Origin of the sequence: Kitasatospora sp. NPDC058170 (assembly GCF_042883905.1) — a bacterium.
Taxonomy (GTDB): Bacteria; Actinomycetota; Actinomycetes; order Streptomycetales; family Streptomycetaceae; genus Kitasatospora.
On sequence record NZ_JBHVUV010000033.1, the window covers coordinates 1 to 56700 of the forward strand.

The 56700-nt window shown below is 72.8% G+C and carries 55 protein-coding genes and 1 riboswitch (1 of these 56 only partly in view); of the genes, 9 read left to right on the forward strand and 46 right to left on the reverse strand.

Annotated elements, in window-relative coordinates; translation table 11 throughout:
* Window positions 1-48 precede the first annotated feature (48 nt).
* The 4 genes from nusB to ACFVVX_RS30690 form a co-directional block, all read right to left on the reverse strand.
* Window positions 49-486: a transcription antitermination factor NusB gene (gene nusB / locus ACFVVX_RS30675; protein ID WP_350521226.1), complete on the reverse strand. Its 438-nt coding sequence runs from the start codon at window positions 484-486 to the stop codon at window positions 49-51.
* Window positions 487-490: 4 nt separating this feature from the next.
* Window positions 491-1054 (reverse strand): elongation factor P, encoded by a 564-nt coding sequence (gene efp / locus ACFVVX_RS30680; RefSeq protein ID WP_387950341.1) that lies wholly within the window; start codon window positions 1052-1054, stop codon window positions 491-493.
* A gap of 83 nt (window positions 1055-1137) precedes the next feature.
* Window positions 1138-2244, reverse strand: coding sequence for a M24 family metallopeptidase (locus tag ACFVVX_RS30685; protein WP_387950343.1), 1107 nt, complete (start codon window positions 2242-2244; stop codon window positions 1138-1140).
* Between the two features lie 123 nt (window positions 2245-2367).
* Window positions 2368-3543: a HoxN/HupN/NixA family nickel/cobalt transporter gene (locus tag ACFVVX_RS30690; RefSeq protein WP_387950345.1), complete on the reverse strand. Its 1176-nt coding sequence runs from the start codon at window positions 3541-3543 to the stop codon at window positions 2368-2370.
* Between the two features lie 32 nt (window positions 3544-3575).
* Window positions 3576-3770: riboswitch (cobalamin riboswitch) on the reverse strand.
* Between the two features lie 95 nt (window positions 3771-3865).
* Here ACFVVX_RS30690 and ACFVVX_RS30695 point away from each other — a divergent pair.
* Complete coding sequence (locus ACFVVX_RS30695) at window positions 3866-4270, forward strand: ArsR/SmtB family transcription factor (RefSeq protein WP_387950346.1); 405 nt, start codon at window positions 3866-3868, stop codon at window positions 4268-4270.
* A gap of 41 nt (window positions 4271-4311) precedes the next feature.
* On the opposite strand, the gene ACFVVX_RS30700 is transcribed toward ACFVVX_RS30695, so the two are convergent.
* Both ACFVVX_RS30700 and ACFVVX_RS30705 read right to left on the reverse strand, forming a co-directional pair.
* Window positions 4312-4791, reverse strand: coding sequence for an SRPBCC family protein (locus ACFVVX_RS30700; RefSeq protein ID WP_387950347.1), 480 nt, complete (start codon window positions 4789-4791; stop codon window positions 4312-4314).
* Entirely contained in the window at window positions 4788-5267 is a 480-nt protein-coding gene (locus ACFVVX_RS30705) for an RNA polymerase sigma factor (RefSeq protein ID WP_387950349.1), read from the reverse strand. The genes ACFVVX_RS30700 and ACFVVX_RS30705 overlap by 4 nt, the downstream gene beginning before the upstream one ends.
* Window positions 5268-5438: 171 nt before the next feature.
* Between ACFVVX_RS30705 and ACFVVX_RS30710 the strand changes: the two genes are divergently transcribed.
* Window positions 5439-5900: a DUF3995 domain-containing protein gene (locus tag ACFVVX_RS30710; protein WP_387950351.1), complete on the forward strand. Its 462-nt coding sequence runs from the start codon at window positions 5439-5441 to the stop codon at window positions 5898-5900.
* A 47-nt stretch (window positions 5901-5947) separates the two neighbouring features.
* Here the strand turns inward: ACFVVX_RS30710 and ACFVVX_RS30715 are convergent, their stop codons facing one another.
* The 13 genes from ACFVVX_RS30715 to ACFVVX_RS30775 all read right to left on the reverse strand — a co-directional run bounded on the left by ACFVVX_RS30715 (window position 5948) and on the right by ACFVVX_RS30775 (window position 19742).
* Entirely contained in the window at window positions 5948-6757 is an 810-nt protein-coding gene (locus tag ACFVVX_RS30715) for an Fpg/Nei family DNA glycosylase (protein ID WP_387950353.1), read from the reverse strand.
* 102 nt (window positions 6758-6859) lie between these two features.
* Complete coding sequence (locus ACFVVX_RS30720; RefSeq protein ID WP_387950482.1) at window positions 6860-7762, reverse strand: AAA family ATPase; 903 nt, start codon at window positions 7760-7762, stop codon at window positions 6860-6862.
* Window positions 7763-7913: 151 nt separating this feature from the next.
* Window positions 7914-8342, reverse strand: a complete 429-nt coding sequence (gene aroQ, locus ACFVVX_RS30725) for a type II 3-dehydroquinate dehydratase (RefSeq protein WP_387950484.1) — start codon at window positions 8340-8342, stop codon at window positions 7914-7916.
* Between the two features lie 8 nt (window positions 8343-8350).
* Entirely contained in the window at window positions 8351-9439 is a 1089-nt protein-coding gene (gene aroB / locus ACFVVX_RS30730) for a 3-dehydroquinate synthase (RefSeq protein WP_387950354.1), read from the reverse strand.
* A complete protein-coding gene (locus tag ACFVVX_RS30735; protein WP_387950356.1) occupies window positions 9432-9953 on the reverse strand; it encodes a shikimate kinase in 522 nt (173 codons plus the stop codon). Before ACFVVX_RS30735 ends, aroB begins: the two co-directional genes overlap by 8 nt.
* Window positions 9950-11134 carry a chorismate synthase gene (aroC, locus tag ACFVVX_RS30740; protein WP_387950358.1) on the reverse strand — a complete coding sequence of 395 codons (1185 nt, stop codon included), beginning with the start codon at window positions 11132-11134 and terminating at the stop codon, window positions 9950-9952. Before aroC ends, ACFVVX_RS30735 begins: the two co-directional genes overlap by 4 nt.
* A 175-nt stretch (window positions 11135-11309) precedes the next feature.
* Complete coding sequence (locus tag ACFVVX_RS30745) at window positions 11310-12140, reverse strand: shikimate dehydrogenase (protein ID WP_387950360.1); 831 nt, start codon at window positions 12138-12140, stop codon at window positions 11310-11312.
* Window positions 12141-12174: 34 nt separating this feature from the next.
* Window positions 12175-14139 carry an endolytic transglycosylase MltG gene (gene mltG, locus ACFVVX_RS30750; RefSeq protein WP_387950362.1) on the reverse strand — a complete coding sequence of 655 codons (1965 nt, stop codon included), beginning with the start codon at window positions 14137-14139 and terminating at the stop codon, window positions 12175-12177.
* Window positions 14140-14290: 151 nt separating this feature from the next.
* The gene (gene mltG, locus ACFVVX_RS30755) at window positions 14291-15574 is read right to left on the reverse strand and encodes an endolytic transglycosylase MltG (RefSeq protein ID WP_387950364.1); all 1284 of its coding nucleotides are present in this window, start codon (window positions 15572-15574) and stop codon (window positions 14291-14293) included.
* Between the two features lie 89 nt (window positions 15575-15663).
* Window positions 15664-16149: a Holliday junction resolvase RuvX gene (gene ruvX, locus ACFVVX_RS30760; RefSeq protein WP_387950366.1), complete on the reverse strand. Its 486-nt coding sequence runs from the start codon at window positions 16147-16149 to the stop codon at window positions 15664-15666.
* The gene (gene alaS, locus ACFVVX_RS30765) at window positions 16149-18818 is read right to left on the reverse strand and encodes an alanine--tRNA ligase (protein ID WP_387950368.1); all 2670 of its coding nucleotides are present in this window, start codon (window positions 18816-18818) and stop codon (window positions 16149-16151) included. The genes ruvX and alaS overlap by 1 nt, the downstream gene beginning before the upstream one ends.
* Entirely contained in the window at window positions 18818-19261 is a 444-nt protein-coding gene (locus ACFVVX_RS30770) for a DUF6167 family protein (protein ID WP_387950370.1), read from the reverse strand. Before ACFVVX_RS30770 ends, alaS begins: the two co-directional genes overlap by 1 nt.
* 4 nt (window positions 19262-19265) lie before the next feature.
* Window positions 19266-19742: a DUF948 domain-containing protein gene (locus tag ACFVVX_RS30775; RefSeq protein WP_387950371.1), complete on the reverse strand. Its 477-nt coding sequence runs from the start codon at window positions 19740-19742 to the stop codon at window positions 19266-19268.
* Between the two features lie 228 nt (window positions 19743-19970).
* Between ACFVVX_RS30775 and ACFVVX_RS30780 the strand changes: the two genes are divergently transcribed.
* Together ACFVVX_RS30780 and ACFVVX_RS30785 are read left to right on the forward strand one after the other, a co-directional pair.
* A complete protein-coding gene (locus ACFVVX_RS30780; protein WP_387950373.1) occupies window positions 19971-22184 on the forward strand; it encodes an ATP-binding protein in 2214 nt (737 codons plus the stop codon).
* An 80-nt stretch (window positions 22185-22264) separates the two neighbouring features.
* Window positions 22265-22558: a tetratricopeptide repeat protein gene (locus tag ACFVVX_RS30785; RefSeq protein WP_387950486.1), complete on the forward strand. Its 294-nt coding sequence runs from the start codon at window positions 22265-22267 to the stop codon at window positions 22556-22558.
* A 143-nt stretch (window positions 22559-22701) separates the two neighbouring features.
* On the opposite strand, the gene rpsD is transcribed toward ACFVVX_RS30785, so the two are convergent.
* The 4 genes from rpsD to ppk2 all read right to left on the reverse strand — a co-directional run bounded on the left by rpsD (window position 22702) and on the right by ppk2 (window position 26643).
* Window positions 22702-23316 carry a 30S ribosomal protein S4 gene (gene rpsD, locus ACFVVX_RS30790; RefSeq protein WP_063346792.1) on the reverse strand — a complete coding sequence of 205 codons (615 nt, stop codon included), beginning with the start codon at window positions 23314-23316 and terminating at the stop codon, window positions 22702-22704.
* Between the two features lie 368 nt (window positions 23317-23684).
* Window positions 23685-25034, reverse strand: coding sequence for a replication-associated recombination protein A (locus tag ACFVVX_RS30795; RefSeq protein ID WP_387950375.1), 1350 nt, complete (start codon window positions 25032-25034; stop codon window positions 23685-23687).
* A gap of 47 nt (window positions 25035-25081) precedes the next feature.
* A complete protein-coding gene (locus ACFVVX_RS30800) occupies window positions 25082-25696 on the reverse strand; it encodes a hypothetical protein (protein ID WP_387950377.1) in 615 nt (204 codons plus the stop codon).
* 119 nt (window positions 25697-25815) lie between these two features.
* Window positions 25816-26643: a polyphosphate kinase 2 gene (gene ppk2, locus ACFVVX_RS30805; RefSeq protein WP_387950379.1), complete on the reverse strand. Its 828-nt coding sequence runs from the start codon at window positions 26641-26643 to the stop codon at window positions 25816-25818.
* Between the two features lie 209 nt (window positions 26644-26852).
* On the opposite strand from ppk2, the gene ACFVVX_RS30810 reads away from it, so the two are divergent.
* Window positions 26853-27794 (forward strand): LysR family transcriptional regulator, encoded by a 942-nt coding sequence (locus tag ACFVVX_RS30810; protein ID WP_387950381.1) that lies wholly within the window; start codon window positions 26853-26855, stop codon window positions 27792-27794.
* On the opposite strand, the gene ACFVVX_RS30815 is transcribed toward ACFVVX_RS30810, so the two are convergent.
* From ACFVVX_RS30815 to ACFVVX_RS30830, 4 genes are all read right to left on the reverse strand, one after another.
* Complete coding sequence (locus ACFVVX_RS30815) at window positions 27791-28297, reverse strand: GNAT family N-acetyltransferase (protein WP_387950383.1); 507 nt, start codon at window positions 28295-28297, stop codon at window positions 27791-27793. The two genes, ACFVVX_RS30810 and ACFVVX_RS30815, sit on opposite strands and share 4 nt — an antisense overlap.
* 92 nt (window positions 28298-28389) lie before the next feature.
* Window positions 28390-30180: an aspartate--tRNA ligase gene (gene aspS / locus ACFVVX_RS30820; RefSeq protein WP_387950385.1), complete on the reverse strand. Its 1791-nt coding sequence runs from the start codon at window positions 30178-30180 to the stop codon at window positions 28390-28392.
* On the reverse strand, window positions 30177-31439 hold the full coding sequence (gene hisS / locus ACFVVX_RS30825; protein ID WP_387950387.1) for a histidine--tRNA ligase: 1263 nt from the start codon (window positions 31437-31439) through the stop codon (window positions 30177-30179). The genes aspS and hisS overlap by 4 nt, the downstream gene beginning before the upstream one ends.
* Before the next feature lie 11 nt (window positions 31440-31450).
* A complete protein-coding gene (locus ACFVVX_RS30830) occupies window positions 31451-32158 on the reverse strand; it encodes an MBL fold metallo-hydrolase (RefSeq protein ID WP_387950389.1) in 708 nt (235 codons plus the stop codon).
* A 276-nt stretch (window positions 32159-32434) separates the two neighbouring features.
* Here ACFVVX_RS30830 and ACFVVX_RS30835 point away from each other — a divergent pair, with 276 nt between their 5' ends.
* Window positions 32435-33271, forward strand: coding sequence for a peptidylprolyl isomerase (locus tag ACFVVX_RS30835; RefSeq protein WP_387950390.1), 837 nt, complete (start codon window positions 32435-32437; stop codon window positions 33269-33271).
* Between the two features lie 262 nt (window positions 33272-33533).
* Window positions 33534-34763 carry a DUF349 domain-containing protein gene (locus tag ACFVVX_RS30840; protein ID WP_387950392.1) on the forward strand — a complete coding sequence of 410 codons (1230 nt, stop codon included), beginning with the start codon at window positions 33534-33536 and terminating at the stop codon, window positions 34761-34763.
* A 70-nt stretch (window positions 34764-34833) separates the two neighbouring features.
* Here the strand turns inward: ACFVVX_RS30840 and ACFVVX_RS30845 are convergent, their stop codons facing one another.
* From ACFVVX_RS30845 to pgsA, 16 genes are all read right to left on the reverse strand, one after another.
* Window positions 34834-37335: a RelA/SpoT family protein gene (locus ACFVVX_RS30845; protein WP_387950394.1), complete on the reverse strand. Its 2502-nt coding sequence runs from the start codon at window positions 37333-37335 to the stop codon at window positions 34834-34836.
* A 95-nt stretch (window positions 37336-37430) separates the two neighbouring features.
* The gene (locus tag ACFVVX_RS30850) at window positions 37431-37982 is read right to left on the reverse strand and encodes an adenine phosphoribosyltransferase (protein ID WP_387950396.1); all 552 of its coding nucleotides are present in this window, start codon (window positions 37980-37982) and stop codon (window positions 37431-37433) included.
* A gap of 24 nt (window positions 37983-38006) precedes the next feature.
* A complete protein-coding gene (secF, locus tag ACFVVX_RS30855; RefSeq protein ID WP_387950397.1) occupies window positions 38007-39119 on the reverse strand; it encodes a protein translocase subunit SecF in 1113 nt (370 codons plus the stop codon).
* Window positions 39120-39123: 4 nt separating this feature from the next.
* On the reverse strand, window positions 39124-40938 hold the full coding sequence (gene secD, locus ACFVVX_RS30860) for a protein translocase subunit SecD (protein WP_387950399.1): 1815 nt from the start codon (window positions 40936-40938) through the stop codon (window positions 39124-39126).
* 146 nt (window positions 40939-41084) lie between these two features.
* Entirely contained in the window at window positions 41085-41492 is a 408-nt protein-coding gene (yajC, locus tag ACFVVX_RS30865; RefSeq protein WP_387950401.1) for a preprotein translocase subunit YajC, read from the reverse strand.
* Between the two features lie 237 nt (window positions 41493-41729).
* Window positions 41730-42806 carry a Holliday junction branch migration DNA helicase RuvB gene (gene ruvB, locus ACFVVX_RS30870; protein ID WP_387950402.1) on the reverse strand — a complete coding sequence of 359 codons (1077 nt, stop codon included), beginning with the start codon at window positions 42804-42806 and terminating at the stop codon, window positions 41730-41732.
* A 53-nt stretch (window positions 42807-42859) separates the two neighbouring features.
* The gene (ruvA, locus tag ACFVVX_RS30875; RefSeq protein ID WP_387950404.1) at window positions 42860-43471 is read right to left on the reverse strand and encodes a Holliday junction branch migration protein RuvA; all 612 of its coding nucleotides are present in this window, start codon (window positions 43469-43471) and stop codon (window positions 42860-42862) included.
* Entirely contained in the window at window positions 43468-44040 is a 573-nt protein-coding gene (ruvC, locus tag ACFVVX_RS30880; RefSeq protein ID WP_387950406.1) for a crossover junction endodeoxyribonuclease RuvC, read from the reverse strand. Before ruvC ends, ruvA begins: the two co-directional genes overlap by 4 nt.
* Before the next feature lie 138 nt (window positions 44041-44178).
* Entirely contained in the window at window positions 44179-44937 is a 759-nt protein-coding gene (locus tag ACFVVX_RS30885) for a YebC/PmpR family DNA-binding transcriptional regulator (RefSeq protein ID WP_387950408.1), read from the reverse strand.
* Window positions 44938-45015: 78 nt separating this feature from the next.
* A complete protein-coding gene (gene pdxT / locus ACFVVX_RS30890; protein ID WP_387950410.1) occupies window positions 45016-45636 on the reverse strand; it encodes a pyridoxal 5'-phosphate synthase glutaminase subunit PdxT in 621 nt (206 codons plus the stop codon).
* 95 nt (window positions 45637-45731) lie between these two features.
* A complete protein-coding gene (pdxS, locus tag ACFVVX_RS30895) occupies window positions 45732-46643 on the reverse strand; it encodes a pyridoxal 5'-phosphate synthase lyase subunit PdxS (protein ID WP_387950412.1) in 912 nt (303 codons plus the stop codon).
* Between the two features lie 145 nt (window positions 46644-46788).
* Window positions 46789-47289: a hypothetical protein gene (locus ACFVVX_RS30900; RefSeq protein WP_387950488.1), complete on the reverse strand. Its 501-nt coding sequence runs from the start codon at window positions 47287-47289 to the stop codon at window positions 46789-46791.
* Window positions 47290-47363: 74 nt separating this feature from the next.
* Entirely contained in the window at window positions 47364-47729 is a 366-nt protein-coding gene (locus tag ACFVVX_RS30905) for a 5-carboxymethyl-2-hydroxymuconate Delta-isomerase (protein ID WP_387950413.1), read from the reverse strand.
* Between the two features lie 111 nt (window positions 47730-47840).
* On the reverse strand, window positions 47841-49025 hold the full coding sequence (locus ACFVVX_RS30910) for a glycosyltransferase family 4 protein (protein ID WP_387950414.1): 1185 nt from the start codon (window positions 49023-49025) through the stop codon (window positions 47841-47843).
* A 17-nt stretch (window positions 49026-49042) separates the two neighbouring features.
* Window positions 49043-50026 (reverse strand): phosphatidylinositol mannoside acyltransferase, encoded by a 984-nt coding sequence (locus tag ACFVVX_RS30915; protein ID WP_387950416.1) that lies wholly within the window; start codon window positions 50024-50026, stop codon window positions 49043-49045.
* A gap of 17 nt (window positions 50027-50043) precedes the next feature.
* Window positions 50044-50691 (reverse strand): phosphatidylinositol phosphate synthase, encoded by a 648-nt coding sequence (gene pgsA, locus ACFVVX_RS30920; RefSeq protein WP_387950418.1) that lies wholly within the window; start codon window positions 50689-50691, stop codon window positions 50044-50046.
* Between the two features lie 501 nt (window positions 50692-51192).
* On the opposite strand from pgsA, the gene ACFVVX_RS30925 reads away from it, so the two are divergent.
* Window positions 51193-53247 carry an elongation factor G-like protein EF-G2 gene (locus tag ACFVVX_RS30925; RefSeq protein ID WP_387950420.1) on the forward strand — a complete coding sequence of 685 codons (2055 nt, stop codon included), beginning with the start codon at window positions 51193-51195 and terminating at the stop codon, window positions 53245-53247.
* Between the two features lie 49 nt (window positions 53248-53296).
* Here the strand turns inward: ACFVVX_RS30925 and ACFVVX_RS30930 are convergent, their stop codons facing one another.
* Window positions 53297-53722 carry a thiol-disulfide oxidoreductase DCC family protein gene (locus ACFVVX_RS30930; protein ID WP_387950422.1) on the reverse strand — a complete coding sequence of 142 codons (426 nt, stop codon included), beginning with the start codon at window positions 53720-53722 and terminating at the stop codon, window positions 53297-53299.
* Between the two features lie 183 nt (window positions 53723-53905).
* Here ACFVVX_RS30930 and ACFVVX_RS30935 point away from each other — a divergent pair, with 183 nt between their 5' ends.
* Complete coding sequence (locus tag ACFVVX_RS30935) at window positions 53906-55555, forward strand: hypothetical protein (RefSeq protein WP_387950424.1); 1650 nt, start codon at window positions 53906-53908, stop codon at window positions 55553-55555.
* Window positions 55556-55617: 62 nt separating this feature from the next.
* On the opposite strand, the gene ACFVVX_RS30940 is transcribed toward ACFVVX_RS30935, so the two are convergent.
* Complete coding sequence (locus ACFVVX_RS30940; RefSeq protein ID WP_387950426.1) at window positions 55618-56178, reverse strand: HIT family protein; 561 nt, start codon at window positions 56176-56178, stop codon at window positions 55618-55620.
* Between the two features lie 147 nt (window positions 56179-56325).
* On the reverse strand, window positions 56326-56700 hold the end of the coding sequence (thrS, locus tag ACFVVX_RS30945; RefSeq protein WP_387950428.1) for a threonine--tRNA ligase. Its footprint extends 1605 nt past the window's final position; only the last 375 of its 1980 coding nucleotides appear in the window; its start codon lies beyond the right edge, outside the window; its stop codon occupies window positions 56326-56328.

The following is a 56700-nucleotide window of genomic DNA, read 5'->3' on the forward strand; positions in this document are numbered from 1 at the left end:
CCGCCGGACCGTTTCCGGTCCGGCGGCCGCCGTTCGATGTGTGTCCCACTACCGCCGAATGCTCGGCTTCAGCTCCAGGAAGCGGGCGAGCAGGCCGTTGACGAAGGCCGGGGAGTCGTCCGTGGAGAACTCCTTGGCGATCTCGACGGCCTCGTCCAGGACGACCGCGTCCGGGACGCCGTCCTCCCAGATCAGCTCGTACGCGCCGAGCCGCAGGACGTTGCGGTCCACGATCGGCATCCGGTCGAGCGTCCAGCCCACCGCGTACTGCGAGATCAGGTCGTCGATCCGGCGGGCGTGCTGAACGTAACCCTCGATCAGCTCCATCGTGTACTCGCCGACCTGGGGGGTGCCCTCGTCGGGCTTGGGGTCCCGGGCGCGGGCCACCCAGTCGGCGAGGACCTGCTGCGGGTCGACCCCGCGGTGGTCGGCCTCGAAGAGAATCTGGAAGGCCCGCGTGCGGGCCTTGCTACGTGCGGCCGACACGGACTTACTTCACCCGGCCGAGGTAGCTGCCGTCGCGGGTGTCGACCTTGATCTTCTCGCCGGTGACGATGAAGAGCGGGACGGCGATCTCGGCGCCGGTCTCCAGGGTGGCCGGCTTGGAGCCGCCGGTGGAGCGGTCGCCCTGGACGCCCGGCTCGGTGTGCGAGATGGTCAGCTCGACCGAGGCCGGGAGCTCGATGTACAGCGGCGCACCCTCGTACATGGCGACGACGGCCTCGAAGCCCTCGAGCAGGTACTTCGCGGCGTCGCCGACGACGGCGGGCTCGATCGTGGTCTGGTCGTACGTGTCCGTGTCCATGAACACGAAGTTCTCGCCGTCCTTGTACGAGAACTGCATGCCGCGCTTGTCGACATTGGCGGTCTCGACCTTGGTGCCGGCGTTGAAGGTCTTGTCGACGACCTTGCCCGTCAGGACCTCCTTGAGCTTCGTGCGCACGAAGGCCGGGCCCTTGCCGGGCTTGACGTGCTGGAACTCGACGACGGACCAGAGCTTGCCGCCCTCCAGCTTGAGGACCATGCCGTTCTTGAGATCGTTCGTGGAAGCCACGGGCGCACTAACTCCTGGATATAGCTGTCAAGGAACCAAGGGTTGCGTCCTGCCTCCCGCAGCAGCCGCTCGACGGCCGCGGGTCACAGGGCGAGGAGCTCCTTGGTGGTGATGGTGAGCAGCTCGGGCCCGCCCTCTTCGAGGGGGCGCACCACGAGCGTGTCCTCGATCCGGACACCGCCCTTCCCCGGGAGGTGGACCCCAGGACCGACGGTGACCGGCACGCGGCTGTCCAGTTTACCCATGTCCGAGGGCCCCAGTCGCGGCGCCTCCCGGATCTCCAGCCCGATGCCGTGGCCGACCGGGTGGGGAGAGGTCTCGGTGTGCCCCGCGGCCTGGAGGATCTCCCGGGCGGCCTGGTCGGGTACGTACTGCTCCACACCCGGACCGAGCGCCTCCCGCGCGGCCCGCTGGGCCCGGAACACCAGCCGGTGCAGCTCCACCTGCCAGGGCGCGGGCGCGGCCCCGATCACGAAGGTCCGGGCGGTGGAGACGCCGTAGCCGCGGTACTGGGCACCGAGCACGACGGTGAGGAAGTCGCCCTCCTCGACCCGGCGGTCGGTGGGCTGGTGGGCCTGCTGCCCGGAGTGGCTGCCGGTGCCGACGGACACCGGGAAGGCCGCCCGGTCGGCGCCGTGGTCGATCATCCGGCGCTCCAGCTCCATCGCCAGGTGCCGCTCGGTGCGGCCGACGAGGATCGACTCCAGCAGCTCGCCGAGCGCCTGGTCGGCGATCTCGGCCGCGATCCGCAGGTCGGCGATCTCGTGTTCGTCCTTGACCACCCGCAGCCGTTCGACGACCTGCGCGAGGTCCGCCAGCCGGACGCCCTCGGCCAGTCCGGCCACCGCGCGGTGCCGGCTGACGGTCAGGTCGTGCTCCTCCACGGCGAGGTCCGCCACCCGCAGCCGGACGGCCGCGGCGGCCGCGGCCAGCACGGTGTCCGCCCCGGCGGCCACCGGCAGCTGGGTGATGTCCTCACCGATCGCGCGGTCCCCGGTGTCGTCCGGCGGCAGGTCGTCCGGCAGTGCCAGCACCACCCGCTCCCGGGTGAGCAGCACGCTCGCCCCGCACGGCGGGCAGCCGGTCAGGTACCGGACGTTCGCCGGCCGGGTGATCAGCGCCGCATCGGCCCCGGACGCACTGCAGTGCTCCCTCAGCCGCTCCCGCCGGCCCGCGTACGCATCAGCCATGCGTCGAGCCTACGGAGCCCCACCCCGATCCGCCCGCCGAGCAGACCCGACCGGGCAGCCGCCGCCCCCGGCCCCGGGCCCCGCCCGGGTTCGCGGTCCGGGCGGGCGGCGGCGCCGACGGCCTCAGCCCTCCGCCGGAGCCGAAGCCTGGGTCGAAGCCGGGGTCGAAGCCTGGGCCAGGACCGCGCCCTCCCCCGCCGCCGGGGTCCAGCGCTGTTCGACCCTGGCCAGCCGCCAGTAGGCGATCGCCGCGCCCCAGACCACCACGAAGAGGCCGACGAGCACGTAGCCGACGTTGTCCAGCGACAGCTCGGCGATCCACCCGCTGACCGGGTCGGTCAGGTCCAGCTTCTCGTGCAGCACCCCCACCAGTTCGATGGTGCCGATGACGAAGGCCACCGCGATCGACAGCCCGGTGATGGTCAGGTTGTAGAACACCTTGCGCACCGGGTTGGAGAACGCCCACTGGTAGGCGAAGTTCATGAACGTCCCGTCCAGCGTGTCGAACAGGCTCATCCCCGCCGCGAACAGCAGCGGCAGGCAGACGATGGCGTACCAGGGCAGGCCCGCCGCCGCGCCGGAGCCGGCCATCACCATCAGCGTCACCTCGGTCGCGGTGTCGAAGCCGAGGCCGAGCACCATGCCCACCGGGAACATCTGGCCGGGCCGGGTGATCGAACGGGTGGCCCGGTTCAGCAGCCGGGCCAGGAAGCCGCGCGCGTTGAGGTGCTCCTCCAGCTCCGCCTCGTCGAACCGCCCGGCCCGCATCGACCGGAACACCTTCAGGATGCCCAGCAGGGCGACCAGGTTGAGCGCGCCGATCAGGTAGAGGAAGGCCCCGGAGGCGGTGGTGCCGACCACGCCGAGCCACTTGTGGGTGGCGGACTCGTCGTCCATCAGCGTGTTGGCCAGCTGGGCGCCGCCCGCCACCAGGGCGGCCATCAGGACCACCATCGAGGAGTGCCCGAGGGCGAACCAGAAACCCACCGAGACCGGCCGCTTGCCGTCCGCCATCAGCTTGCGGGTGGTGTTGTCGATCACCGCGATGTGGTCCGCGTCGAAGGCGTGCCGCATGCCGAGCGTGTAGGCGGTGACGCCCAGGCCCACCCCGAAGACCTGGGTACCGACCTCGTACTCCTGCGGGGCGACCAGGAAGACGAGCGTCCCGAAGGCCACCACGTGCATGGCCAGGATCACCCCCATGAGCCCTGCCGTGCGGATCGTGTCCTCCCGCCTCCAGCGGAAGGACGGCAGCACCGCGGGTGTCGCCGGCACAGCGGCGGTTTCGGGCAGGGTCATCGTGGGATCACGCTCCAGCACCTCGTGGAATGACGTTCGTGAGATGCCGTGGCCGGTCTCCTGGCTTACGGGGCGTCCGTACCCGCCTTCCCAGGCGCGCGAGGCACCCAGTGGCGTCGTGGCTACGGACGACTCCCCCCGATCACAGTGGCGAGGGCCGCTCCGGACTGGGGACCCCTGAAGGTCCGTCACCGGTCTTCCCGAACACCACGGCGGGCAACACCGTAGGGGCCGGAACAGCACCCTTGCAAGGCTGCGCACCTGCGCAGGTGTCCAGGATCACAGCCCGCCGGCCGCGCGGGGCGGCTGCAAGAATGGGCCCATGCATCTCGTACCGGCCGACCGCGCGGGCCAGCGCACCATCGACGGGCACCGGGTCTGCGAGGCCATCGCCGCGATCGGCGACACCGCGCACGTCCGCTCCTGGGCCGAGCGGTTCTCGCTGCTCGCCGACCCCGGGCGGCTCGCGCTGCTGCTCGCCCTGCACCGGGCCGGGCCGCTCGCCGTCAGCGACCTGGCCGTGGCCACCGGTATGCGCGATCCGGCCGTCTCCCAGGCGCTGCGGCTGCTGCGCACGGCCGGCGCCGTCACCGGCGACAAGGACGGACGCGTGGTGCGCTACCGGCTCGTGGACGACACCATGCGCCCCCTGCTCGACGAGTGCGCCGCCGCCGAGCACCACGAGCCCGCCACCGGGCGCCCCGGACCGGCCGCCGCCACGGGCTGACCGCCCCCGGGCCCGGTCTGGCGCACCCGCGGGGCGCGGCCTCAGCCCTCCCGGACCAGGCGTTCGAAGCGGTGCAGCGAACGGTCGGCGAGCGGCTCGGTGACGGGCCGCAGGGCGCGGCCGAGCGGGCCCGCGCCGGGCAGCCGGAAGGCGCCGAGGAAGGCGAAGCGGGTGCCGTCCGACTCGGGCCTGGCGGCCAGGCCGCCCAGCAGGAAACGGCTGCGCATCAGGCACCAGCCCGGCGTCAGCTCGACGTCGAAGCGGGCGCGCAGGCGGGAGTGGCCGACCACCAGGGCCTGTCGGCGGCCCTCCGCCGGGCCCTCCCCGAGGCGGACCGAGCGGATGTCGGGCAGCCAGCGCGGCAGCCGGCCCTCCAGGTCCGCGGCCACCGCCCAGACCTGGTCGAACGGGGCGTCGATCACCGCCTCGTGGACGGCGCCGCCCGGGGTGGCGGCGGCGATGACGTGCAGGCGGCGGACCGGGTCGAAGCCGGCCACCGGCCAGGGAATGCGCTCGGTCACTGCTGCCACGCCCTTCGGAAGCTGAGTCGGGCCCGGGACAGCCGGGACTTCACGGTGCCGGTCGCCACGCCCAGCAGCTCGGCGGTGGCCCGCTCGTCCAGGCCCTCGATGTCACGCAGCACCAGGACGGCGCGGTGCTCGGGGGTGAGCCGGGCGAGGACGTCCTCGATGTCGGTGGCGAGCTGCGGATCGCCGGGGCGGGGCAGCTCGGAGAGGTCGGCGGGGACGCAGCGGGCGACCCGCCGCACGTGCCGGACGGCCTCGCGGACGGCGATCGAGCGGACCCAGCCGAACAGCGCCGCCGGGTCCTTGAGCTGGCGCAGCCGGCGGAACACCGCGATCAGCGCCTCCTGGGTCGCGTCCGGCCCGTCGTCCAGCGCGATCGGGCCGCAGAGCCGGCGCACGTACGGCGTGACCAGCTCCAGCAGCTCGCTGACGGCCAGCTGGTCGCCGCGCTGGGCGGCACGGACCAGCACGGCGGTTTCCGTCGGGGTGTCGGGACCATCCACGTCCGATCAGAGGCGCCGCGGCGGCCGGACGTTCCCTCGCCCCCGCCGCTTTCCGCTGTGACGCTCGCCACAGGAACGTCCGCCCGCCGGGGCGGCTCCTGTGGGGCGACACACTGCCGGGACACCCGAGGGGCCGTCATGAACCGCCGCCGTACCGCCGCACTCGCCATCGCCACCGTGCTCGCCGCCGACGGGCTGCTGCACGTCTACTGGGCCACCGGCCGCACCTGGCCGGCGCCGGACACCGCGACGCTGTCGCAGGTGGTGCTCAACGCCGACGTGCCGTTCACCCCGCGGGTGGTGCTGCCGCTCGCCGGGCTGCTGTTCTCGGGCGCCGCGCTGGTGGCGGCCCGCGGCGGGCTGCTGCCCGCCACCGCCCGCCGGCTGCCGGCCCTCGCCCTGCACTGGGGTCCGCGCGCGGTGGCCGGCGGACTGCTCGCGCGCGGACTGGCGGGGCTGGTCTGGGCGGCCGGGATCGGCGCCGCGACCGACTCGGCCTTCTACCGGCTCAACCTGGCCCTCTACACACCGCTCTGCCTGGCCGGCGCCGCGGCCGCGTGGACGGTGGCCCGCGGCGCCGGGCAGCGCGCACCGCACTGAGCGCGGCCCCCACGGAGCGCGCGCCGCCCGCGGTCACCCGAGGCCGGTCAGACCCGCTGGCAGCCCGGGCACCAGAACAGGTTGCGCGCGGCGTGCGCCTCCGTCCGGACGTCGGTGCCGCAGACCAGGCAGGGCATGGCGGCCCGGCGGTAGACGTAGACCTCGCCGCCGTGGTCGTCGACCCGCGGAGGCCGGCCCATCGCCTCGGGGGTGTGCTCCGGCCGGACGGTGTCGATCCGGCCGGCGCCGACGCCCTCGCGCATCAGGTCGACCAGGTCCGCCCAGATGGCGTCCCACTCGGCACGGCGGAGGTCGCGCCCGGCCCGGTGCGGGCTGATGCCCAGCCGGAACAGCACCTCGGCGCGGTAGACGTTGCCGACGCCGGCCAGCACCTTCTGGTCCATCAGCAGGGCGGCGACCGTCGTCCGGCTGCCGGATATCCGCCGCCAGGCGGGCTCCGGATCGGCGTCCGCGCGCAGCGGGTCGGGCCCGAGGCGGGCGGCGACGGCGTCCTTCTCGGCCCCGGTGATCAGCTCGCAGGTGTTGGGGCCGCGCAGGTCGGCGTAGCCCTCGTCGTTCTCCAGGCGGAGCCGGACCAGCCCCACCGGCTCGGGCGCGGGACCCTCGGCGAAGGTGAAGCCGCCGTAGAGGCCGAGATGGATGTGCACCCAGGCGCCTTCCTCGAACCCGAGGAAGAGGTGTTTGCCGGTCGCCTCGGCCTCGGCCAGCACCTGGCCGTCGATCAGGGCGGCGCCGTCCGCGAACCGGCCCTGCGGGCTGGACACGCGGACCGGGCGGCCGCCGAAGGCCGTGCGGTTCTCGGCGGCGAGACGGTGGATGATGTGGCCTTCCGGCACGGGCGTCGGCTCCCCCCGCTGGTTCGACAGGACGTGTCCATCATCGCAGCCGGCACCGACACTCCGGCCTGGTCAGCGGGCCCGCCGGGCATCGGCCGGAGGTCAGCGGACCGGGATCCCCATCAGCCGGGCCAGGATCACCCGGTCCAGCTCGGCGGCGGTGGCGGCGACGTCCAGGTGGGAGTTGTCGATGATCGGCAGCCCCGAGTTGTACCAGCCCGCCATCCGCCCGTGGATCCGGGCCACCTCCTCGTCGCTGAGGCGGCGGTTGCCGCTGCGCCGGGCGTTGCGGCTGAGCACCGAGTCCAGGCTGGGCAGCAGCACCACGGGGATCATCCCGGGGCCGATGTGCCGCTTCCAGCCGCCGAGGCCGATCGCCGGGCGGTCGGGGAAGACGGCGTCGTCGATGATGCAGGAGATGCCGTTGGCGAGGTAGTTGCGGCAGGCGAAGCCGCAGGTCCGACGGGCCAGCCGGTACTGGGCCTCGGAGGCGTTGTTCCAGCCGGACTGCGGGTTGGCGAAGCCGGACTGCACCCACTCGCGGACGTCGTCCAGGCTGATGTGCGCGGTCGGGGTGGGTCGGCGCTCGGCCCAGTGCCGGGCGACGGTGGTCTTCCCGGCACCGGCCGGGCCGATCAGCAGGACGGCCAGCGGGCCGGCCGGCATGTGCTGCTGCGGCGGGTGGGACGGGAGCTGCACGGGTGCCCCGGAGGGCAGCAGGAAGTGCCCGGTCGACCCCGCGGGTACCGGCGCGCTCGGCGCCGGCCGGGCGGCGGCGGGCACCGGAACGCCGACGGGCGGCCCCGGCGGCGGCGGGACCGGCGGCACGGCACCCGGAGGCACGGCAGCGGGCGGCACCGCGACGGGAGGCACCACCGAGGGCGGCGCCGGCGGGTGACCGCCGTACCCGGGCTGCGGCGCGGCGGTGGCGGTACCGGGGTACGCCGGGGCCGGCGGAGCGACGGGACGTGGGGGGAGCTCTCCACCCCCGGAGTACTGCGTCACGGTCACCTCCCGACATCTTTCAGCGGGGACACTACACGGCGGCCCGGCGGCGGGCACAGTCCGCCGCCGGGCCGACGCCGAGCCGCCACCAGGCCGCTGACCAGGCCTCAGCCCCGGATCACCGGGGAGTCACCGGGGAGTCACCAGCCGGTCAGCGCGTGGTGAGCTGCTCGGCGAGGGCGCGCAGGGCCAGTTCGTACGAACCGAGGCCGAAGCCGGCGATGGTGCCCGAGGCGACCGCGGCGATGACCGAGGTGTGCCGGAAGGTCTCCCGGGCGTACGGGTTGGAGATGTGCACCTCGATCAGCGGGGCGGTCCGCTGGGCGGCGGCGTCGCGCATCGCGTACGAGTAGTGGGTGAAGGCACCCGGGTTGATCACCACGGGCACCCCGCCGTCGGCCGCCTCGTGCAGCCACTCCACCATCCGCTGCTCGGAGTTGGTCTCGTGCACCTCGACCTCGAAGCCGAACTCGCGGCCGAGCGCGGTGCAGCGCTCGACCAGTCCGGCGTACGAGGTGGCGCCGTAGACGTCCGGCTCGCGGCTGCCGAGCCGGCCGAGGTTGGGGCCGTTGAGCACCATCACCCTGGTCACGCGGAGACCTCCGCGTAGGCGGCCACCAGCAGCGACGGGTCGGGGCCCTCCAGGACGGAGGTCTTGCCCAGGCCGTCCAGGACGATGAAGCGGATCAGGTCGCCGCGCGACTTCTTGTCGATCTTCATGGCGTCCAGCAGCTTCGGCCAGGCGTCCGCGCGGTAGGTCAGCGGCAGGCCGACCGAGCCCAGCACGGCGCGGTGGCGGTCGGCGGTCTCGTCGTCCAGCCGCCCGGCCAGCCGGCCGAGTTCGGCGGCGAACACCATGCCGATGGAGATCGCGGCGCCGTGCCGCCACTTGTAGCGCTCGTTGCGCTCGATGGCGTGGCCGAGGGTGTGGCCGTAGTTGAGGATCTCCCGCAGGCCGGACTCCTTGAGGTCCCCGGAGACCACGTCGGCCTTGACCTGGATGGCCCGCCGGATCAGCTCGACGGTGTGCGGCCCGGACGGGGTCTTCGCGCCCTCCGGGTCGGACTCGACCAGGTCGAGGATCGCCGGGTCGGCGATGAAGCCGCACTTGATGACCTCGGCGAGCCCGGAGACGTAGTCGTGCTTCGGGACCGTCTCCAGGGTGTCGAGGTCGGCCAGCACGCCCACCGGCGGGTGGAAGGCGCCGACCATGTTCTTGCCCTCGGCGATGTTGATGCCGGTCTTGCCGCCGACCGCCGCGTCGACCATGCCGAGCAGCGTGGTGGGCATGGAGACCCAGCGCACCCCGCGCAGCCAGGTCGCGGCGACGAAGCCGGCCAGGTCGGTGGTGGCGCCACCGCCGAGCCCGACGATCACGTCGCTGCGGGTGAACCCGGTCTGCCCGAGCACCGACCAGCAGTACGCGGCGACCTCGGCGTTCTTCGCCTCCTCGGCGTTGGGCACCTGGAGGACGATCGCCTCGTAGCCCTCGCCGAGCAGGTCCTCGCGGATCGCGTCCGCGGTGGCCTCCAGCGCCTCCGGGTGGATGATCGCCACCCGCCGCGCCCGGGTGCCGATCAGCGGCGCCAGCTCGCCGAGCAGCTGGTGCCCGATCAGCACGTCGTACGGGTCGTGGCCGGCGCTGCCGCCGACGTGAATCCTGACGGTGTCAGTCATGGGGGGTCTTCAGCTCCAGTGCTTCCAGTACGGCGTCCGCGACCTGTTCGGGCGTGCGGCCGGCGGTGTCGACGACGGCGGTGGCCACCTCCAGGTAGAGGGGGCGGCGGGCCTCCATCAGCTCGCGCCAGCGGGCCCGGGGGTTGACGGCCAGCAGCGGGCGGGGGGCGTCCAGGCCGACCCGCTTGACCGCGTCGGCCAGCGGGACCTCCAGGAAGGCCACCGGCAGGTCGCGCAGCAGCGCGCGGGTCTCCTCGGCCAGCACCGCGCCGCCGCCGAGCGCCAGCACGCCGCCGTGGGATTCGGCGGCGGTGCGCACGGCCGCCGTCTCCAGGGCGCGGAAGTGCGGCTCGCCCTCGTCGATGAAGATCTCCGGGATGGGCTTGCCGGCCAGCTGCTCGATGTCGGCGTCGGTGTCCCGGAAGCCGACGCCGAGGCGCTCGGCGAGGGCCCGCCCGACGGTGGACTTGCCACTGCCGGGCGGGCCGACCAGCACCACCAGGGGTGCGGTCACCGGACGATCAGGTTGTCCAGGTAGCCCTGGACGTTGCGGCGGGTCTCGGTGACGTGGTCGCCGCCGAACTTCTCGCTCACCGCGTCGGCCAGCACCAGCGCGACCATCGCCTCGGCGACGATGCCGGCGGCCGGCACGGCGCAGACGTCGGAGCGCTGGTGGTGGGCCTTGGCCGGCTCGCCGGTGCGCACGTCCAGGGTCTGCAGGGCGCGCGGGACGGTGGCGATCGGCTTCATCGCCGCGCGGACCCGCAGCAGCTCACCGGTGGAGAGGCCGCCCTCGGTGCCGCCCGAGCGGCCGGAGGTGCGCTTGATGCCCTCGGCGGTCGGCACGATCTCGTCGTGCGCCTGCGAGCCGGGGACGCGGGCCAGCTCGAAGCCGTCGCCGACCTCGACGCCCTTGATCGCCTGGATGCCCATCAGCGCGGCGGCCAGCCGCGCGTCCAGGCGGCGGTCCCAGTGCACGTGCGAGCCGAGGCCGACCGGGACGTTGTACGCCAGCACCTCGACCACGCCGCCGAGGGTGTCGCCGTCCTTGTGGGCCTGGTCGATCTCGGCGACCATCGCCTTCGAGGCGTCCTGGTCCAGGCAGCGCACCGGGTCGGCGTCCAGCTTCGCCTCGTCGGAGGGCAGCGGCAGCACGCCGGCCGGGGCCTTGGCGGCGGCCAGCTCGACCACGTGGCTGACGATCTCGATGCCGCAGGTCTCCTTGAGGAACGCGCGGGCGACGGCGCCGAGCGCGACCCGGGCGGCCGTCTCACGGGCGCTGGCGCGCTCCAGGATCGGGCGGGCCTCGTCGATCGAGTACTTCTGCATGCCGGCGAGGTCGGCGTGGCCGGGGCGCGGGCGGGTCAGCGCCTCGTTGCGGGCCAGGCCGGCCAGCACCTCCGGGTCGATCGGGTCGGCCGACATGACCTGCTCCCACTTCGGCCACTCGGTGTTGCCGACCATGATCGCCACCGGGCTGCCCATGGTCTCGCCGTGCCGGACCCCGCCGAGGAAGGTGACCTCGTCCTGCTCGAACTTCATCCGGGCGCCGCGGCCGTAGCCGAGCCGGCGGCGCGCGAGTGCGTCGGCCACCACCGCGGTGGTGACCGGCACGCCGGCGGGCAGGCCCTCCAGCGTCGCGACGAGTGCGGGGCCGTGCGACTCCCCCGCCGTCAGCCAGCGCAACGTACCCAACGGAGCTCCTTCGTCAGCGGACCGGCCACGGCCCCTGCCGCGGCCCGCCCGGGCGTGCCTTCTCCCCTGAATCCTTTCATGCCCGGAGCACCCCCGGGCGCGGAGTCCGGTTGGCGGACGGCCACCGGTCGGGTGGCGGACTCCTCCCCCGCGGGTGGCGGCCGCCGTCCCCGCGCTACCGCCCGGCCAGGGCGGCCTCGCCCGCCGCGCGGACGGCGGCCAGCGGGCCCGGCGTACGGCCGGTGAAGCGCTCGCTCTGCAGGACCGCCTGGTGGACCAGCAGGTCCAGGCCGCCCAGGACGGTCGCGCCGTGCTTCGCGCAGGCGGCGGCGAGGGCGGTCGGCCACGGGTGGTACAGCACGTCGAACAGCGCGCCCGGCTCGGCCGTCAGCTCCCGCGCGAAGCCGTCGGTGGACCCCGCCGGGGTGGTGGAGACGGTCAGCGGGTGCGCCAGCGCCTCGGCGCCGCGCTCCCAGTCGGCGGTCCGGACGGCGACGCCCAGCCGCTCGCCCAGCTCGGCCATCTCCCTGGCCCGCTCCGGGCCGCGCACGTAGACCGTCACCTCGCCGGTGCAGATCTGGGCGAGCGCGGCCAGCGCCGAGGAGGCGGTCGCCCCGGCGCCGAGCACGGCCGCGGCCGGCACCTCGGTGATGCCGCGCTCGCGCAGCGCGTTCACCAGCCCGGGGATGTCGGTGTTGTCCCCGACCCGGCGCCCGTCCGCGGTGAACAGCACGGTGTTCACCGCGTCCACCGAGCGCGCGGTCGCGCTCACCTCGTCCAGCAGCGGGATGACCGCCCGCTTGAGCGGCATGGTGAGCGACAGCCCCGCCCACTCCGCCTCGTCCAGCCCGGCGAGGAAGCCGGGCAGAGCGGCCTCGTCCACCTCGAAGCGGTCGTAGCGCCAGCCGTCCAGACCGAGCGCCGCGAAGGCGGCCCGGTGCAGGTCCGGCGAGAGCGAGTGGGCGATCGGCGAGCCGAGGACGGCGGCCCGGTGTTTGCTGGTCAACGCTGCTTCTCCGTGAACGGCGGTGTGGTGGCGGCTACTTGGTGGTGCAGTGGCCACGCGCCTTGTCCATCTTCTGGCCGGCCGCCGCGCAGTAGGCCTCGACGTTGGCCAGGTGCTCCTTGTACGTGTTGGAGAACAGGGTCGTCTCCGGGGACATCGCAATGAAGTACAGCCACTTGCCGTCCGCCGGGCTCAGCACCGCCTTGATCGCGTCGTCGCCGGGGTTGGAGATCGGCGTCGGCGGGAGGCCCGGGTTCCGGTTGGTGTTGAACTTGTTGCTCGCGTCGTCCATGTCCTTCTGGGTGAGTTCCTTGCGGCCCAGCGAGTACTGCAGCGTGGTGTCCATGCCGAGCGTGCGGTGGACTTCGGTGTCGTCGACGAGACGGTTCTGGATGGTCCGGGCCATCTTGGCGAAGTCCGCCCGGTTGTTGCCCTCGGCCTGAAGGATGCTGGCCTCGATGACCACCTCGTAGCCGTTCTTCAGACCGGCCTTGGACGCCTCGCCGTCAAGGCTCGCGTAGCGCTCGGTGGCCTTCTTGACCATCTGCTTGAGCAGGTCCTCGGGCTTCATCCCGTCGGCGATGTTGTAACGGGTCGGCCAGAGGAAGCCCTCCAGGTTGCCGTTCGCGTACGCCGGCAGTCCGAGGTTGGCGATCTGGGCCTTGGCCGTGCTCTCCGTGGTGCCCTTCGGCAGCTTCAGCTTGTCGTCGACCTTGACGTAGGTGGCGGCGGCGGTCAGGCCCTCCGGCAGCACCAGCGCGGCGCCACCGGCCTGTTCGACCAGAGCCTGGAGGGCGGCCGACGCCGACATCTCCTTCTTCAGCGTGTAGAAGCCGTACTGGATGCTCAGGCACTTGGGCTCTTTGTCACAGGCCTTTGTGTACGCCTCGACGCTCTTGACCACGCCGGCCGCCTTCAGGGTCATGCCCATCTGGCCACCGGTCGAGCCCTTCTTGATCTCGACCTGCACGCTGCCGGTGCCCTCGCCCTGGAAGTCCGGCGGCGGGCCGAAGTGGTCCTTGTAGAAGCCGTAGCCCCACCAGCCGCCCGCCGCGACGCCGCCCATCAGGACCAGCGCGACCAGCAGGCAGGCGCCGCCGTTGCGCCGACCGGACTTCTTGCCCTTCTCCTTGCGCTTCTTCTTGCCCTCGCGGGAGTTGTCCTCCTCGCCGAGGAAACCGCCGTCGTCCTCGCCGCCCTCGACGTAGTCGTCGTGGTGGCCGTCCCACTCCTCCTCGGCCGGCTCGGGCTCCGCCTCGACCCGGTGGCCGCCGGCCTCCAGCGCGGCGGCCTCGGCCTCCCAGTCGATGCCGTCGGGGCCGACGCCGGCCGGCTGCGCGGCCTGCGGCCGGCGCTGGGCCGGGGACTGCGCGGCGGCCTGCGGTCGGCCGGGCTGCTGCGGAGGAAGCTGCTGACCGGGCATCTGCTGGCCGGGGTGCTGCTGGCCCGGCATCGCCTGGCCCTGCTGCTGGCCCGGCATCGGCTGGCCGGGCATCGGCTGCCCCTGCTGCTGACCGGCCTGCGGCGGGAAGCCCTGCTGCGGCTGCCCCTGCTGCGGGTACCCCTGGAAGTTCTGCTGCTGGCCGGGGAAGCCCTGCTCCCCCGGGTAGCCCTGCTGCGGCTGCCCCTGCTGGGGGTAGCCCTGCTGCTCGCCCTGGTAGCCCTGCTGGCCGGGGTGGCCCTGCCCCTGCTGCTGGTACCCCTGCTGACCGCCGTACTGCTGCTGACCCTGCGGCGGCACCGGCTGTCCGTACTGCTGCTGACCCTGGGCGCCGTCGGGGTAGCCCTGCTGGGGGTAGCCCTGCTGGCCGCCGTACTGCTGCTGCATCTGCTGCCCGTAAGGCTGCTGACCCGGCTGGGGATACTGGCCCTGCTGGGGATGCTGCTGCCACTGGCCGTCCTGCTGGCCGGGGACGGGCTGCTGACCGCCGTACCCCGGATCGCCGGGGTGCCACGGCTCGGAGCCCTGGGGGCCGTAGCCCCCACCCAGATCGGTCATTGATCCCCTTATACCGACGGAGACGGCCGGCGGATCGGACCGGCCGTCCGGGACGGCGTCCCGGATTGTTCTCGAACCGGCGTGCTACTGCATCGCCTGGAGGGAGACGTTACCGTACCGCAGACCGGCCCCCGGCAGGGCGGACGCCGTCTCAGTGCCCGGCCGGAGCCGGTGACCCGCCCGTCGGGGCACCGCTCGGGGCACCGGCCGGGGCGCCGGCCGGGGCGCCGGACGAAGCCGCCGGGGAGGACGCCGCCGCGGCGCTCGCCGACGCCGCCGCCCGGACGGCGTTGAACTCCGCCACGTTGCGCTGCTGCACGTCGAAGCTGTCGGTGAACCGGGTGTCCCCCGGCTTCACGGTGACGAAGTACAGCCAGTCGCCCTGCGCCGGGTCGACCGCCGCCATGATCGCCTGCCGCCCCGGGTTGCCGATCGGCGTCGGCGGCAGCCCGGTGTGCAGGTAGGTGTTGTACGGGGAGTCCAGCTTGGTCTCGCCGACCGTGGTGTTCAGCGTCGAACGGCCGAGCGCGTAGTTGATGGTCGAGTCCAGCTGCAGCGGCATGTTCTTCGCCAGCCGGTTGTAGATCACCCGGGCCACCTTGGCCATGTCCTCGGTGTTGTCCGCCTCGCCCTGGACCATGCTCGCGATGGTCACCAGCCCGTACACGCTCTGCCCGAGGTTCTGCGCGACGACCTCCGCGTCGTCCCGGGCGAACTCCTTGCCGGCCCGCTCGACCATCTGCTTCAGCAGGTCGGCCGCGGTGGTGTCGTTGGTGACGCTGTAGGTCGCGGGGAAGAGGTAGCCCTCCGGGCTGCCCTTGGCGAAGTCCGGCAGGCCCAGCTCGGCGGCCTGCTCCTGCGCGGTGCGCTGGGTGGTGCCCTCGGGCAGTTCGAGCTTCTTGTCGATCGCCGTGTAGATCTGGTTGCCGCGCCAGCCCTCGGGGATGGTCAGGCCGTTGGCGTTGGCCGGGTCGACCAGCACGGCGAGCGCCGAGGCCGCCGACATCTTCTGCCGCAGCGTGTAGGTGCCGGGCTGGATCCGTCCGGCCGCGGCCGCACTGCCCTTCGCCGCCCGGGTGAACGCGAGCGAACTGGCCACCACCCCGTTGCGCACCAGCGCGGAGGCGATCTGGGTCAGGCCCGCGCCCTCGGGCACCGAGACCTGCACCTCGCCGCTGCCGGCGCCCACGTAGTCGGCGGCGGCCGGCGGCCGCTGCTGGCCCTGCAGCCAGGTGTACCCGGTCAGTCCGGCCCCGCCGAAGACCACGATCAGGGCGAGCGCGGTCAACCCGCAGGCCAGTCCGTTGCGCCGACGGTGCGGATCGGGTGCATCGGAGCGCGGACGGCGCGCGCCGGGCGGGCGGCCCTCGGGCTCCATCACCGGCGCACCGAGGTGGCCGGGGGTGAGCCCGGGCGTGAAGTCCTGGTCGGTCACTGCGCCCCCTCTGCGGTCCCGGAACGGAGCAAGGGGCCCGTGCGGACGCGTCCGCACGGGCCCCTCACCGGGACGTTAGAACAGACCGGTCAGCCGACCGGCTCGACGCTCTCACCAGGCGGCCGACCGCTCACCCGTTCGGACTCAAGGGCGGTCTGCAGGATCACCACCGCGGCGGCCTGGTCGACCACCGAGCGGCCCTTCTTGGCCTTGACCCCGGAGGCACGCAGGCCGTGGGTCGCGGTGACGGTGGACATCCGCTCGTCGACCAGCCGGACCGGCACCGGGTAGAGCCGGTTCGCCAGCCGCACCGCGTACGCGCGGACCTTCTCCGCCGCCGGCCCCTCCTTGCCGCTGAGCGAGCGCGGAAGGCCGACGATCACCTCCACCGCGTCGTACTCCTCGACGATGGCGGCGATCCGGGCCTGGGACTTGACCCCGGCGGGGACGGTCTCCACCGGGGTGGCGAGCACCCCGTCGGGGTCGCAGGACGCGACCCCGATCCGGGCGTCACCGACGTCGACGGCGATCCGCCGCCCCCGCCGGAAGGGCCGTTCCTGTTCCTGGTCGAACATCAGGAGGCGCGCTCCGCGACCAGGCCGCGCACCGCGGCGATGGCCTCGCCGACCGCGGCCGCGTCGGTGCCGCCGCCCTGGGCGACGTCGTCCTTGCCGCCACCGCCGCCGCCGAGCGTCTTGGCGGCGACCCGGACCAGCTCGCCGGCCTTGATGCCGCGCCCGCGGGCGTCCTCGTTGGTGGCGATCACGGTCAGCGGGCGGTCGTTGGCCACGGTGAACGCGGCGACCACGGCCGGGCGCGAGCCGAGCCGGCCGCGCACGTCCAGGACCAGCTTGCGCAGCTCGTCCGCACCGACGCCGTCGGCGACCCGGGCGGCGACCACGGAGACGCCCTGCACGTCCTCGGCCGAGTCGGCGAGACCGGCGGCGGCCGCCAGCACCTTCTCGGCGCGGAAGCGCTCGATCTCCTTCTCGGCGTCCTTGAGCTTGGCGAGCATGCCCGAGATCTTCTCCGGCAGCTCCTCCGGGCGGCCCTTGACCAGCTCGGTCAGCTGGGAGACCACGGTGTGCTCGCGGGCCAGGAACTTGTACGCGTCCACGCCGACCAGCGCCTCGACGCGGCGCACGCCGGAGCCGATCGAGGACTCGCCGAGCAGCTTCACCAGGCCCAGCTGGGCGGTGTTGCCGACGTGGGTGCCACCGCACAGCTCCTTGGAGAAGTCGCCGATGGTGACGACCCGGACCTCGTCGCCGTACTTCTCGCCGAACATGGCGATGGCGCCGGCCTTGCGGGCCTGGTCCATCGTCATGACCTCGGCGGTGACGTCCAGCTCGCGGGTCAGCACGTCGTTGATCTTCTGCTCGACGTCGACCAGCACGCTGCCGGGCACGGCGGCGGGCGAGCCGAAGTCGAAGCGGAAGCGGCCGGGGGCGTTCTCGGAGCCGGCCTGGGCGGCCGTCGGGCCGAGCGCGTCACGCAGCGCCTGGTGGGTCAGGTGGGTGGCCGAGTGGGCGCGGGCGATCGCCCGGCGGCGGTCGATGTCGATGGTGGCGTACGCCGAGGCGCCGAGCACGACCTCGCCGAACAGCACCCCGCCGGAGTGCACGATCACACCGGGCACCGGCTGCTGCACGTCGCGGATCTCCACGACCGCGCCGGACTCCAGCCGGATCCGGCCGTGGTCGGCGAGCTGGCCGCCGCCCTCGGCGTAGAACGGGGTGCGGTCGAGGATGATCTCGACCTCGTCACCCTCGGTGGCGGCCGGCGCCGGGACGCCGTCCACCAGCAGGCCGACCACGGTGGCCTCGCCCTCGGTGAGGGTGTAGCCGGTGAACGCGCTGGCGCCGGACCTGTCGGCGACCTCGCGGTACGCGGCGACGTCGGCGTGGCCCATCTTCTTGGCCCTGGCGTCCGCCTTGGCGCGGTCCCGCTGCTCCTGCATCAGCCGGCGGAACCCGGCCTCGTCCACCTGGAGGCCCTGCTCCTCGGCCATCTCCAGGGTGAGGTCGATCGGGAAGCCGTAGGTGTCGTGCAGCTTGAACGCCTGCTCGCCGGTGAGCACCGCGCCGCCGGCCTGCTTGGTCTCGGTGACCGCGGTGTCCAGCAGGCTGGTGCCGGCCTTCAGGGTCTGCAGGAAGGCCGTCTCCTCGCCGGTGACGACCGTCTCGATGCGCTTGCGGTCGCTCTCCAGCTCCGGGTACTGCGGGGCCATCGCCTTGATCGCGACGTCCGTCAGGTCCTTGGCCACCACGCCGGTGGCGCCCAGCAGGCGCATGTTGCGGATGGCGCGGCGCAGGATGCGGCGCAGCACGTAGCCGCGGCCCTCGTTGCCGGGGGTGACGCCGTCACCGATCAGCATCAGGGCGGTGCGGATGTGGTCGGTGACCACGCGCAGCGAGACGTCCGACCGGTGGTCGGCGCCGTAGGTGTGGCCGGTCAGCTCGGCCGCCCGGTCCAGGATCATCCGGCTGGTGTCGATCTCGAAGAGGTTGTCGACGCCCTGCAGGATGGCGGCGAGGCGCTCCAGGCCGAGGCCGGTGTCGATGTTCTTGCTCGGCAGGTCGCCGAGGATCTCGAAACCGTCCTTGCCGTCACCGTGGCCGCGCTCGTACTGCATGAAGACCAGGTTCCAGATCTCCAGGTAGCGCTCGCCGTTGACCGCCGGGCCGCCCTCCTCGCCGTAGGCGGGGCCGCGGTCGTAGTTGATCTCCGAGCACGGGCCGCACGGGCCGGGGACGCCCATCGACCAGAAGTTGTCCTTCATGCCCAGGCGCTGGATGCGCTCGGAGGGCACGCCGATGACGTCACGCCAGATCTGCTCGGCCTCGTCGTCGTCCTGGTAGACGGTGATCCAGAGCTTCTCCTTCTCCAGGCCGTAGCCGCCGTCCGCGACGGAGCCGGTGAGCAGCTCCCAGGCGAACTTGATGGCGCCTTCCTTGAAGTAGTCGCCGAAGGAGAAGTTGCCGCACATCTGGAAGAAGGAGCCGTGCCGGGTGGTCTTCCCGACCTCCTCGATGTCCAGGGTGCGCACACACTTCTGCACGCTGGTGGCGCGCGAGAACTGCGGCTTGACCTCGCCCAGGAAGTAGGGCTTGAAGGGCACCATGCCGGCGTTGACCAGCAGCAGGGTGGGGTCGTCGGCGACCAGGGACGCCGACGGAACGACGGTGTGGCCGCGCTCCTCGAAGAAGCGCAGCCAGCGGCGGCGGATCTCTGCCGACTCCATTAGTGGTCCTTCCGGTTCGGGGTACCGCCCGGCTGCGGCAGTGCGCGGCGGGGCGTCTTTTCGATGGCTGGGGTGGTGCGGGCACCGTCGGACGATGCGCGGGCACTGCTGGACGGAGGCAGGGCGGCGGCCGGGCTGCCGGGCGCCGCCGAGATAGCTCGGTACTGCGGCTCGCCGCGCAGGACACCACTGCGGCGCCGGGGCTCGACGACGGCGGTGCCGTCCAGTCCGAGGTCCTCGCGCAGCTGCTCCTCGCGCTCGGCCATGCCGGCCTTCACGTCCTGCGCGAACCGCTTGGCCGCGTCGCCCAGGTGCAGCGCACCGCGTGCGGCGGTGCCGGAGAGGCTGTCCGGGGTGAGCCGGTGCACCGCCTCGTTGGCCTTGTTCATGGCCCAGACGGTGGCGCCGGCGCCGACCGCCATCCAGAAGATGCGTCGAACCATGCCGTCAGCCCCTCACCGCGCGCCGGACCCGGGCCAGCAGGCCGCCCTTGGGCGCGGTCGCGGCACGCACCTCGGCCCGGATCAGCCGTGCCAGCTCCTCGCGCTCCCCCGGCTGGGTGGGCAGCGGAAGGGTGCCGTTCTGCTTGGCGACGGCCTTGCGGACGCCGTAGCTGAAGGCCGCGACCTTGACCAGCGGCCCACCCAGGGTGGCCGCGACGGTGGAGGAGAGCGCTTGGGCGTTGGCGGCGGCGTCCTGCACGTTGGCGGTGATCTCGTCGACCCGCTCCAGCTGCTCGTTGGCGCTGCGCACGGCGGCGCCCGCGTCGGTCAGCAGCGGCACGGCCTGCTCGGTGACCGCGGAGACCAGCACGGTGGCCTCCTTCAGCACCCGCGAGAGGCGCACCAGGACCACGGCGAGCAGGGTGACCAGGACCGCCCAGAACACGGCCACGAGCAACCCGGCCAGCTCTCCCACGGACACCTTGTGCGCTCCCTCGCCTTGCTGTTCTCCGAAACGGAACCCTATCGCGCCCGGGCCCGGTTTCCGGACCGGGTTACCGACGGCGGGCCGTCCGCGAACCGGTCGGGTGTGCGAACGGCGCGCGTAACCCACCCGCCGGTCACCTCGTTCTGCCAGACGGGTCGGCGGACGCGCGGCCCACGGCTCGTTCGGACCGCGACGGTTCGGGCACGGACACGGGAGCAGCGGTTGGCCGGCGACTCGACAGCACGCCCTCGGGAGACGACGCAGCGGCCGCCGGAGCCCGCGCCCGGCGGCCTGCCCGCGGAGGTCACCAGCTTCGTCGGGCGCCGGGAGGAGCTGGCCCGGCTGGCCGGGCTGCTGGCCGGCACCCGGCTGGTGACGGTGACCGGCCCCGGCGGGGTCGGCAAGAGCCGGCTGGCGGTGCGCGCGGCGGCCCGGGCGGCGGGCGCCTTCCCGGACGGCGCCTGGCTGGTCGAGGTCTCCCCGGTCCAGGATCCGCTGCTGCTCGGCCACGCCGTCCTGGAGGCGCTGCACCTGACCGACGGCACCGCGCGGCCGCCGCTGGACATCCTGGCCGAGCGGCTCACCGGGCACCGGCTGCTGATCGTGCTGGACGGCTGCGAGCACCTGGTGGCGTCCTGCGCGGAGCTGGCCGACACCCTGCTGCGGGCGGTGCCCGGCCTGCGGGTGCTGGCGACCAGCCGCTCGGCGCTGCGCTCGGCGGGCGAGCACCTGCTGACCCTGGCGCCGCTCCCGGTCGGCCCGGGCGCGCCGCCGGACGCGGTCCTGCTGTTCGCCGACCGGGCCCGCGCGGTCCTGCCCTCCTTCGAGCTGACACCCGCCAACGCCGAGGGGATCGCCCAGCTCTGCCGCCGCCTGGACGGCATCCCGCTGGCCGTCGAGCTGGCCGCCGGCCGGCTGCGCGCACTGTCGGTCGAGCAGATCGGCGTCCGGCTGGACGACCGCTTCCGCCTGCTCACCGGGGGCGCCCGGACCGCCCTGCCACGACATCAGACGCTACGGACGACCATCGGCTGGAGTCACGAGCTCTGCACGGTGCAGGAACGTTTACTCTGGGCCCGCCTCTCGGTCTTCGCCGGCGGCTTCGACCTGGAGGCCGCCGAGTACGTCTGCGCCGGCGAGGGCATCGAGCCGGACGAGATGCTCGACCTGCTCGCCGAGCTGGTCGACAAGTCGGTGGTGCTCCGCGAGGACGGCCCCTGCGGGGTCCGCTTCCGGCTGCTGGACACCCTGCGCGACTACGGCGGCCACTGGCTGCGCGCCGCCGGCGACGAGCAGCGCCTGCTGCGCCGCCACCGCGACTGGTACCTGGGCGTCGCCACCTGGGGCGAGGTGGAGTGGTTCGGCCCCCGGCAGGCCGAGACCGCCGAGCGCACCGAGCTCGCCCACCCCAACCTCCGTGCGGCGCTGGAGTTCTGCCTGGCCGAACCCGGCGAGGAGCAGCTCGCCCTGCTGCTGGCCGGCACCCTGTGGTTCTACTGGGTCGGCTGCGGCCACCTCGGCGAGGGCCGGCACTGGCTGGACCGCGCGCTCGCCCTGGACCGGGAACCGACCGAGGCCCGCGCCAAGGCGCTCTGGGTGACCGGCTACATGGCCACCCTGCAGGGCGACCTCGGCTCGGCCCGCCCCGCCCTGGAGGAGTGCCGCCGCCAGGCGCTGGACACCGGCGACGACCGGGCCCTGGCCTACGCCGTGCACCGGCAGGGCTGCGCCGCCCTGATCGGCGACGACCCGGTCCGCGCCGCCGAGCTCTTCGAGGAGGCGCTCTGGCACTACCGGACGATCGGCGAGCTCAACAGCAACGTCCTGATGGCCATGTTCGAGCTGGGCATCGCCTACCTGTTCCAGGGGGACCAGGAGAGCGGAGCGCTCTGGCTCGGCCAGGTCCGCGAGCTGTGCGAGGAGCACGGCGAGCAGTGGGCGTACGCGTACGCGCTGTACGCGCTGGCGTACTCGCACTGGCTGAACGGCGACATCCGGCTGGCCCGGTCCTGCGCCCGGGAGAGCGTCCGGCTCAACCACCTCTTCCACGACCTGCTGGGGATCGTGCTGGCGATCGACCTGCTCGCGCTGCTGGAGACCGAGCCGACCGGTCCGGGCGTGCCCGGCGACCTGCGCGAGGCCCGGATCCTGCAGGGCGCGGCGCACCGGATCTGGCAGGCGGTGGGCAAGCCCTTCTTCGGCTCGCGGACCTTCAACGGGCCGCACCGGGACTGCGAGGAGCGGGCCCGTACGGGGCTGACCGAGCAGGAGCTCGCGGACCTCTTCGACTGCGGCGCCCGCCTCGACGTCAACGCGGCGGTCCACCGGGCGCTCGGCGGCGGGCACCCGGACGACCCGGGACCGCGGTCGGGCCCCGGCCCGCAGCCGCCCGCGCCGGAGCCCTCGCCGGTCAGGAACAGCCGACGGAATAGTTGAAGATTGTCCATTGCTGGAGGGGGCGAGCACCACCGAAAGGAGCCACCGTGGCCAGCTACAGCACCGCCGACGAGTACCGCATGGCGACGTTCTACTTCGACTCCAAGGCCTACGCGGACGCCGCCCGCATGCTGGAGGGCGTCCTCGCCGAGGAGCCGGCCAACCTCTCCGTGCGGCTGCTGCTGGCCCGGAGCTACTACCACTCCGCCCAGCTCTCCCGGGCCGAGGCCGAGCTGCGCCGGATCCTGGACGCCGACCCGGCCGAGGCCTACGCGCGGCTGATGCTCGGCCGCACCCTGGAGCGCCGGGGCCGCGCCGAGGAGGCCCGCCCGCACCTGCGGCTGGCCGCCGCGATGACCGGCGAGAGCGCGTAGCCCGCCGGGCCGCACCGGCTGTGGCGGTGCACCGGCTGCAACCGGCGCACCGCGCACAGGCCGCACCGGGAAAAGGGGCGAGCCCCCGCCGCCTCGAAAGGCGGCGGGGGCTCGCTGGGTACCGCAGGTGAACCGCTCGCGGGTCAGCGCGAGTAGTACTCGACGACGAGCTGCTCGTCGCAGATCACCGGGACCTCCTTGCGCTGCGGCGCGCGGTCCAGGCGGAAGGCCAGGGCCTTCAGGTTGACCTCGAGGTACTTCGGGGTCTGGCCCTCGCCCGCGTAGCCACCCTCACGGGCGACCTGGAACGGGACCTTCTCCTTGCTGCGCTCGCGGACGGTCACCACGAAGCCCGGCTTCATCTGGTACGACGGCTTGTTGACCTTGCCACCGTTGACCTCGATGTGGCCGTGGACGACCATCTGGCGGGCCTGGTAGATGGTGCGGGCAATGCCCGAACGCAGCACCAGGGAGTCCAGACGGGTCTCCAGCTCGGCGACGAGCGCCTCACCGGTCTTGCCCTCGGCCTTCTTCGCGCGGTCGAACGCGCGCGCCATCTGCTTCTCGCTCAGGTCGTACTGGGCGCGCAGACGCTGCTTCTCGAGCAGACGGACCTTGTAGTCCGAGTTCTGCTTGCGGCCACGGCCGTGCTGGCCGGGCGGGTACGGGCGGGCCTCGAAGTACTTGACGGACTTCGGGGTCAGCGGCACGCCGAGCGCACGCGCGATCTTGACCTTGGGACGCTTCTGGTTCGCCATGAACCAAACCTTCCTTGCTTACGAATACGGCTTCACCAGGTGTTGACGGAGGTCGCTCCTCGCGGTCCGGAGAATAACCGCACCACCCGAGGGTGGACCGGTCAGCCGCTCTCCGAGGCCGGGCACGGAAGTGCTTGCACACGAGTGGCCCACCGAACCGGGGTTGGTGGGCTGCACGCGACACCGAAACGGTGCGCGACGCTCCTCAGGGCTCCCCGAAGGGGGCCCGCGGCCGGTGTCCCGCTGGTGTGGCCGGTCGGCTGGGTCTCCCCTGCCGCCGTCCCGGGACATGGCACTCCGCACGAGTATACGCGCTGCTCTTCACCCACTCGCCCCGGGCCTCCAACGCGCCCGCCCGACCCTGGCGGTCACTCGCCCCTGAGCCGCCCCCTGGTCCACTCCACGATGTCCGCGTACCGGGCCTCCCCGCCGTGCCGGGTCGGCCGGTAGTACGCCTTGCCGTGCACCGCGTCCGGCGCGTACTGCTGCGCGGCGATGCCCTCCGGCAGGTCGTGCGGGTACTGGTAGCCCTGGCCGTGGCCGAGCTTGCCCGCGCCGCCGTAGTGCGCGTCCCGCAGGTGCGGCGGCACCGCGCCCGCCAGGCCCTGCCGGACGTCCGCCAGCGCCGCGTCGATCGCCAGGTAGGCGGCGTTGGACTTGGGTGCCAGCGCCAGCGCGATCGCCGCCTGGGAGAGGATGATCCGCGCCTCGGGGAAGCCGATCAGCGCCACCGCCTGCGCCGCCGCCACCGCCGTGGGCAGCGCCGTCGGGTCGGCCAGGCCGACGTCCTCGCTGGCCGAGATCATCAGCCGCCGGGCGATGAACCTCGGGTCCTCCCCCGCCTCGATCATCCGGGCCAGGTAGTGCAGGGTGGCGTCCACGTCGCTGCCGCGGATCGACTTGATCAGCGCGCTGGCCACGTCGTAGTGCTGGTCGCCGTCCTTGTCGTAGCGCACCGCGGCCTGGTTGACGGCCGTCTCGGTGGTGGCCAGCGTGATGACGGCCTCGTCCTTCTCCAGCGCCGCCCCGGCCGCCGCCTCCAGCGTGGTCAGCGCCCGCCGGGCGTCCCCGCCGGCCAGCCGCACCAGGTGGTCCTCGGCCTCCTCGGACAGCTCCAGCGCGCCCTCCAGGCCGCGCTCGTCGGCCACCGCGCGGCGCAGCAGGGCGCGGACGTCGTCGTCGGTCAGCGACTCCAGGGTGAGCAGCAGCGAGCGCGACAGCAGCGGGGAGATCACCGAGAAGTAGGGGTTCTCGGTGGTCGCCGCAATCAGGGTGACCCAGCGGTTCTCCACCGCGGGCAGCAGGGAGTCCTGCTGGGCCTTGGAGAAGCGGTGGATCTCGTCCAGGAAGAGCACCGTCTCCCGGCCGCTCATCCCGACGGCCCGGCGGGCGCCGTCGATGACCGCCCGCACCTCCTTGACCCCGGCGGTGATCGCGGACAGCTCGACGAAGCGGCCCTCGACGGCCTGGCTGATCACGTGGGCGAGGGTGGTCTTCCCGGTGCCGGGCGGGCCCCAGAGGATCACCGAGCTGGTCGCCGCCGGGCCGCGCGAGCCCGAGACGAGGCGGCGCAGCGGCGAGCCGGGCTTCAGCAGCTGCCGCTGGCCGGCCACCTCGTCCAGGGTGCGCGGGCGCATCCGCACGGCGAGCGGGGCCCGCCCCGGCTCCTTGGCCTGGCGTTCCTCGGCGGCGGCGGTGAAGAGGTCCGGTTCGTCCACACCGGAAGCCTATGCGAGGGCGCCGACAGGCCCGCCCGCCGCAGCCGTCACGGCTGGCGCGGAAGGTCCAGCAGGACGACCTCGAACTCCTCCAGCGAGCGCAGGGTCGCCGCGCCGGCGGCCACGGCCTTCGCCCGGGCCTGCGCCAGCGGGCCGCGGGAGGCCGCCAGGGCCGCCTTGTCGGCGAAGAGCAGGCCCACCGCGCCGCGCTCGTCCTCGGAGTTGAGCAGCATGGAGCCGCCGAGGAACCCGTCGACCCGCTGCATCGCGGGCAGCACCCCCTCGCGGAAGGCGGCGGCCGCCCGGTCGGTCTGCGACCGGCCGATGTCGAACCTGGTCAGCCGGAACCAGGCGCCCGGAGGGGCCTGGACGGGACGGGCGGCGACCACGGCCTCCCAGGCGTCCTGGGCGACCGTCCCCCCGAACGGCGCGAGCAGCTCCGACCTCCGCTCGCGCAGCCGCGCGTCGCTGTCCCGTTCCGCCTGCCCGCTCTCCCACCAGGAGCCCATGGTGATGATGCCGAGCTCCCGGTTGGCGAACAGCCCGTAGCCCCGGTAGCCGGGTTGGCCGGTGAGCAGCCCGACCGCCTCGGCGCGGAACCCGTCGAGGGTCCGGTCGAGCCTGGCCGGGTCACCGGTCGCGTAGACGGTGCGGACGAACATGGGCGGGTCTCCTGACGCTCGGCGGGCGCCGCGACGGGCGCCCGCGCCTTCGTGGGCACGTCCATCGCACGCCCGGACCGCGCCACCGGCAACGCCGCGGGGCCGTTCGGAGGTGTCCGCTACCCGAGCCCCGCCGCGTGGTCGGGCACGTAGCTCTGCAGGTCGCGCGGGGGCCGCTGGTAGCCGCGGGGCTCCGGGCGGGACGGCAGGTCGATGGCCGGCGGGACGACCTCGTGGTACGGGACGGTGGAGAGCAGGTGGGCGATCATGTTGATCCGGGCCCGGCGCTTGTCGTCGCTCTCCACCACGTGCCACGGCGAGTCCGGGACGTCGGTGTGGATGAACATCTCGTCCTTGGCCCGCGAGTAGTCCTCCCAGCGGCTGATCGACTCGACGTCCATCGGGGAGAGCTTCCAGCGCCGCATCGGATCCTCCAGCCGGGCCCGGAAGCGCCGCTCCTGCTCGGTGTCGCTGACCGAGAACCAGTACTTGCGCAGCAGGATGCCCGCCTCGATCAGCATCCGCTCGAAGGTCGGGCACTGGTGCAGGAACTGCCAGTACTCCTCGGATGTGCAGAAGCCCATCACCTTCTCGACGCCGGCCCGGTTGTACCAGCTGCGGTCGAACAGCACGATCTCCCCGGCCGCCGGCAGCTGCTCCACGTACCGCTGGAAGTACCACTGGGTGCGCTGGCGCTCGGTGGGGGTGGGCAGGGCCGCGACCCGGGCGATGCGCGGGTTCAGGTACTCGGTGACCCGCTTGATCGCGCCGCCCTTGCCGGCCGCGTCGCGCCCCTCGAAGACGACCACCAGCCGGGCGCCCTCGGCGCGCACCCATTCCTGGAGCTTCACCAGTTCGTTCTGGAGCCGCAGCAGCTCCCGCTCGTACGGCTTCCTCGCCAGTCGCTCCGACGCGGCGGGATCCTCGTGCTGGGCCTTGGCTGCCACCTGGGCGCCTCCGTTCGGCTCGTCCTGATGAGCACTCACGGTAGGCGCTGCGGACGGCCCGCGCAGGTCGTGGGCGTCAGCGCGGCACCGGCGGCCCCCTGAACCGCCGCTGCCGCGCTCCCCCGATGCGCCCGGCCCTGGGGCCGAGTGATCAACCTTGGCCCAGACCTGCCCGACCGGTCCAATATCCCGTTCCATAACCTAGGGGCATGGATGTCGACACCCGGCTGCTGCGCAGCTTCGTCATGGTCTGCGAGGAGGGTCAGCTGACGGCCGCGGCGGCGCGGCTGTTCGTCTCCCAGCCGACGCTGACCAAGCAGATCCGCCAGCTGGAGGCGCTGCTCGGGGCCGAGCTGTTCGAGCGCTCGCGCCGGGGCATGACGCCGACCCCCGCCGGGCAGGCGCTGGCCGAGCGCGCCGGCGTCCTGCTGGCGGGCTGGGAGGACGCGCTGCGGGCCGCCCGGGCCGCGGCCGCCGAGCAGGGCTCGACGCTGCGGGTGGGCTTCGAGGGCGGGATCATCAACCTGATGAGCCGGCAGACGGTCGTGGACTTCTCCCGGCGGATGCCCGGCTGGCAGGTCGAGCTGCGGCAGAACAACTGGTTCGACCCGACCTCGGGCCTGGCCACCGGGGAGATCGACCTGACGCTCTGGCACGCCCCGCCGTGGCTGGCGGAGCAGTACAACGTGGCCCTGCTCGGGGAGGAGCCGCGGTGCGCGGCGCTGCCGGCCGGGCACCGGCTGGCCGGCCGCGCGGTGATCGACTTCGAGGAGCTGCTGGACGAGCCCTTCGTGGCGATCCCGCACGAGTCCGGCCACTGGCGCGACTACTGGCTGGCGGCGCAGGAGCGGGGCGGGCGGCCGGCGCGGATCGGCGCGGTGGCGCACAACGCCGACGAGTGGCTGGCCGCGGTGGTGTGCGGCCAGGGCATCGGCTTCGCCCCGGTGACGATGAGCCGGCTGGCGGCGCGGGAGGGTGTCGCGTACCGGCCGGTGCGGGGACTGAGCCCGAGCCAGGTCGGGCTGTACTGGCCGAAGGAGCGGGCGTCGACGCCGGCGATGGCCGCGTTCGTGCGCAGCTGCCGGGCCACGGTCGCGTTCGGCGCCGGTCGGGCCGAGCGGGACCAGGGGACGCTCCGGACCTCGGTCTAGACCGTTTCGAAGGGCTCCGGGTACTGGCAGAGCCCGCGCGGGCCCCCGTCGTAGGCGGGCAGCACGAGCGCCTGGAAGTAGGCCTCGGGCACCTCGAACGGGCCGGTGACCTCGTGCCGCCGGGCGGGGAGGAAGCCGAACCGGCCGTAGTAGTCCGGGTCCCCGAGGACGATGACCAGCTTCTCCCCGGCCTCCTCGGCGGCGGACAGCGCGGCCCGGACGACCAGCTCCCCGACGCCCTTGCGCTGCCACTCGGGGGCGACCGCGACGGGCGCGAGCGCGAGGCCCTGGCCGTCGCCGACCTGCAGCCGGGTGAGCAGGGCGTGGCCGACCACCAGTCCGGAGCCGTCCACCGCGACCACCGACAGGCCGGGCAGCCAGGCCGGGTCGCGGCGCAGCGCGTCGACCAGGTCCGCCTCGTCCGGGCCGGGGAAGGCCGCCATGTGGACCCGTCTGGTGGCGGGCGCGTCCTCGGGACACTCGACTCTGGTAGTGACCTTCATGGGGGATCCCTCTCTGTGTCGCACACCGTTGTGGACCGGCCCCGGACGGCAGGTGCACCGTCCGGGGCCGTGAAAGGTTAGCCGATCCGGCGTCAGTCCTTGGGCTGGGCCTCGGACTTGGCGTCCTCGCGGACCTTCGGCTGGGCGTCCACGCCGGCCTCGCGGCGCTGCGCGGGGGTGATCGGGGTGGGGGCGCCGGTCAGCGGGTCGCCGCCGGTGGACGTCTTCGGGAAGGCGATGACGTCCCGGATGGTGTCGTACCCGCCGAGCAGCGTGACGATCCGGTCGAGGCCGAAGGCGACCCCGCCGTGCGGCGGCGGGCCGTAGTTGAAGGCGTCCAGCAGGAAGCCGAACTGCGAGGCGGCCTCCTCCTCGGACAGGCCGATCGCGTCGAACGCCCGCTTCTGCACGTCGCGCTGGTGGATACGGATCGAACCGCCGCCCAGCTCCGAGCCGTTGAGGACCAGGTCGTAGGCGTTGGAGAGCGCCGCGCCCGGGTCGGTGTCGAAGGTGTCGAGCGACTCGGCGGTCGGGGCGGTGAACGGGTGGTGCACCGCGTGCCAGCCCTGGAACTGGCCCTTGTCGTCCTCGATCGGCTCGAACATCGGGAAGTCGACGACCCAGAGGAAGGCCCACTGGGAGGCGTCGATCAGCTCGCAGCGGCGGCCGATCTCCAGGCGGGCGGCGCCGAGCAGCTCCTGCGAGGGGCGCTCCCTGCCGGCCGCGAAGAAGATCGCGTCGCCGTTCTTGGCGCCGGCCGCGGCGGCCAGGCCGGCCAGGTGCTCCTCGGAGAGGTTCTTGGCGACGGGGCCGCGCAGCTCGCCGGTCTCGGCGTCGATGACGACGTAGGCGAGGCCGCGGGCGCCGCGCGCCTTGGCCCAGTCCTGCCAGGCGTCGAGCGCCTTGCGGGGCTGCGAGGCGCCGCCCGGCATGACCACGGCGCCGACGTACGGGGCCTGGAAGACGCGGAACTCGGTGCCCTTGAAGTACTCGGTGAGGTCGGTGAGTTCCTGTCCGAAGCGGACGTCCGGCTTGTCGGAGCCGTAGCGGGACATGGCGTCCGCGTAGGTCATCCGGGGCAGCGGGTTCGGGATCTCGTAGCCGTGCACCTCGCGCCAGATCGAGCCGATGATCTTCTCGCCGAGGGCCAGGATGTCCTCCTGGTCGACGAACGAGGCCTCGATGTCCAGCTGGGTGAACTCCGGCTGCCGGTCGGCGCGGAAGTCCTCGTCGCGGAAGCAGCGGGCGATCTGGTAGTAGCGCTCCATGCCGGCCACCATCAGCAGCTGCTTGAACAGCTGGGGCGACTGCGGCAGGGCGTACCAGTGACCGGGCTGCAGGCGGACCGGGACGAGGAAGTCGCGGGCGCCCTCGGGGGTGGAGCGGGTGAGGTACGGCGTCTCGATGTCGAGGTAGTCGTTGTCCTCCATCACCCGGCGGATGATGTTGTTGACCTTGGAGCGCAGCCGCAGGCCCTTGGCCGGGCCCTCGCGGCGCAGGTCCAGGTAGCGGTAGCGCAGCCGGACCTCCTCGTTCACCGTGCCGGGCTCGTACTCGGCGACCGGGAACGGCAGCGGGGCGGCCTCGGAGAGCACCTCGATCTCGCTGACCACGACCTCGACCGCGCCGGTCGGGATGTCCGGGTTCTCGTTGCCCTCGGGGCGCACGCGGACGTCGCCGACGACCTTGACGCAGTACTCGGCGCGCAGGCCGTGCACCGAGTCGAGGTCGCGGACCACGATCTGCACGGTGCCGGAGGCGTCGCGCAGGTCGATGAACGCCACGCCGCCGTGGTCTCGGCGGCGGGCGACCCAGCCGGCCAGGGTGACGGTCGTTCCGGCCTGCTCCGCGCGGAGCGTGCCCGCGTCGTGCGTGCGGATCACAGCTGCTTCTCCTTCAGGGTGGTGACGAGTGCTTCGAGTTCGACGGGGGTCTGCTCGCCCGTGGTCAGGTCCTTGACCTGGACGACACCGGCGGCGAGATCCCGCTCCCCGGCGAGGACGGCGAAGCGGGCACCGGAACGGTCGGCGGACTTCATGGCGTTCTTGATGCCCTTGACGCCGAAGGCGAGGTCGGTGGCGACGCCGGCCCGGCGCAGCTCGACCACCTTGGCGAAGAGGACGTTCTTGGCTTCGTCGCTCAGCGCGACGGCGTACACGGAGGTGGCGGCCGGCAGGTCGAGGACGATGCCCTCGGCCTCCATCGCCAGGAAGGTGCGGTCCACGCCGAGGGCCCAGCCGACGGACGGCAGCGCCGGGCCGCCGATCATCTCGGAGAGGCCGTCGTAGCGGCCGCCGCCGCCGATCGCGGACTGCGCGCCGAGGCCGTTGTGCACGAACTCGAAGGTGGTGCGGGTGTAGTAGTCCAGCCCGCGGACCAGCTTGGGGTCGTCGGTGAAGGCCACGCCGTTGGCGGTGAGCAGCTCGCGGACCTTCTCGTCGTAGGCCTTGCACTCCTCGCAGAGGAAGTCGCGCAGCATCGGCGCGCCGCCGAGCTGGGCCTGCACCGACTCGCGCTTGTCGTCCAGCACGCGCAGCGGGTTGATCTCGGCCCGGCGGCGGGTGTCCTCGTCCAGGTCGAGGCCGGCCAGGAACTCGACCAGCGCCGCGCGGTAGACCGGGCGGCACTGCTTGTCGCCGAGGCTGTTGAGCAGCAGCGAGTAGTCGCGCACGCCCAGCGAGCGGAAGGCGTCGTCGGCCAGGATGATCAGCTCGGCGTCCAGCGCCGGGTCCTCCGCGCCGATCGCCTCGGCGCCGACCTGCGAGAACTGGCGGTAGCGGCCCTTCTGCGCCCGCTCGTAGCGGTAGTACGAGCCGGAGTACCAGAGCTTGACCGGCAGGTTGCCCTGCTTGTGCAGGTTGGCCTGGAGCGCGGCGCGCAGCACCGAGGCGGTGCCCTCGGGGCGCAGCGCGAGCTCGTCGCCGCCCTTGGTGGTGAGGCTGTACATCTCCTTGCTGACGATGTCGGTCGACTCGCCGACACCGCGGGAGAACAGCTTGACGTCCTCGAAGACCGGGGTCTCGATGTAGCCGTAGCCGGCCCTGCGGGCGGGCGCGGCGATCGCCTCGCGGATCGCCAGGAAGGTCGCCGAGCTCGGCGGCAGCAGGTCGTAGGTGCCCTTGGGGGCGGTGAAGGTGCTCAACTTCTCTTCCGTCACATTCCTCGTCGCGGGAAGGCCGGAGCGCCGAGCGCTCCCGCCGCCTGCCTGAGGTAGGGGTTGGTGGCGCGCTCACGGCCGATGGTCGTCTGTCCGCCGTGGCCGGAGAGGACCACGGTCGTGTCGTCGAGGGGCAGGCACACCCGGGCCAGCGACTGCATGATCGCCTCGCTGTCCCCGCCCGGGAGGTCCGTACGCCCGATGGAGCCGGCGAAGAGCAGGTCGCCCGAGAAGAGCACCGGGGGGAGGTCCTCGGCACCGGGCGTCCTGAACGTCACCGACCCCTTGGTATGGCCGGGCGCGTGGTCGACGGTGAGCTTCAGGCCGGCCAGCTCCAGCACGCTGCCGTCGGTGAGCTCGCGCACGTCGTCGGGTTCGCCGACGGTGAGCTCGCCCATCAGCTGGGTGCCGAGCGAGCGGCCGAGCGCCTTCTCCGGGTCGGCCATCATGTAGCGGTCCTCGGGGTGGATCCAGGCCGGGACGCCCTTGGCGCCGCAGACCGGGACGACCGAGGCGATGTGGTCGATGTGGCCGTGGGTGAGCACGACCGCGACGGGCTTCAGCCGGTGCTCGCGGATCAGCTCGTCGACGCCCTGCGCGGCCTGGTGGCCGGGGTCGACGATGACACACTCCTCGCCGGGTCCCGGTGCGACCAGGTAGCAGTTGGTGCCCCAGGCTCCAGCGGGGAATCCGGCGATGAACACGCGCGTCCTCGGTGACTCGGTCGACAGTGGCGGCTACAGCATGCGGCTACACGATGTGATGTAAACGCAGCCTACCGGCGGTCCGGGTCCGGTTGCGAACCAGATCCGCCTGACAGGTTCACTTCGTCCTGACAGGTTCACCCCGTTCTTACGGCGTCGGTCCCTACACTTGGCCGCCGATGGATGCGATGATCCGCATCAGCATCCGCACCCGCCCTCCTCGCCCGCCATCGGGCGGGAGGGGACGACAAGCACCCATGTAGGAGACACGGCCCGGTGGTCACCAGCGAACAGCGGCGGCGGCAGCTCGCCCGCGAGAAGTACGAGCGCCAGGCCGAGCGCCGGGCCGAGGCGCAGGCCGCGCGCAGGCGCCGCAACACGATCCTCGGGGCCTCGCTCGCCGTGGTCGTGCTGGCGGGCGGCGGCGCGCTGGTGGGGACGGGCGCCTTCGACTCGGACGACAAGAAGGACTCCGCGGCCGGCGCGCAGGCCGCACCGACCCCCACCGGCGCCCCCACCGCACCGACCCGCAAGGCGGTCGACGGCTGCGCCGCCCCCGCGCCGGGTGCGCCCAACGGCAAGCAGTGGCAGGCCGAGCCGGCCATGGCGGTGGATGCGGCCGGGTCGTACACGGCGACGCTGGACACCAACTGCGGCAAGGTGACCATCGCCCTGGACACGGCCAAGGCGCCGCACACGGTGAACTCCTTCGCCTTCCTCTCCGGCGAGCAGTACTTCGACCACACCAAGTGCCACCGCCTGACCACCGGCGGGATCTTCGTGCTGCAGTGCGGCGACCCGACGGCCAGCGCGACCGTCAAGGGCGGCACCGGCGGCCCGGGCTACAAGTTCGCCGACGAGAACCTCACCGGCGCGACCTACCCGGCCGGCACCGTGGCGATGGCCAACTCCGGCCCCGGGACCAACGGAAGCCAGTTCTTCCTGGTCTACAAGGACACCAAGCTGGACCCGGCGTACACCCCGTTCGGCAAGATCACCGGCGGCCTGGACGTGCTGCAGAAGATCGCCGCCGCGGGCACCCTGGACGGCGGGACGGACGGCCCCCCGATGGCCGACTTCACCCTCAACACGGTGACCACCGCGAAGGGTTGAGCAGGACCGGGGCCGGGCCGGCGTCGCCGTGGGGCGGCCCCGGGCCCGGCCCCGGGGCGAAATCGCCCGGCTCGGATGCGGACAGCACCGGGCCTGGTCGCCTATGTTGGCGTTGTATAGGGTGCCCAGACCCGCCGGCCGTCACCCTCGGCAGCACAGCACGGCGGACGGGACGGCGGACTCATCGGTCCGCCGCACATCAACTGTGGACGACGTACGCGTGCGCCCCGGCGCGGGCGCGACGTCATGTGGAGGACGCGCTATGAGCAGCGACCCGTGGGGCCGTGTCGACGAGCAGGGCACGGTCTACGTCAGGACGGCCGACGGCGAACGCGTCGTGGGTTCCTGGCAGGCCGGCTCGCCCGAGGAGGCCCTCGCCTACTTCGAGCGCAAGTACCAGGGCATCGAGGTGGAGATCGGCCTGCTGGAGAAGCGGGTGCGCACCACCGACCTGGCCGCCAAGGACGCCCAGACCGCGCTGGAGCACCTGCGCGCGCAGGTGGCCGAGGGGCACGCGGTGGGGGACCTGGACGCGCTGGCCAAGCGGCTGGACACGCTCGCCGGTGAGATCGAGAGCCGTCGCGAGGAGCGCAAGGCGGCCCGCGCCAAGGCGCAGGACGAGACCCGCACGGCCAAGGAGTCGCTGGTCGCGGAGGCCGAGCGGCTCGCCGAGTCCACCCAGTGGCGGGAGGCCGGGGACCGGCTGCGCGCGCTGGTGGACACCTGGAAGGGCCTGCCCCGGCTGGACCGCAAGAGCGACGACGAGCTGTGGCACCGCTTCTCGCACGCCCGCTCGGTCTTCTCCAAGCACCGCAAGGCGCACTTCGCGACCCTGGACGCCGAGCGCGACCAGGCCCGCGCCGTCAAGGAGCAGCTGGTCACCGAGGCGGAGGCGCTCTCCTCCTCCACCGAGTGGGGTGACACCGCGGCCCGCTACCGCGACCTGATGGGCCGCTGGAAGGCCGCCGGGCGCGCCCAGCGCGACATCGAGGACGAGCTGTGGGCGCGGTTCCGCGGCGCGCAGGACGTCTTCTTCCAGGCCCGCTCCGCGGTGTTCAGCGAGCGGGACGCCGAGCAGGTCGAGAACCAGAAGCTCAAGGAGGTGCTGGCGACCGAGGCCGAGGCGATCCTGCCGATCACCGACCTGAAGGCCGCCAAGGCCGCCCTGCGCGAGATCAACGAGCGCTGGGAGGCGATCGGGCACGTGCCGCGCGACGCCCGTCCGAAGCTGGACGGCCGGCTGAACACGGTCGAGCGGGCGATCCGCGAGGCCGAGGACAGCGAGTGGAAGCGCTCGAACCCGGAGGCCAAGGCCCGTGCGGCCGGCATGGTCGGCCTCTTCCAGGCCAAGGCCGAGAAGATCCAGGCCGACCTGGACAAGGCCCGCGCGGCCGGCAACGCGAGCAAGGCCGCCAAGCTGGAGTCCGAGCTGGCCGGCGTGCAGACCCTGCTGGAGCAGGCGCACCGCAGCCAGGAGGAGTTCACCGGCTGATCCACTGCCGCCGGAACCGGCGAAGGGCCCCACCGCCGAGGCGGTGGGGCCCTTCGTCGTGCCGGTACCGCTACTTGCGGGCCGAGGTGACCCGGTAGACGTCGTACACGCCCTCGACGCCGCGGACGGCCTTCAGGACGTGGCCGAGGTGCTTCGGGTCGCCCATCTCGAAGGTGAAGCGGCTCATCGCGACCCGGTCGCGGGAGGTCTGCACCGCCGCCGACAGGATGTTGACGTGCTGGTCGGAGAGCACCCGGGTGACGTCCGAGAGCAGCCGCGAGCGGTCCAGCGCCTCGACCTGGATGGCCACCAGGAACACGGAGGACTGGGTGGCCGCCCACTCGACCTCGATCATCCGCTCCGGCTGCTGGCTGAGCGCCTCGACGTTGACGCAGTCGGCGCGGTGCACCGAGACGCCGTTGCCGCGGGTGACGAAGCCGACGATCGGGTCGCCCGGCACCGGGGTGCAGCAGCGGGAGAGCTTGACCCAGACGTCCTCGACGCCCTTGACGATGACACCCGGGTCGCCCTTGGCCCGGCGGCGGACCGCCCGGCGGGTGTCGTGCGTCGGGGTGGCGGTCTCCGCGAGGTCCTCGGTGGCCCCCTCCTCGCCGCCGAGCGCCTGCACCAGCTTCTGCACGATGTTCTGCGCGGCGACGTGGCCCTCGCCGATCGCCGCGTACAGCGAGGAGATGTCCGGGTAGCGCATCTCGTGGGCCAGGGTGACCAGCGAGTCACCGGTCAGGATCCGCTGGATCGGCAGGCCCTGCTTGCGCATCGCGCGGGCGATGGCCTCCTTGCCGTGCTCGATCGCCTCCTCGCGGCGCTCCTTGGAGAACCAGGCGCGGATCTTGTTGCGGGCGCGCGGCGACTTGACGAAGCCCAGCCAGTCCCGGGAGGGTCCGGCGTTCTCCGCCTTGGAGGTGAAGACCTCGACGCTGTCGCCGTTCTCCAGGGTCGACTCCAGCGGCACCAGCCGCCCGTTCACCCGGGCCCCTATGCAGCGGTAGCCGACCTCGGTGTGGACGGCGAAGGCGAAGTCCACCGGGGTGGCGCCGGCCGGCAGCGCTATGACGTCGCCCTTGGGGGTGAAGACGAAGACCTCGTTGTTGGAGAGGTCGAAGCGCAGCGACTCCAGGAACTCGCTCGGGTCCTCGGTCTCCTTCTGCCAGTCCAGCAGCTGCCGCAGCCAGGCCATCTCGTTGACGGCGCCGGCCTTGTCGTCCTTGCGGGTCTGGGTCGGGGTGTCGGTGCGCACCTTGGAGGCGCCGGCCACCGCGCGCTGCTTGTACTTCCAGTGCGCGGCGATGCCGTACTCGGCCCGGCGGTGCATGTCGAAGGTGCGGATCTGCAGCTCGACGGGCTTGCCGCCCGGACCGATCACCGTGGTGTGCAGCGACTGGTACATGTTGAACTTGGGCATCGCGATGTAGTCCTTGAACCGCCCCGGCACCGGGTTCCACCGCGCGTGGATGGTGCCCAGCGCCGCGTAGCAGTCGCGGACGGTGTCGACCAGGACCCGGATGCCCACCAGGTCGTAGATCTCGGCGAAGTCCCGGCCCCGGACGATCATCTTCTGGTAGACCGAGTAGTAGTGCTTCGGCCGGCCGGTGACGGAGGCGGTGATCCGGGCGCCGCGCAGGTCGCCCTGGACCTGGTCGATGACGGTCGCCAGGTACTCGTCCCGCTTCGGCGCGCGCTCGGCGACCAGGCGGACGATCTCGTCGTACATCTTGGGGTAGAGGATCGCGAAGGCGAGGTCCTCCAGCTCCCACTTGATGGTGTTCATCCCCAGCCGGTGGGCCAGCGGGGCGTAGATCTCCAGCGTCTCGCGGGCCTTCTTCTCCTGCTTCTCCCGCTTGAGGTAGCGCATGGTGCGCATGTTGTGCAGGCGGTCGGCCAGCTTGATCACCAGGACGCGCGGGTCCTTGGCCATCGCGACGACCATCTTGCGGACGGTCTCGGCCTGCGCGGCCTCGCCGAACTTGACCCGGTCCAGCTTGGTGACGCCGTCGACCAGCAGGGCCACCGAGTCGCCGAAGTCCTTGCGCAGGGTCTCCAGGCCGTAGTCGGTGTCCTCGACGGTGTCGTGCAGCAGCCCCGCCATCAGCGTCGCGGCGTCCATGCCCAGCTCCGCCAGGATGGTCGCGACCGCCAGCGGGTGGGTGATGTAGGGGTCGCCGCTCTTGCGCTTCTGGCCGCGGTGCCACTTCTCGGCGACCGCGTAGGCCTTCTCGATCTCCCGCAGCAGGACCGGGTCGGCCTTGGGGTCGTTGGCCCGGATGGAGCGGAAGAGCGGCTCCAGGACGGGGTTGAGCACGCTGGAGCGCTGACCGCCGAGGCGGGCCAGGCGGGCGCGCATGCCTCCGGAGGAGGAGGGCCGGGTGGCCGGAGCCACCGGACGCGAGGAGGTCGGCGCCGGGCGTGCCGGGGTGGCCCCCGAGGGCGTGGGACGGTCTTCGGGGGCGGCCGCTGCGGCCGTGGGCACAACCTCGTCGGGCAAGGACACTCCTCGGGGCACCGGGCCTGCCCCTGGCACCGGTCGCACAACCGGGAGGGGATGAATCTTCATGGTACCGAGCCGGGCGCTCCGGTGTTCAGCCGCCCGGGTCCGGACACGCGGAGGGCGGCGGTCGGATGATCCGACCGCCGCCCTCCGTCCGGTGCTCAGACCGTGACCAGCGTCTCCAGCGGAGCGTCGCCCAGGTGCCCGGCCAGCCGCGCGCGGCCGTCCAGGAAGCCCAGCTCCATCAGGACCACGACGCCCGCCAGCTCGGCGCCGGCCTCCTTCACCAGGTCCAGCGAGGCACCGATCGTGCCGCCGGTCGCCAGGACGTCGTCCACCACCAGCACCCGCTCACCCGGCGCGAAGGCATCGCACTGCACCTCCAGCGTCGCCGAGCCGTACTCCAGCTCGTACGAGCGCCGGAACACCTCGCCGGGCAGCTTGCCCGGCTTGCGGATCGGCACGAAGCCGAGCCCGGCCGCGAAGGCCGCCGGGGCCGCCAGCACGAAGCCGCGCGCCTCCAGGCCCACCACCTTGGTCGCGCCCAGGGCCCGCGCCCGGTCCGCCAGCGCCTGGACGAGGGCCGTGAAGGCCTCGGCATCGGCCAGCAGCGGCGCGATGTCCTTGAACAGCACACCCTGCTTCGGGTAGTCCGGGACGTCCCGGATGCGGCTGTTCAGCAGCTCGGCCAGTGCGGTGTCGGCGGTGGTCACAAGGGGTCCTCTACGGTCGGGCGGTCAGCGCTTGTTGGACGGACGGCCCTTGGCACGCGAGGTGCCGGCCGCACGGCCACGCTGACCGACCATACCCGCGGGCAGGTCCTCGTCGGCGAACTCCTCGCCCTGCGGCGTCTCGCCCGAGCCGCCCTCGGCGGCCGCCTTGGCGTCCGCCGCACGGCGCTGCGCGACCCGCTTGGCCAGTGCCTTCATCTCCGGCTGCTCCTCCTTGAGCTGCGCCAGCAGCGGGGTGGCGACGCAGATCGAGGAGTAGGCACCGGCGGCGAGGCCGATGAACAGCGCGAGCGAGATGTCGTTCAGGGTGCCGGCACCCAGGATGCCGCCACCGATGAACAGCAGCGCCGCCACCGGGAGCAGGGCGACCACCGTGGTGTTCAGCGAGCGCACCAGGGTCTGGTTGAGACCCGCGTTGGCGGCCTCGCTGTAGGTGATCTTGTTCTGCTTGGTGAGCCCCTTGGTGTTCTCCTTCACGGTGTCGAAGACGACCACCGTGTCGTAGAGCGAGTACCCGAGGATCGTCAGGAAGCCGATCACCGTACCGGGGGTGACCTCGAAGCCCACCAGGGCGTACACGCCGATGGTGATCAGGAGGTCGTGGATGAGGGCGACCAGGGCGGCCACCGCCATCCGCCACTCGAAGGCGATCGCCAGGTAGATCGTCACCAGGATCATGAAGATGATCAGGCCGGTGAGCGCCTTGTGGGAGATCTGCTCACCCCAGCTGGGACCGATCACCTGGGTGTCGATCTCGGCGACGGGGACGCCGATCTCCTTGGACAGCTTGTCCGTGAAGACCGACGAGGAGACCTGCTCCTCGGAGCTGATCTGGATGCGGATCTTCTCGCCGCCGTCCACCGACTGCACCAGGGGGTGCGAGTGGACGATCTTGTCCACCGCGTCCTGCGCCTGCGAGATCGACAGCCCCGGCTTGGCGACCGTGTAGACCGAGCCGCCCTTGAACTCGATGCCGAGTTTCAGGCCCATGGCCAGACCGATCGCCGCGACCAGCACGATCACACCGGAGATGCTGTACCAGAGCTTGCGGCGCCCGACGAAGTCGAAGCTGACCTCGCCCTGGTAGAGCCGGTGGCCCAGATTGGAGAAGCGTGACACGGTGTCAGGCCTCCTTCACGGCGGAAGCGGACGGGCTACGGCGACGGGTACTGCGCAGCGGCGGGCGGGCGCCCAGACGCTTCGGGTCCAGACCGGACCACGGGTGGCCTTCGGAGAAGAACTTCTTCCGGGCCAGCAGGGTGATCAGCGGCTTGGTGAAGAGGAAGATCACCACGACGTCGAGCGCGGTGGTCAGGCCCAGCGTGAACGCGAAGCCCTGCACCTTGCCGACCGAGACGAGGTAGAGCACCGCGGCACAGAGGAAGGACACGAAGTCCGACACCAGGATGGTGCGCCGGGCGCGCGGCCAGGCGCGCTGGACGGCCGGGCGCAGAGGGGCGCCGTCGCGGACCTCGTCGCGGATGCGCTCGAAGTACACGATGAAGGAGTCCGCGGTGATACCGATCGCGACGATCGCGCCGCAGATGGCCGGCAGGTTCAGCGCGAAGCCGATGCCCGCGCCGAGCAGGCTCATGATCGAGTAGGTGAGGACCGCCGAGACGATCAGACCCGCGATCGAGACCAGGCCCAGGCCCCGGTAGTAGACCAGCGAGTAGAGGACCACCAGCAGCATGCCGATCAGGCCGGCGATCAGGCCCGCCTTCAGCTGGTCGCCGCCGAGCTGCGGCGAGACGGTGGTGACGTCGCTGGTGGTGAACTCCAGCGGCAGCGCGCCGAAGCTCAGCACGTTCGCGAGGTTCTGCGCCTCGGTCTGGCTGAAGCTGCCGGAGATCACGGCCGAGCCGCCGGGGATGGCGCCGCGCACGTACGGGTGGGAGACGACCTGGCCGTCCAGCACGATGGCGAACTGGTTGGTCGGGTCGGGCTGCGCGGCCAGCTGGCCGGTGACCGCGGTGAACGCGTCGGTGCCCTTGCCGTTGAACTGCAGCTGGACCTGCCAGCCGCCGCCCTGCTGGGTGTCGATGGTGGCCTGCGCCTTGGAGACGTCCTTGCCGTAGACGGCGACCGGACCGAGGGCGATCTTGTAGTAGATCCCGCGCTCGTCCTTCTGGGTGCAGGCGACGGCCGGCTTGTCCTCGGCCGTCTGGTAGTTCTTGCGCTGGTCCTGCTGGGAGCAGTCGATGCGGGCGAACTCGGCCGCCAGCTCCGGCGGCACGGTGCCCGAGGTCATCGCGGCGGTCAGGTCCGGGTTGGCCGGGGCGCTGGGCGCGGTGCTGGGAGCGGTGCTCGGCGCGCCGGAGGCGGCCGCGCTCGGAGCGGTGCTGCCCGTGGCGGCCGCGGTCGGGGTGGCGTCGGCGGCGAGCGCCTCGCCGACCGCGCGGCCCTGCTTGGTGGCGCTGGCGCTGGCGCTCGGCGCGGCGGCGGTGGTGCCCGCCGAGGCCGAGGCGCCGGCCGAGGGGGCCGCACCCGGGGCGGCGCTGCCGCTCGCCGTCGGGGTGGCGCTCGGGGCCGGGACCTGGATGCCGCTCGGGGCGAGGGCGAGGACCGGGCGGAAGAACAGCTGGGCGGTGGTACCGACCTGGTCGGCCGCCGTCTGCTTGTCGCCACCCTTGGGGATGTTGACGATGATGTTCTTGTCGCCCTGGGTCTGGACCTCCGCCTCGGAGACACCCATCCCGTTGACGCGCTGCTCGATGATCCCGGTGGCGATGTCCATGTTGGACTTGTTGATCGCCTTGGGGTCGGTCGACTTCGCGGTCAGCGTGATGCTGGTGCCGCCGGCGAGGTCGATCCCGAGGCGGGGCTTGGTGTGGCCCGTCCCGAACATGAGGGCGACCAGTCCGACGGTGACGACCAGGATGAGGGCCAGCGCCCGCCCTGGGTAGCCGTCGCGCGGGCGCGACTTGGGTGTTGCCACCTTGCTCGTTTCTCCCTGTCCATGCCACCTCCCCAACCGGACCCCCGTCCGGCTCGTGGCGGGACGGGGGCATGGCGGGAGCGCGGCCCTGAGGTCCTGTGGGCTCGCGGCACTGCGCCGCGCGGCCGGGCTGGTGCCCGACCGTACTACTTGCTCGCGGGAGCCCCGCCCTCGGCATCGCCCTTCTCGGCGCTGTCCTTGGTGAGCGTCAGCGGCTTGTCCTCGGCCTGCTCGGCCTCGGCGTCCTCGGCATCGACCTCGGGGAGCTCGTCCTCGGCGGGGCGACCGTTGATGATCGCGTCGTACTCCTGCGGGTCCAGCACGGCCGCGACGGCACTCTTGGTGAAGTGGGTGATCACGCCGGGCGCGATCTCCAGCTCGACGGTCTCCTCGTTGACCGCCTTCACCTGGGCGTACAGGCCGCCGATGGTGCGCACTCCGGCCCCGGGCTCCAGCGCGGTCTGCATGCTCTGCTGCTGCTGCTGGCGCTTCTTCTGCGACCGGAACATGAGCACGATCGCGATGATCGGGAGGAGAAGGATGATGAGGTTCACTGCAGCCAGGGTCCTTTACGGGCCGCCGGCCGGCGGCCTGTGTGGTATTGGTCGGCCCGTCAGGTGAGAGGGGCGGTCCGGCGGAGTCTAGGCGACCCCGAACTGATCGGACAACGCCAAGCATCGCATCCTGCCGCCGAAAGTGGCGAGCCTCGGCCTGCACAGTTTCCCCGGACTTCTTCCCCGACTTCCGCCCGCGGAGCTCCTCCCGGCCCGCACCGGGCCGGCATCACCCGTTCAGCTCCCGTCCGCCGGGAAGAGTTCCGACTGGGCCGGCACCGCGCCGCGGATGGTCTGGACCGGCGGGGTGAGACCGAGGTGCTGCCAGGCGGCGGCGGTGGCGATCCGCCCGCGCGGGGTACGGGCGAGCAGGCCCTCGCGGACCAGGAAGGGCTCGGCGACCTCCTCGACCGTCTCGGCCTCCTCCCCCACCGCGACCGCGAGCGTCGACAGCCCGACCGGGCCGCCGCCGAACAGCCGCAGCAGTGCGTCCAGCACCGCGCGGTCGAGCCGGTCCAGCCCGCGGGCGTCGACCTCGTAGACCTCCAGCGCCTGGGCGGCGATCCCCGGGGTGACCACGCCGTCGTGCCGGACCTGGGCGTAGTCGCGCACCCGGCGCAGCAGCCGGTTGGCGATGCGGGGGGTGCCCCGGGAGCGGCCGGCGATCTCGGCGGCGCCGGCCGGGTCGATCTCGACGTCCAGCAGGGCGGCCGAGCGGTGCACCACCTTCTCCAGCTCGGCGGGGGCGTAGAACTCCATGTGCCCGGTGAAGCCGAAGCGGTCGCGCAGCGGCGGCGGCAGCAGACCGGCCCGGGTGGTCGCGCCGACCAGCGTGAAGGGCGGCAGCTCCAGCGGGATGGCGGTGGCGCCCGGCCCCTTGCCGACGATCACGTCGACCCGGAAGTCCTCCATCGCCATGTAGAGCATCTCCTCCGCCGGCCGGGACATCCGGTGGATCTCGTCCAGGAAGAGCACCTCGCCCTCGGTGAGCGAGGAGAGGATCGCCGCCAGGTCCCCCGCGTGCTGGATGGCCGGACCGGAGGTGATCCGGATCGGGGCGCCCAGCTCGGCCGCGATGATCATCGACAGGGTGGTCTTGCCGAGCCCGGGCGGGCCGCTGAGCAGCACGTGGTCGGGGGCGCTGCCGCGCTGGCGGGCGGCCTGGAGCACCAGGGACAGCTGCTCGCGCACCCGCTCCTGGCCGATGAACTCGTCCAGCAGCTTGGGCCGCAGCGCCGCCTCGACCGCCTGGTCCTCGCCGTCGGCGGCGGCCGTGACCAGCCGGTCGGCCGGGTCGGAGTCGTACGGGCTCATCGGTGCGGGCTCCAATGTCGACAAGGGGACAGGTGGTCAGATCGGCAAAGAGGTCAGCGGGCGCGGTTCAGGGTGCGCAGGGCGGCCCTGAGCAGCGCGCCGACATCCGTCCTGGACTGCGCCTCGGCCTCGGGGGTGACGGCCGCGACCGCCTCGTCGGCCTCCCGCGGGGCGTAGCCGAGGCCGACCAGCGCGGAGTGCAGCTGCTCGCTCCACGGCGCGGGCCCGGCGGCGATCGGCTTCTGGGCGGGGACGCTGCCGTGCGGGGCGCCCAGCTTGTCCTTGTACTCCAGCAGCAGCTTGGCGGCCTTGGCCTTGCCGATCCCGGGGACGGCGATCAGGGCCTTCTCGTTCCCGGCGGCGACGGCGGCGCGCAGCTCGTCCGGGCTGTGCACCCCGAGCATGGCCTGCGCCAGGCGCGGACCGACGCCGGGCGCCGCCTGCAGGATCTCGAAGACGGCGCGCTCGTCGTCGTCCGCGAAGCCGTAGAGGGTGAGCGAGTCCTCCCGGACCACCAGGGAGGTGGCCAGCCGGGTGGGCTCGCCCGGTCGCAGCCCGGCCGCGGTGGCGGGGGTGCACTGGACGGCCATCCCGACGCCGCCGACCTCGACGACGACGGTGCCGCCGGAGATGGCGGCCACCGGGCCCTGGACGAAGGCGATCATCGTGCGGCTCCTCGGGAGGCTCGGTAGGCGGACGGCCGGGCCGGTGCGGCCTTGGCGGGCGCCGCCTTGGCGACGGCGGCGGCGATCCGGTCGGTGGCGCCGCCGCGCCAGATGTGGCAGATGGCCAGCGCCAGCGCGTCCGCGGCGTCGGCGGGCTTGGGCGGGGCGTCCAGCCGCAGCAGCCGCTGCACCATGGCGGTGACCTGGGCCTTGTCGGCCCGGCCGGAGCCGGTGACGGCCGCCTTGACCTCGCTGGGGGTGTGCAGGGTGACGGGGATGCCCCGCCGGGTGGCGCAGAGCATCGCGACGGCGCTGGCCTGCGCGGTGCCCATCACGGTGCGGACGTTGTGCTGGGCGAAGACCCGCTCGACCGCCACCAGGTCCGGCCGGTGCTCGTCGAGCCAGCTCTCGATGCCCTGCTCGACCAGCAGCAGCCGCGGCCCGATCTCCGCCTCGGCGGGCGTGCGCACCACGCCGACCCCGACCATCTTCAGGGGCCGTCCGGGCGCACCGTCGACCACCCCGATCCCGCACCTGGTCAGCCCCGGGTCCACACCCAGTACCCGCACGTCAGCCCCGCCTCTCGGTAACCCCGCCGCCGGCCCCGGGGCGCGGCGACCTGCGAAGGCTACCGCCCGGGTCGGACAACGGCTCGAACGACACCGGCCCGGTGGTCCTGGGACCACCGGGCCGGGAGGTGGGAACGATCACTCGGAGTCGAGCTGCGCACCGACCTCGTCGCTGATGTCGAAGTTGGCGAAGACGTTCTGCACGTCGTCGCTGTCCTCCAGGGCGTCGATCAGCTTCAGGATCTTGCGGGCGCCGTCGACGTCCAGCTCGACCTGCATGCTCGGCAGGAAGTTGGCCTCGGCCGAGTCGTAGTCGACGCCGGCGTCGACCAGCGCGGTCCGGACGGCGACCATCCTGGAGGCCTCGGAGACGATCTCGAAGGACTCGCCGAGGTCGTTGATCTCCTCGGGCTCCTGGTCGAGGACGACCTCGAACAGCTTGTCCTCGTCCACGCCGTCCGACTTGGGGACGATCACGACACCCTTGCGGGTGAAGAGGTAGGACACCGAGCCCGGGTCGGCCATCGAGCCGCCGTTGCGGGTCATCGCGACGCGCACGTCGGAGGCCGCGCGGTTGCGGTTGTCGGTGAGGCACTCGATGAGGACGGCCACACCGTTCGGGCCGTAGCCCTCGTACATGATGGTCTGGTAGTCGGCGCCGCCGGCCTCCAGACCGCCACCGCGCTTGACGGCGCGGTTGATGTTGTCGATCGGGACGGAGCTCTTCTTCGCCTTCTGGATGGCGTCGTACAGGGTCGGGTTGCCCGCCGGGTCGGGACCACCGGTGCGCGCCGCCACCTCGATGTTCTTGATCATCTTGGCGAAGAGCTTGCCGCGCTTGGCGTCGATCACGGCCTTCTTGTGCTTGGTCGTAGCCCACTTAGAGTGGCCGGACATCGCCAGCTCCTTTACGTCGCCAAAGGGAAATGAACAGATGAGATCTTACCGGTGTCGTCACCGGTGGACCGCACACGGTCAGCGTGCGGCGGCGAGGTGCTCCTCGACCATGGCGACGAAGTAGCCGTGCACCCGGTGGTCACCGGTCAGCTCGGGGTGGAACGACGTCGCGAGCAGGTTGCCCTGGCGCACGGCGACGATCCGGCTCTCCGGTCCGTCGGCGGCCGGCAGCTCGGCCAGCACCTGGACACCGGCACCGACGGCCTCGACCCAGGGGGCGCGGATGAACACGCCGTGCACCGGGCCTCCGTCCAGACCCTGGAAGGCGACGCCGGACTCGAAGGACTCGTTCTGGCGCCCGAAGGCGTTGCGCCGCACGGTCATGTCGATCCCGCCGACGGTCTCCTGGTCCTCGCGGCCGTCCAGGATCTTGTCGGCCAGCATGATCATGCCCGCGCAGGTCCCGTAGACCGGCATGCCGGCGGCGACGCGCTCGCGCACCGGGTCCATCACGCCGAACAGCAGCGCCAGCTTGGACATGGTGGTGGACTCCCCGCCGGGGATCACCAGCGCGTCGACCTCGGCCAGCTCCTCGGCACGGCGCACCGGGCGGGCCAGCGCGTCGGCCTCGGCCAGCGCGACCAGGTGCTCGCGGACGTCGCCCTGCAGGGCGAGGACGCCGATGACTGGAGTGCTCACGGTCTCAAACCTCTTCGATCGTTACTTCGTGTGTACGTGGCGCGGCCCGCCGCGCGCCGAGGCGCTGCGGCGGGCCGACGCTGGTCGCGGGCTGGTTACCAGCCGCGGTTGGCGTAGCGCTCGGTCTCGGGCAGGGTGTCGCAGTTGATGCCGACCATGGCCTCGCCCAGGTTGCGGGAGGCGTCCGCGATGATCTTCGGGTCGTCGAAGAAGGTGGTGGCCTTGACGATCGCGGCGGCACGCTTGGCCGGGTCGCCCGACTTGAAGATGCCGGAGCCGACGAAGACGCCCTCGGCGCCCAGCTGGCGCATCAGCGCGGCGTCGGCCGGGGTGGCCACGCCACCGGCGGAGAACAGCACGACCGGCAGCTTGCCGAGCTCGGCGACCTCCTTGACGAGCTCGTACGGGGCGCGCAGCTCCTTGGCGGCGGCGTACAGCTCGTTGTTGTCGAAGCCGCGCAGCTTGGCGATCTCGTTCTTGATCTGGCGCAGGTGGCGGACGGCCTCGACGACGTTGCCGGTGCCGGCCTCGCCCTTGGAGCGGATCATGGCCGCGCCCTCGGCGATGCGGCGCAGGGCCTCGCCCAGGTTGGTGGCACCACAGACGAAGGGGGTCGTGAAGGCCCACTTGTCGGAGTGGTTGACCTCGTCGGCCGGGGTCAGCACCTCGGACTCGTCGATGTAGTCGACACCGAGCGACTGCAGGACCTGGGCCTCGACGAAGTGGCCGATCCGGGACTTCGCCATGACCGGGATGGAGACCGCGGCGATGATCTCCTCGATCATGTTCGGGTCGGACATCCGGGCCACGCCGCCGTCCTTGCGGATGTCGGCCGGGACCCGCTCGAGCGCCATGACGGCCACAGCGCCGGCGTCCTCGGCGATCTTCGCCTGCTCGGCGTTGACCACGTCCATGATCACACCGCCCTTGAGCTGCTCGGCCATGCCGCGCTTCACCCGGGCGGTGCCGATCTGCGGCTGGTCTGCGGTGGTGGGGGTGCTGGACACGTGAGACCTCACTCGAAGATGAACCAGTGCTATCGCCCTATGGTAGGCGGAAGAAACGGCCCCTCCATGCGCCACCAAGTCCAGCGCGGCCGACGGGATACGACAAACAGGCCGGATCCGGACGCACCGTTCGACCGTGCCGCTCCTACGCCGGAGCGCCCTCGGGGGTCAGCGCCGGCGGGGGCGCGTCGTCCATCTCGAAGGCCATCGGGAACGGCGCCTTGCCCGCCAGCCGGAAGTAGCGCACCAGCCGGTGCTCGCGCACCGCCCGGGCCGCCCGCACCGCGTCGTTGTGGAACCGCCGGGCCAGCGGCACCCGGCGGACCGCCGCCGTCAGGTCCTTCACGGCCTCCTCGCCACCCGGCTCGGCGACCAGCACCGCGACCTGCTCCGGCTCGGCGAGGACCGCCCGCAGGGCCAGGCTCAGCTGACTCTCCGCCACCTCGCGGTGCTCGTCCTCCGCCTGCCGTGCCGCGTGCGCCGCGTCCAGCAGCAGCAGCGAGGCCGCCGGGTCCAGCAACGAGGAGGTCGCCAGCTCCATCGCCACCGACGCCCGGCGGACCAGCTGCGCGTCCAGCGCCGCGCGAGCGGCGTCGATCCGGGCGTGCAGCCGGTCCAGCCGACCGGCCGTCCAACTCAGGTACATGCCGAACAGCACCACGGCCACGCCGGCCCAGATCCAGGTAGTCACGGGGCGCTACGCTACCGGGTGCCGCGGGGTCAGCCCTCGACGGTGGCGCTGCGGTAGCTGTCGCGGTCGATGTCGGAGATGTTCACCGCGGTGAACAGCCGCCCGCCCGGCACCGGCCGGACGTGCTCGGCCAGCAGCGCCCGGACGGCCTCGCCGAGCGCCGCCTTCGCCTCCGGGGTGCGGCCCGGGAAGATCTGGAACTCCACGTACACCTGCTCGTCGGGGCCGGCGCTCTCGCCCACGACGAAGTCCTCGGTCCGGCGGAACAGCGTCTTGCACGCCTCGGGCTGCGCGTCGATGGTCTTCACGGCGAGCCGGTTGATCGCCAGGCCCAGCGCCCGGCGGTCGAAGGAGCCCTCCAGGCCGGGCGAGTAGTCGACGGAGATCTGCGGCATGGGGATACCTCCACGGGTCACGGTGATCACTGCGGTCCGGCAGACCATAACCACCCGCGCCCGCGGTTGCTTCCCTCCCCCGGGGATCGTCCGGCCCGCGCCGGGCGCGCCTCAGTCGCGGGCCAGCCCGAACCGGCCGCGCCGCCCGCTGCGCTCGTCCTCCTCGACCACGGCCGCCGCACCCGACGCGACCGTCTCGTACACCGCCAGGATGTCCGCGCCGACCGTCGACCAGTCGAACCGCCGGACGTGCCGGGACGCCGCCTTGCGCAGCTCGTCCAGCCGGCCCGGATCCCCCAGCAGGCGCAGCGCCGTACGGGCCAGCGCGTCCGCGTCCTCCACCGGGAACAGCTCGCCCGCGTCCCCGCCGTCCAGCACCTGCTTGAACGCGTCCAGGTCGCTGGCCAGTACCGGCGCGCCCGCCGACATCGCCTCGACCAGGATGATCCCGAAGCTCTCGCCGCCGGTGTTCGGCGCCACGTAGAGGTCGACGCTGCGCAGCAGCCGGGCCTTGTCCCGGTCGCTGACCATGCCGAGGAACTCCACCTGCCGGCGGACCTCGGGCGCCAGGCCCGCGACCGCCTCCTCCTCGTCGCCCTTGCCGGCCACCAGCAGCCGGACCCCGGGCCGCTCGGCGAGGATGCCCGGCAGGGCGGCCAGCAGCGTCGGCAGGCCCTTGCGCGGCTCGTTGATCCGGCCGATGAACCCGATCGTGCCGGGCTCGCCCGCGGCCGCGCCGCCCGTCCAGCGCGCGTCCGGCTCGGCCTCCGCGAAGAAGCCGACGTCCACGCCGTTCGGGATCACCACCGCGTCCCCGCCCAGGTGCTCGACCAGGGTCCGCCGCGCGTACTCGCTCACCGCGATCCGCGCCCGCATCTTCTCCAGGCCCGGCTGGAGGATCGGCGAGGCCGCGATCATCGCCCGCGAGCGCGGGTTGGAGGTGTGGAAGGTGCCGACCATCGGCCCGGACGCCGACCAGGCCGCCAGCATCGACAGGCTCGGCGAGGCCGGCTCGTGGACGTGCAGGATGTCGAAGCGGCCGTCGTGCAGCCAGCGCCGCACCCGGGCCGCGGACAGGATGCCGAAGCTCAGCCGCGCCACCGAGCCGTTGTACGGCACCGCGACCGCCCGCCCGGCCGAGACCACGTACGGCGGCAGCGCCTCGTCGTCCTCGGCGGGCGCCAGCACCGACACCTCGTGGCCGAGGCCGATCAGGTGCTCGGCGAGGTCCCGGATGTGGAACTGCACGCCGCCGGGGACGTCCCAGTCGTACGGGCAGACGATGCCGATCTTCACTGCTTCCTCATGATCCTTCAGGGCCCGGAGGCCTCGGCGGCGGGCTCGGCGGCCCGCTCGGCGGACGGCTCCGCGGCACCGGACGGCTCCGCGGCGGGCTCTCCCACCGTCTCACGGACCGGCAGGTCGGCCAGCCAGAAGCGCTGCAGCATGTGCCAGTCCTCGGGGTGCTCGCGGATCCCCTGCTCCCAGATGTCCGCCATCGCCTGCACCATGACCCGGGTCTGCTCCTTGCGGTCCCCCTCGGCGGGCACCGGGATCTCCGGGTTGATCCGCGCCCGCAGCACCGGCCCGTCGTACCAGAGCGTGGCCGGCATCAGGGCCGCGCCCGTCCGCTGGGCCAGGGCCGCCGGACCGGCCGGCATCCTGGTCGCCTCGCCGAAGAACGACACCTCGACGCCGGCCTCCGAGAGGTCCCGGTCGCCGACCAGGCAGATCAGCCGGCCCGCCCGCAGCCGGCGGGCCATCGTGCCGACCACCGAGACGCCGCTGCCGGTCAGCGGCAGCACCTCCATGCCCAGGCTCTCCCGGAACTCCACGAACCGGTCGAACAGGCGCTCCGGCTTCAGCCGCTCCGCGACCGTGGTGAACGGGTACCCCTCCAGCGCGACCCACGCGCCCGCCAGGTCCCAGTTCGCCATGTGCGGCAGGGCCACCACCACGCCGCGGCCCGAGTCCAGCATCGCGCGCATCTGCTCGGAGCCCTCCACCTGGACGTCCCGGGCGATCCGCTCCCGGCTCCACACCGGCAGCCGGAAGGACTCCATCCAGTACCGCATGTACGAGCGCATCCCGGCCCGCGAAAGCTCCCGCAGCCCGGCCTCGTCCAGGTCGGGCCGCACCCGCCGCAGGTTCTTCTCCAGCTGCGACACCCGCGGCCCGCGGCGGCGCCACGCGGTGTCCGCGAGTCGTTCGAACAGGGCGCGCGCCACCGGCTCCGGCAGATGCTTCAGCGCCGCCCAGCCCAGCGCGTACGCCGAGTACACCAGTCGGTCCTTCACCGAAGGCCCGCCCCCCTTCAGCTCCCGGCCGCCATCCGGTCGGCCTCGAACGCCTCGCGGCGCACTGTCAGCATCCGCTGGAACACCGTCACCAGGCTGCCCGCCGCCACCAGCCACAGGGCCACCGGCAGCAGCCACTCCACGTACGGCACGCCGAACGTGGCCAGGCCCGCGACCCCGGCCGCGACCAGGCTGATCACCAGCCGCTCGGCCCGCTCCACCAGCCCCGACACGTCGCACGGCAGGCCCTGGCTCTCCGCCCTGGCCTTGGTGTACGACACCACCAGGCCGCTCGCCAGGCAGAAGATCGCCACGGCGCACAGCAGGTTGTTGTCACCCTTGCCCGCGTACCACATCGCCAGGCCGCCGAAGATCGCCGCATCGGCCACCCGGTCCAGCGTGGAGTCCAGGAACGCGCCCCACCGACTGGTCCGGCCCAGCTGCCGGGCCATGTTCCCGTCCACCAGGTCCGAGAAGATGAACAGCGTGATCGTGATGGTGCCCCAGAAGAACTCCCCACGCGGGAAGAACACCAGCGCACCGGCCACCGAACCGGCCGTACCGACCAGCGTCACGGCGTCCGGGCTCACACCCAGCCGGATCAGGAACGCGGCGAACGGGGTCAGGACACGTGTGAAGAAGGCACGCGCGTATTTGTTGAGCATGGCCTTCCCGACCGCTCCGATCTCCCTGGTACCCGCCTGCGGCCCAAGACGCGGCAGACGGCCGGACGGATCAGCCCACCCGGCGCACCCATCGTATCCACGCCGAACGACACCCTCCGCCGCACCGCTCCGCCCGCCGGGCCCCGCGGCCGCCCACCCGCCACCCCCGGCACGCGGGCACACACGAACGGTGACCACCCCGGCCGTCCCGCCCGTGGCGGCGCCACCCCCGCCCACCAGCGACGTCGTGCGGAAAGGTGCCGCGCGCCCCCTCCCCGGCCCCCGCGCCGCAGGCTCCCGGCCCCGCGCCCTCGACCGGCCCGATCCACACCCGATCCGCACCGCAGCCCTCCAGGACCCGGCCCCGGGCCCCCGCCGTCCGCCCGAGGGACCGCCGAGCAGGCGGGAGCCCGAAGACCGCCCCTAGACTTTTCACGACAGTCCGGCCGCCGCCAGGACACCCCCGGCGACCGGCCAGGCGCGACGGGAGGAGACCCCCCGATGCCCGACCGCAGCACGGCACGAGCCGGCCAGGCGCCCACCGTCGCCGACCCCCGGCACCTGCGCAACGTCGTCCTGATCGGCTGCAGCGGCGTGGGCAAGACCACCCTCGCCGAATCCCTCGCCCTAGCCGCCGGCGCCGTCAACCGCCCCGGGCGCATCGCCGACGGCAACACCGTCTCCGACCACGAGGACATCGAGCACCAGCAGCAGCGCTCCGTCCAGCTCTCGCTGCTCCCCCTCGAATGGAACGGCATCAAGGTCAACCTGCTCGACCCGCCCGGCCACCCCGACTTCGCCGCCGACCTGCGCGCCGCCCTGCACACCGCCGACGGCGCCGTCTTCGTCGTCTCCGCCACCGAGCCGATCACCGCCCCCACCCGCGCCCTGTGGCGCGAGTGCGCGGCCGAGTCCATCCCCCGGGCCATCGCCGTCGCCAAGCTCGACATCGCCCGCAGCAGCTTCGACGACATCCTCACCGCCTGCCACGACGCCTTCGGCCTGGGACCCGACACCCTGCGCCCGCTCTTCCTGCCCGTGCACCGGGACGACCACCCCACCGGCACCGTCGACCTCCTCACCGGCCGCGGCTACGGCGAGGCCGGCGAGCCCCCCGAGGCCGGCCCCGCCCGCGAGAGCCTCGTCGAGGCCATCTCCGGCCAGGACGACACCCTCATGGAGCGCTACCTCGCCGGCGAGAGCCTCGACACCGACGCCCTGGCGGCCGGCCTGCGCCGCGAGGTCCTCGCCTGCGCCCTCCACCCCGCCCTGCCCACCACCGACGGCGGCATCGGCGCGGCCGAACTCCTCGACCTCATCACCACCGCGTTCCCCGACCCCACCGAACGCACCCGCCCGGGCCCCGACTGCGACCCCGGCGCCCCCCTCGCCGCCCAGGTCGTCCGCGTCACCAGCGACGCCTACGTCGGCCGGATCAGCCTGCTGCGCATCTACGCCGGCACCCTCTACCCCGACACCCACATCCACCTCACCGGCCCCGAGCACTCCGGCGACCACCAGGAGGGCGACGAACGCGTCACCGGCCTCACCAGCCCCTTCGGCAAACAGCAGCGGCCCGTCCCGCACGCCCTCGCCGGCGACCTGGTCAGCGCCGCCAAACTCACCAGCGCCCGGGCCGGCGACACCGTCCACGAACCCGGCCACCCGGTGAAACTCGACGGCTGGACCCTGCCCGAACCCCTGCTCCCGATCGCCGTCGAGGCCCACAGCAAGGCCGACGACGACAAGCTCTCCCAGGCCCTCAACCGCCTCACCGCCGAGGACCCGGCGCTGCGCCTCGAACAGAACCCGGACACCCACCAGCTGGTCCTCTGGTGCACCGGCGAGGCCCACGCCGAGGTCGTCCTCGACCGGCTCCGGGGCCGGCACGGCGTCCACGTCGACACCGTCGAACCCAGGGTCGCCCTGCGCGAGACCTTCGGGACCGCCGCCGCCGGCCACGGCCGCCTGGTCAAGCAGTCCGGCGGCCACGGCCAGTACGCCATCTGCGAGCTGGAGGTCGAACCGCTCCCCGCCGGCTCCGGCTTCGAGTTCCAGGAGCACGTGGTCGGCGGCGCCGTCCCCAAACACTTCATCCCCTCCGTCGAGAAGGGCGTCCGCGCCCAGCTCGCCAAGGGCGTCTCCACCGGCCACCCGCTCGTCGACGTCCGGGTCACGCTCACCGACGGCAAGGCGCACTCGGTCGACTCCTCCGACTCCGCCTTCCAGGCCGCCGCCGCCCTCGCCCTGCGCGACGCCGCCGAGCACGCCGTCATCCGGCTGCTGGAACCGGTCGCCGCCGTCAGCGTCCTGCTCCCCGACGACTACCTCGGCGCCGTGCTCGGCGACCTCTCCGCCCGCCGCGGCCGCGTCCTCGGCACCGAGACCGGCGGCCCGAGCCTGACCCTGCTGCGCGCCGAGGTCCCGGAGCTCGAACTCGCCCGCTACCCGGTCGACCTGCGCTCGCTCACCCACGGCACCGCCGAGTTCTCCCGCGCCTACCTGCGCCACGAACCCATGCCCGCCGCACTGGCCGCCCGCCTGGCCGACGACTAACCCGCCGGGCGAGCTACCCGGAGTCTCAGGACCTCAGGCCGCCGAGGCCCTACCGCCCCGGCAGCGCGCAGGCCGGCGTGCCCCCCGGCATCCGGTGCCGGTTCCTCGACACCCAGCGGTACACCGCGCCCGCCAGCGGCCGCACCGGCGCCAGCGCCAGCACCCCGCCCAGGTACGCCCACACCCCGCCCGAGCGCATCAGCAGCCGGGCCACCGCCTGCGCCCCGCCGTACACCCGACCGGCCGGAGTGATCCAGAGCACCTCGCGCTCCGCGCGCTCCCAGGACACCTCTCCGCGCCCCCCGGCCCGCGCGTCCAGCGCCGCCAGGTCCGCGAACTGGAACGGCACCCCCTCCCAGCCGCCCGACGCCAGCGTCTGCCGCAGGTACCGCTCCGCCCACGTCTCACACGTCGTGCAGAACGAGCAGTCCCCGTCGAAGACCAGAACCGGATCCTTCACCGCAGTCGCATCCATGGCACCCATCGTGCACCACCGCCCGCCCCCGTCCCGCCCGCGGGTTCCGAACCAGCGAAACCTGGGCATCATGGCCCACGGGCCCACCGCGGCCGGATCGTGACGCCTCTTCAGACGATCATCCGCGCGGCACCACCACGGCACGGTAACCTGCCGCTGACAAGGGGAGGAGGGGACGCCACCGTGACGACACTCGACATGACCCCGGGTGCGCAGATACCCCGGACCGACGCCGGCCCGCAGACCGCCGTCACCCAGGCGCTCTCCTCGGCCGCCTACCGTGACAGCCCGGTCGCGGCGTTCGTGAAGCAGGTCACCGACGCCAGCGAGAAGAAGGGCCGGTTCGCACTCTTCCGGCCGAACCTGGGCGAGGCCTTCAGCAGGGCCGTCATCGCCCGCACCCTCGGCGCCGGGCGCAAGCCCATCGTGCCCTCCTTCGGCACGGACACCCGCCAGATCGTCGAGCACTGCCTCGCCGCCCAGGAACTGCGCGACTCCCGCGACCGCAGCCTCACCACCATCACCGTCGTCACCGGCGTGCTCTTCCTCCCCGGCACCCTGATCTGGCTCGCCGCCTTCCAGCTGCGCGCCTGGCTCAGGAAGGACGACGCCAAACAGGCCGGCCTCTACGGCACCCTCGCACTCGTCGCCGCGGCCGCCGTCGCCGTCCTGCTCGCCGTCCGACCGCCCCTCGGCGGCCCGCTCGGCATCTACCTGCGCATCGTCATGCTCGCCCCCGTCGTCGGCTGGTACCTCGCCAAGCGGATCGTCCTGCGCTCCACCGAGGACCTCCGCGCCCGCTGGCAGGCCCTCGTCGAGGGCACCGCCGTGGCCGCCACCGTGCCGCAGGCCGTCCCCCGCGACGACCTCGACAAGAAGGCCACCGACCTGCGCGCCAAGCTCGGCCGGCTCGAAGCCGAGCAGGAGACCAACATCCAGCACTACGCCGGACCCAAGGGCATCCTCGGCGTCGGCAAGCGCTGGGGCGAGTGGCGGATGGTCGACGTGCTGCGCCCCGCCGAGGGCCACGCCGACTTCCGCGCCTTCCACCCCTGGGACCTCGTCCGCAAGATCGCCGGCCACCTCAAGGGCCTGGGCATCAGCGAGGTCGCCAACAGCGGGATGACCAACGTCTCCGTCAAGCAGTGGGTGGTCCTGGAGGTCGGCGAGAGCGCGGACGAGATCGGCCGCCCCGGCGGCGCCGACATGGACGGCGACCGGATGCGCGACTTCGCCATCCAGTCCGTCGCCGACAAGCAGACCTTCGCGGGCGGCGGCCCCCGGCACTACCTCGCCACCCAGTTCATCACCTTCGACGGCAAGCTGATCATCACCTTCACCGTCACCGTCACCCTGCTCGCCAACACCCTGACGGTCGCCGTCGCCGGCTACGCCCTCGGCCCGGTCAACGGCCTCTTCTTCGACAAGCCCAAGCCGAAGGAGCGGACCGAGCCGAAGACCGGCAAGTTCTGGGAGGAGCGCACCGTCCAGCTCCCCCTGATCGACAACGACGAGGTGGTGCGCCAGGCCGTCCGCGCGCCCTTCATGCGCGCCCCCGGCCTGCTGGCCTGGCTCGGCGGCGGCCTCGGTCTGCCCGAGCCCTTCGGCCTGCGGCACGCCTGGGCCTCGCCGCCCTGGGGCAGCCGGTTCATGACGGACAACGCGCTCAACGCCTCCGTCCCGGTGCTCAGCGCCGTGCACGCGGCGACGCTGGAGTTCCTGGACGAGCACGACCTGGACACCGAGCGGTTCTTCAAGACCCGGGCTTCGATCATCAAGTCCGAGGCGCAGGGCACCCGGCCCTACAACGTCGACCGGTTCGACGCGGGCTGAGCACCCGTACGGAAGGGCCCGGCCGGAGAGAGATCCAGCCGGGCCCTTCCGTACGTCCGCACTCAGTCCTGCGGCCAGACCTCGGCCAGCATCTTGCGGGTGTCCGCCAGCAGCTGCGGCAGCACCTTGGTGTGGCCGACCACCGGCATGAAGTTGGTGTCCCCGCCCCAGCGCGGCACCACGTGCTGGTGCAGGTGCGCCGCGATCCCGGCACCCGCCGCGGCGCCCTGGTTCATCCCGATGTTGAACCCGTGCGCCCCCGAGGCCGCGCGCAGCGCCGTCATCGCCTTCTTGGTGAACACCGCCAGCTCGGCGGTCTCCGCCTCGTCCAGGTCGGTGTAGTCGGCGACGTGCCGGTACGGGACCACCATCAGGTGACCGCCGTTGTACGGGTACAGGTTGAGCACCGCGAACACGGCACTGCCGCGCGCGATCACCAGCCCGTCCTCATCGCTCAGCGACGGGATCGAGCAGAACGGGCAACCGTCGTCCGGAGCCGGGCCGGTGGGCTTGTTCTCGCCCTGGATGTACGCCATCCGATGGGGGGTCCACAGGCGGCGGAAGCCGTCCGGCTCGCCGACGCCCCGCTGCAGTTCCGGCTCAGTCGTCATGCTGATCAGCATATTCGCACGGCGTGGCTTGCAAAGCAGTGCGGGGCAGACTCCTGAGGAGACTGCCCCGCGACCCCCGCGAGCGCGGGGACTGCATCTCGTCCCAACCCACGTACTTGACGAGGTCCGGGATCACCCCCGCGAGCGCGGGGGTGAGCATCACACCTGGATGCGACGCTCCACCGCGTCCACGATCTCGGCGATCGCCTCGTCGCGCGGCACACCGTTCTTCTGCTCGCCGTTGCGGTAGCGGAAGGACACCGCGCCCGCCTCGACGTCGTCGTTGCCCGCGATGAGCATGAACGGCGTCTTGGAGCGCTGCGCGTTGCGGATCTTCTTCTGCATCCGGTCGTCCGAGGTGTCCACCTCGACCCGGATGCCGCGCTTCTTCAGCTCGGCCGCGACCTCCAGCAGGTACGGCACGTGCTCGTCGGTGATCGGGATGCCCGTCACGGTGACGGGGGCCAGCCACGGCGGCATGGCGCCGGCGTAGTGCTCCAGCAGCACCGCGAAGAAGCGCTCGATCGAGCCGAA

Bases quoted from the DNA above. Each gene is read 5' to 3' on its own strand.
- ACFVVX_RS30685 (WP_387950343.1), bottom strand. From the start codon at position 2,244: ATGGCTGATGCGTACGCGGGCCGGCGGGAGCGGCTGAGGGAGCACTGC.
- ACFVVX_RS30690 (WP_387950345.1), bottom strand. From the start codon at position 3,543: ATGACCCTGCCCGAAACCGCCGCTGTGCCGGCGACACCCGCGGTGCTG.
- ACFVVX_RS30695 (WP_387950346.1), top strand. From the start codon at position 3,866: ATGCATCTCGTACCGGCCGACCGCGCGGGCCAGCGCACCATCGACGGG.
- ACFVVX_RS30710 (WP_387950351.1), top strand. From the start codon at position 5,439: ATGAACCGCCGCCGTACCGCCGCACTCGCCATCGCCACCGTGCTCGCC.
- aroQ (WP_387950484.1), bottom strand. From the start codon at position 8,342: ATGGTGCTCAACGGCCCCAACCTCGGCCGGCTCGGCAGCCGCGAGCCG.
- aroB (WP_387950354.1), bottom strand. From the start codon at position 9,439: ATGACTGACACCGTCAGGATTCACGTCGGCGGCAGCGCCGGCCACGAC.
- mltG (WP_387950362.1), bottom strand. From the start codon at position 14,139: ATGACCGATCTGGGTGGGGGCTACGGCCCCCAGGGCTCCGAGCCGTGG.
- ruvX (WP_387950366.1), bottom strand. From the start codon at position 16,149: ATGTTCGACCAGGAACAGGAACGGCCCTTCCGGCGGGGGCGGCGGATC.
- alaS (WP_387950368.1), bottom strand. From the start codon at position 18,818: ATGGAGTCGGCAGAGATCCGCCGCCGCTGGCTGCGCTTCTTCGAGGAG.
- ACFVVX_RS30770 (WP_387950370.1), bottom strand. From the start codon at position 19,261: ATGGTTCGACGCATCTTCTGGATGGCGGTCGGCGCCGGCGCCACCGTC.
- ACFVVX_RS30785 (WP_387950486.1), top strand. From the start codon at position 22,265: ATGGCGACGTTCTACTTCGACTCCAAGGCCTACGCGGACGCCGCCCGC.
- rpsD (WP_063346792.1), bottom strand. From the start codon at position 23,316: ATGGCGAACCAGAAGCGTCCCAAGGTCAAGATCGCGCGTGCGCTCGGC.
- ACFVVX_RS30800 (WP_387950377.1), bottom strand. From the start codon at position 25,696: ATGTTCGTCCGCACCGTCTACGCGACCGGTGACCCGGCCAGGCTCGAC.
- ACFVVX_RS30810 (WP_387950381.1), top strand. From the start codon at position 26,853: ATGGATGTCGACACCCGGCTGCTGCGCAGCTTCGTCATGGTCTGCGAG.
- ACFVVX_RS30815 (WP_387950383.1), bottom strand. From the start codon at position 28,297: ATGAAGGTCACTACCAGAGTCGAGTGTCCCGAGGACGCGCCCGCCACC.
- ACFVVX_RS30840 (WP_387950392.1), top strand. From the start codon at position 33,534: ATGAGCAGCGACCCGTGGGGCCGTGTCGACGAGCAGGGCACGGTCTAC.
- ACFVVX_RS30845 (WP_387950394.1), bottom strand. From the start codon at position 37,335: ATGAAGATTCATCCCCTCCCGGTTGTGCGACCGGTGCCAGGGGCAGGC.
- ruvB (WP_387950402.1), bottom strand. From the start codon at position 42,806: ATGAGCCCGTACGACTCCGACCCGGCCGACCGGCTGGTCACGGCCGCC.
- ruvA (WP_387950404.1), bottom strand. From the start codon at position 43,471: ATGATCGCCTTCGTCCAGGGCCCGGTGGCCGCCATCTCCGGCGGCACC.
- ACFVVX_RS30885 (WP_387950408.1), bottom strand. From the start codon at position 44,937: ATGTCCGGCCACTCTAAGTGGGCTACGACCAAGCACAAGAAGGCCGTG.
- ACFVVX_RS30900 (WP_387950488.1), bottom strand. From the start codon at position 47,289: ATGTACCTGAGTTGGACGGCCGGTCGGCTGGACCGGCTGCACGCCCGG.
- ACFVVX_RS30905 (WP_387950413.1), bottom strand. From the start codon at position 47,729: ATGCCGCAGATCTCCGTCGACTACTCGCCCGGCCTGGAGGGCTCCTTC.
- pgsA (WP_387950418.1), bottom strand. From the start codon at position 50,691: ATGCTCAACAAATACGCGCGTGCCTTCTTCACACGTGTCCTGACCCCG.
- ACFVVX_RS30925 (WP_387950420.1), top strand. From the start codon at position 51,193: ATGCCCGACCGCAGCACGGCACGAGCCGGCCAGGCGCCCACCGTCGCC.
- ACFVVX_RS30930 (WP_387950422.1), bottom strand. From the start codon at position 53,722: ATGGATGCGACTGCGGTGAAGGATCCGGTTCTGGTCTTCGACGGGGAC.
- ACFVVX_RS30940 (WP_387950426.1), bottom strand. From the start codon at position 56,178: ATGCTGATCAGCATGACGACTGAGCCGGAACTGCAGCGGGGCGTCGGC.